Origin of the sequence: Marinobacter caseinilyticus (assembly GCF_011074955.1) — a bacterium.
Taxonomy (GTDB): domain Bacteria; phylum Pseudomonadota; class Gammaproteobacteria; order Pseudomonadales; family Oleiphilaceae; genus Marinobacter; species Marinobacter caseinilyticus.
In genome coordinates this window covers 230,686-288,356 of sequence record NZ_WUQJ01000031.1, presented here as the reverse complement: position 1 = coordinate 288,356, position 57,671 = coordinate 230,686, and the positions used below count along the sequence as shown (strand labels likewise).

Genomic DNA, 57,671 nt, shown 5'->3' with positions numbered 1-57,671 from the left:
CGTTTGGCCAGGAAGCGCTCAAGCAGCGGGTTCTGCCCAAGCTCGCCTCGGGTGAACTGGTGGGCTGCTTCGGTCTGACCGAGCCCAACCACGGTTCCGACCCGGCTGGCATGGAAACCCGCGCCAAGAAAGTGGACGGCGGCTACCTGGTCAGCGGTTCCAAGACCTGGATCACCAACTCCCCGATCGCCGATGTGTTCGTGATCTGGGGCAAGTTTGACGGCAAGGTAACCGGCTTTGTGCTGGAGCGCGGCGCCAAGGGCCTGGACGCCCCCAAGATTGAGGGCAAGTTCTCCCTGCGGGCCTCCGAGACCGGCTCCATCTTTATGGACGAGGTGTTCTGCCCGGACGAGAACAAGCTCGACGTGGAAGGCCTGAAAGGCCCGTTCAGTTGCCTCAACAAGGCCCGCTTCGGCATCAGCTGGGGCTCACTGGGTGCCGCTGAATTCTGCTGGCACGCAGCCCGCAATTACACTCTGGAGCGCAAGCAGTTCGGCAGGCCTCTGGCCGCCAACCAGCTGATCCAGAAGAAGCTGGTGGACATGCAGACCGAAATCACCCTGGGTCTGCAAGGCGCGTTGCAGCTGGGCCGCATGTTGGATGCCGGCACGGCGTCGCCGGATGCGATCTCGCTGATGAAGCGCAACAACTGCGGCAAATCCCTGGACATCGCACGGGTCGCCCGCGACATGCATGGCGGCAATGGCATCTCTGACGAATACCACGTCATCCGCCACGTGATGAACCTGGAAGCCGTCAATACCTACGAAGGCACCCACGACGTTCACGCGTTGATTCTGGGCCGTGGCCAGACCGGTATTGCGGCCTTCAGCTAACGTCCAACCCGTCACTCACTGACGCGAAAAGGCAGGGCTAAGGCCCTGCCTTTTTTGTATCTAATAACGCAGAGTTTTCTGCAACCCACTGTCCACACAATAGCGTTAATAATGAATCAGGTAACCTGAACCTTTAACGCTTTCACCGCAAAACAACCCCGCCATTCCGTACAAACGGTGACAGTAGGTGACTTGAATTCGTTAACACTGCGTATAGGCTTATTCAAACTGCTGATTTTTTCGCCAACACAAATCTCTGGCTGACTATACGACACCAGAGATTTGATCGGGATGTTGGTTCGATGACAAGGGGGTTCTGAAGTGACGACAGCAAACGTTTGCGAAGCGGATGATCAAGCAAAGAGGTTGGCGCTCGACTATCTGCAAGACCGTTTTCGACATGGGGTGTGCGTAACGATCTTGGTGACCCTGTTGGGACTTGGAACTACGGTTGTCTACCTGACAGGGGGCACCGCCTACGCCTATCCCTACCTGATGCTAACTCCCGTGTTACTGGCAGCGGCCTGGTATCAAATTCCGGGGGCCGTTTCGATCGCATTGGCCGCAGGCCTGCTGATGGCTGCCATGCCCCTGAACGTGGATACCGCGACGACTCAGTCCACGGGCAACTGGCTTATTCGGTTGGGACTCTATCTTGGCTTGGGTATTTTTACCGGCTATCTCTTCCAATCCTTGAAACAATCAACCAAAAGCCGTGAAGCCGTCATGCGCATTGACCCCGGCTCCAATTTACCGAATTTGTTGGCGCTGAGAAAAGCCCTCAAAAACCTTCCTCGAAAACCATTCCGACACAACGGTGATACGGCTTTGATACTGGTTCGCATTACAGACATCACTGACGTTCTGGTGGCTCTGGGAATCGACGCTTCGGATGAACTGCTGGCGGCCGTCGCTGCCCGCATCACCAAAACGGTGCCCGCCTCCGCACGCGTGTATCGCATCGGCGACTCAGAACTGATGCTTCTATTGACCTCTATTGGCGTGCTAGAGCTGGAGCAGATTGTTAAAAAGCTGATCACCATTGGCGAAGACAATCTGGTTATTCAAGAGATTCCCATGAGGGCCCAAGTGGTGCTGGGCAGCACCATCGCGACCGACGCAAACTCTATCACCGACACCCTGATTGCCGAAACCCGCATGGCACTGTTCGCGGCAATAGAACGACAACGCAGCCATTTTCTCTATTCGCCCAACATCCAACGCCGCACGCTGGAGAATATTCAACTGATAGCCCGGGTTCGCGAAGGCCTGAATCTTGGTGAGTTCGAGCTTCACTACCAACCTAAAATCCGTTTATCCGACGGCCGGGTCTCAGGCTGTGAGGGCTTGATCCGATGGCGCGGCGCATCAGGTGAACTGATACCCCCTGGCCAGTTTATGCCCAAAGTTGAAAGTACAACCCTGATCGCACCGGTTACCGAGTTTGTGTCCAGAACCGCGTGTGCGTTTGCGGCTTCCGCCGCCGATTCCGGAGTGGTCAGTATCAATTTCTCAGTACACAACCTGTTTGATGAAAACCTGGTGACATTGCTCGCAACGCTGCTTAAGGAAACCGAATTACCACCTCACCGCCTGGAAATCGAGATTACAGAAAGTGTTCTGGCACAAGGGCTAGAGGCCGCCACCCAGGCCGTAAAGCGGATACGCAGCTTTGGTATCGGGGTCAGCATTGACGATTTTGGCACTGGGTTTGCTTCGTTCGAGTACCTTCAGCACCTGCCCGTCACCGGTCTGAAAATCGACCGGGCCTTTATTATCAACCTGGAACACGACAATCGGGCCAAGCGCCTGGTCGCCTGCATGATTGACATGGGGCACGCGCTCGACATGGCCGTTACAGCCGAGGGTGTCGAGACGGAAGGCCAGCGCAACATCCTGCGGGCGCTGAAATGCGATCAGGCGCAGGGCTTCTTTTACTCACCGGCCCTGCCCGCCCAGAATTATCAAGCCTGGTGTCACCACTACGCCCAACGCCAACAGCTAAAGGTCTAGCAAATACCTCACAGCCAGGCTGCTGGCTGTGGTTAAGTTAGTCGCTGATGACCCTGTTGTATTGCTGCAGTTATCGCTAGCCCACCGCCAGGCGGGACGCGCGCCGGTTAGACCACCAGGCCAGCACCAGGGCGGGCACGATCAGCACCGCACTGACAATGGACAGTTCCGTGTTGCTCAGGGGCACCGGCCCACCGCCGGGAATGGCCAGGGTCATACCGCCAAGCACCAGCACCAGCCGCAGGGGCCATTGCAGCAACTTGTGCAGCGCCAGGTTTCCGATACCCAGCAGGTAGCCCTGCATGGCGCCGGCAATCAGGGCAATGCCCACAACGGCCTGGGACAGCACTACCACGATTTCATCCCAGGACCCCTGCAGAATCAGCGCCGGGTTCAGCACGAACAGGAACGGGATAAAGTAGATCACGCTGCCCAGCCGCATGGCCTGGAAACCCGTCTCCATCGGCCGGGCACCGGCCACAGACGCAGCGGCAAAGGCGCCCAGCGCAACCGGCGGCGTAATGAAGCTCAGCATGCCCCAGTACAGAATGAACAGGTGCACCGCCAGCGGGTCCATGCCACCGCCGTTGATCAGGGCCGGCGCCAACGCCACCGCCAGGAAGATATAGGCGGCCGTGACCGTCATACCGATACCAAGGATGAAACTGGTGGCCGCGCCCATAAAGAGCAGCACCAGCGTGTTACCGCCCGCCAGGAAAATCAGATCGTTCGCGATGGTCCCGGACATCCCGGTGACCGACAGCGCACCGACCAGCAGGCCCACACCGCCCAGTATCGCAATCAGTTCGGCGAACAGCTTGCCGGAACTGGAAAAGAAATCTTTCACCTGCTGCCAGCCCCAGCGCTGGTAAGGCAGAATCTGGTTGATCACCAGGAGCAGCGCCGTGGCGTAGAAAGGCGCAATGGCCTCGCGCCGCAAAAAGAACAGCAGCCAGATCAGCAGCACGAACACGAAGATGAAATACCAGCCTTCTTTTAAGGTCTGGCGCAGCGATGGCAGCTCCGCGGTCGGCAAGCCCTTGAGTTCGTGCCGGGCGGCGTAGGCATCGATCTGGATAAACAGGCCCATGAAATACAGGAACGAGGGCACCGCGGCCGCCAACGCAATGGTGCCGTAAGAGATGTTCAGGAAACTGGCCATGATAAAGGCCGTCGCGCCCATTACCGGCGGCATCAATACGCCCCCGGTCGAGGCACAGGCCTCGACCCCGGCGGCGTAGGAGCGCCCGAAGCCGACGCGTCGCATGGCGGGAATCGACAGTACACCGGTGGTCAGCACATTGGTGATAACGCTGCCGCTCATGGAGCCCATCAGGCCGCTGGAAAACACCGCCACCTTGGCCGGCCCGCCGCGGACATGACCGAGCAGGGCAAAGGCCAGATTGATGAAGAATTTGCCGCCACCGGTTTGCTGCAGCGCCACCCCGAACAGCAGGAAGCCGATGACCAGATTGGCGAACGCCTGCAGCGGAATGCCCATGACACTCTCACGGCTCATGGCGTGATAGATGGCGGTTTGCGAGGGCGACGACGGGAAACCCTGAATCGGTCCCGGCATCACATCGGCGAAAATCGGATAAATGCTGGCGAACCCGACAATGACGGCGATTGGCCAGCCACCGGCGCGTCGCACGGCCTCCATGATCACCCCCCATAACAGGAAGCTCATGACAATGGCATGGTCCGGTGCGGCGTACTCCCAGCCCCGGTCCAGAATACGCTCGGCGTTGAAGACAAAGTAACCGCACACCGCGGTGGCGAAGACAAACATCAGAATGTCATACCACGGCACCGATGAGCGGGAGGCAACACGGCTAAAGGGCGGCCACAGAATGAACACCAGTGGCAGCATCAATGCCAGCACGGTATAGAAAAATTGGCTTTCCACCGTGGTCACAAAGGTGAAAAGGCCCAAATTGAACAGGTAATCGATGGAGGTCAGGGTGAGAGCAAGCGTCGCCACCCTGGGCACCCAGAGCCAAAATCCTTGCAGACGGCGTATGCCGGATATTTCACCTTGACTGGCTGGCGGTTGCTGGGGCGAGCTCATAGCGATTGGACACTCCGATTGAATCGTCGGAAAAATAGATCATACCGCCGGACCCCGGTTGCCGATAAACGGCAGGCCGAGCGCCCGGCGATATCCGTCAGGCGTTAATGGAAGACCGGCTTCATACCCGCCGCTTCCAGTGCCTTGGCACGCGCTTCCATCCACCCAGCGCGGAAGGCATCGGCATCTTCCGGCGGATTCGAACCCATGAACGAATCCCAGGTGGTTTTCAGGATTTCCTGACGCTTAAGCAACTGGTCCTGATGCTGCTGCATGGCGTCGGTCCAGTGTCCGATTTCCTTGTAGTAGTCCACCACGGCCTGGTGATACGGGATAACCCACTGCAGGTTCTGGTTTTCCAGGGCATAGCCCGCGTTGCCAGGCGCCGCATCCTTGTACTTGTCGATGTCTTCAATCAGCACCCGGATCAGGCTGCTGGCGGTTTTGTCGTCCAGAGTTTCATTGCCCACCAGAATCGGGTACGGGTAGCTGGCACCAATCCAGGGGTTGTCTTTGCCGTAGTTTTCACCCGCGGCGGAGGTCGCTTTGTGAGGCTGGAAATACGGTGCAACCGTCTGCAACCGCGCCCAACCCTCTTTATCGGCCGGATCAAGTTCGGGCCATACAATGCCTCTGGGGCTGGCCGCCAGTTGCTGGGCAGGTGGCGCCACACTCATGGTGAAGGCGGCATCGACCTGATTGGCCACAATGCCTTCAAAGGAACGCCCGTAGCCCGGGAACTCTACCCGTTCGACGTCGTCCCAGGTCAGGCCACCAAAGGCCAGAAACGCTTCCGTCCCGATGTTCAGGGCATCGTCGCCCCGAATGTAGGCCACACGCTTACCTTTAAGATCGGCCGGGGTTTTGACGCCGACATCACCGGCGACTGCAACACCGAGACCGAACGTCGCGGTTGAGGTACTGATCAGGCGCAGCGGTTGCGGGCCCCACTGGGGATCGGCGAACAGCAATACCCCTTCGGAGCCGTAATAGCTGGCAATACCACAGGCACAGAGCGGCACTCGGCCCATGCGCAGCGGCGTCATCCGGGATACGTCGTTTTCCCCTGGCAGTATGCGCACCGAAGTACCGTATTCGTTCTGCAGCAAATTACCAATGGACACCATCTGGGTGTAACCCGCTGATCCAGTGCCATAGGCCGTCATGGCCAGCGTGCTCGGCAGTTCTACTTTGTCGGCACTATGGGCAAAAAAGGGTGCAGCACTCAGTACACCGATGAGTAAACTTTTGTTGATTTTATGCATCGTAGTTTGTCCTTTGTGGGAGTATGACAACCGCGGAATTCAATTCCGGGGCGGCCTTGTTCAGCCTAAAAACGTCAGACGCCTATTGAGTATAGTCAGGCATGCAGTCCCTGCTTCAGGTGAAAAAAGCCCCGGGGAAACCCCGGGGACAAAGAGGGTGTAACACCTGAGAAAACAAGAAAACTCTTACTGCCTGCAATCAACGTCTTATCAGAAGCCCAGCTTGGCAGACGCCATCACCTGTTCATACTGGTTGCTGCTGGACGAGCCGATCACACCAAAGTCCCAGTACGCGTATTCCAGACCCAGGGTCAGCTTGCGGTGCGGGGACCACAGCAGGTTGGCGTGCACCGAGGTAGAGTTGTCGAAGTAGCTTAACGTGCTGGCCGCGGACGCAATGTCATCGGCGATTTCGGTGTAGGACACACTCAGGGTACTGCGCCACTGTGGCGACCAGAAGTGACGGTAAGCGGCCGTGGCACCGAAGGTTTTCAGTGGCTCGACCTTACCGGCGGCCAGTTCCGTACGGTCAAAGTCAGGATAGCTCAGCAACCCCATGTAGCGACCCAGGGCACCGTAGCTGTATTGCAGACGCAGGTCGTCCTTGCCGATGGTCGGGATGCGGGCACTCAGGGAAACCGCGCCGGTGACGGTGGTCTCGTCGGCGGTGTCGTCTTCCAGGCTGCGCACAATACCGGCCAGCGAGTAGATACCAAACTCGTTACGCAGCTGGTAGCGGGCCGCCAGGTCCGGATAGGACTGGTCGTCATAGGACACCGGACCAAATCCGTCTTCGGGGTTTTCCAGTGACACCATGAACTTGCCACCGGGCGCCGCCATGTTGTAACGAATCAGTGGCTGGCGGGTATAGATGAACGCCGCCTGCTTGCCCTGGTCCAGTATTTCCGGCAGTGCCGCCAGATCGGTGAAGGTGGTGTAGGTCTGGCCGAAATCCCAGCCATTCCAGGACCCGTACGCCTGACGCAACCTTGGGTTGTAGCTGTTGGAGACCACTTCGTTGCCGGATTCATCAATGCCGGTGTTGAAATCCATCTCGATGTACGTGGTCAGGTCGTGGCCGGCCACATCGACGGTTTTGGTTCCGATGCCCAGACGGGTCTCACGAGCCGAGAAGCCGGTCTTCCAGTCGCTGGTGTCGTTGGCCGCAAAGGTGGCCAGGTTGCGAGGAATGCCAATGGCGTAAGCATTTTTCGAACCGTTGCCATGGGAGCCCACTTTGGCATCGGCCTTAATAAAGCCACTGATGGAAATGGTGGTGTCGCCAATCTTGACCCCGTTGCCGTCCTTCAGCAGATAAGAGTTGTCCTCTTGCAGGGCGGGTGCCCGTGCTTCCATCTCGTTCAACTTGGCTTCCAGTTGTTGTACTTGCTGGCGCAACTCCTGCAAATCCACGTCTTGAGCGGACACCGCAGTGGCACCCAAAGAGAGCAGGGGCAAACTGGCCAGTGCAACGGCGCGCGTCAGTGGACGTGGTACGAAAGACAATGCTGTTCTTGTCATTGCAAACCTCTTGTCATCATTGTTGGTTTTCGTCAATCAAGTTTCGCTGTGCGGTATTAGGATTATTTGTGATTCCGCAATGCAATACTGATTTCCGTATTTTCGAATATAGAGAATGTTTTTGCCGACAACAACCCTACAAAACCAAGTTTTACCAAAAAGCGTATACAGAGGGTCTAATATTAAAGTTGTCAGAATTGACAGAGGGGAGGAGATCATTCATCCTAACTCTATTCTGCTATGCGGTACTTGTTTTCGCAATTGAGAACCGAGAGGTCAACCGATGAATATTAACTACACGCCTGAAGAGCTCGCGTTTCGGGATGAAGTTCGGAGCTTTCTTGAACAGCAGCTCCCCGCTGACATCGCAGCCAAGGTCAAAGGCTTTCGCCATTTGTCCAAAGAAGACCACCAACGCTGGCAGCGCATTCTGAGCAAGCAGGGCTGGTACGCGACCCATTGGCCTTCAGAGTATGGCGGCGTCGACTGGAGCCCGGTGCAGAAGCATATCTGGGACGAAGAGTCCTGCCGTTACGGTGTGCCGCGGTCGATCCCGTTCGGGGTCAACATGGTTGCCCCGGTGATCATCAAGTTCGGCTCCGAAGCGCAGAAGCAACACTACCTGCCCCGCATTCTCAGCGGTGAAGACTGGTGGTGTCAGGGCTATTCCGAACCCGGCGCCGGATCGGATCTGGCGTCCCTGAAGACCCGGGCGGTGAACCATGGCGATCACTACCTTGTGAACGGCCAGAAAACCTGGACCACGCTGGGCCAGCACGCCAACATGATCTTCTGTCTGGTGCGTACCAACACCGAGGTGAAGGCACAAGCCGGCATCTCCTTCCTGCTGATCGATATGGACACCCCGGGCATTACCGTACGCCCGATTCGCACCATCGACGGCGGGTACGAAGTCAATGAAGTGTTCTTTGAAGACGTCAAAGTCCCGGTCGAAAACCTCGTCGGCGAAGAAGACAAAGGCTGGACCTACGCCAAGTACCTGCTGACCTATGAGCGCACGGGGCTGGCCGGTATCGGCCTGTCCAAGGCTGCGCTGTCGCACCTGAAAGCGCTGGCCGGCCGGGTACTGAAGAACGGGCGTCCGTTGATTGAAGACACCACGTTCAGCCAGCGCATTGCCAAAATTGAGATTGACCTGATGGCCGCCGGGATCAGCAATCTGCGGATCATTGCCGCGGTCGAAGGCGGCGGCATGCCCGGCGCTGAAAGCTCTATGCTGAAGGTTCGGGGTACCGAGATTCGCCAGTCGATCAACGACCTGGCCCGCCGGGCAATTGGCCCTTACGCGCTGCCCTTTGTCGAAGAAGAGCTGGAGCTGGATTACGACGGTGAGTATCTGTCCGACAAGGACGCCGCCCCACTGGCGCCCCATTACTTCAACAATCGCAAGCTGTCGATTTTCGGCGGGTCCAACGAGATCCAGAAGAACATCGTCACCAAAATGATTCTCGGACTTTAAGGAGACGACCATGGACTTCGCGTTAACGGAAGAGCAACAAATGTTGCAGGACACCGTGGCCCGTCTTGTGCGCGGTGAATACAGCTTCGAGAAACGCCTGGGCTACAGCGAAACCGAACTCGGTTTCAGCGCCGAATTCTGGCAACACCTGAGCGAGCTGGGCCTGACGGCCGTGCCTTTCGACGAAGAGTTGGGCGGTTTTGGCGGCACCGGTGTTGAGGTCCAGTCGGTCATGACCGAACTCGGTCGCGGCCTGTGCCTGGAGCCCTACCTGCAATCGGTGATTCTCGGTGGCGGTCTGATCGCCCACGCCGGCACTGCCGCGCAGCAGGAACACTGGCTACCCGGCGTCGCCTCGGGCGAGCTGAAAGTCGCGGTGGGCCTGCAGGAGCCGCAAAGTTACTACAACCTGAACGACGTGCAGACCCGGGCTGAGAAAACCGATGCCGGTTACACCCTGAGCGGCCGCAAAGCCGTGGTGATTGGTGGCCACTGCGCGGATCTGCTGATTGTTTCGGCACGCACGTCGGGGGATGAGCGCGACGCAGGCGGGCTGAGCCTGTTTGCCTTGGACCCGGCCACAGCCGGTGTGGAACGCCGCAACTACCCCACCATGGACGGCGCCAAGGGCTGCGATGTCGTACTCAACAATGTACAGGTCGGCGCCGAGGCCTTGCTGGGCGATGAAGGCCAGGCCAGCGCCATCATTGAATACCAGTCCGGTCGCGCCATTGCGGCGCTGTGTGCCGAAGCGGTCGGGGTGATGGAAGAAGCCATTGCCATGACCCTGGACTACCTCAAGGCGCGCAAGCAGTTTGGCGTACCCATCGGCCAGTTCCAGGTGCTGCAACACCGTATGGTGGACATGAGTTCGGAGCTGGAGCAGGCCCGTTCGATGGCAATCCTGTCGGCCAGTGTGGCCAACAATGAACAAAGCACCGAGCGCAAGCGCATCCTGGCAGCGGCCAAGAATGTGATCGGCCGTGCCGGTCAGTTCATTGCCGAGAACGGCATCCAGTCCCACGGTGGCATTGGCATGACCTGGGAGTACAGCTTTGCCCATTACGCCAAGCGTCTGATCATGATCAACCATCAGCTGGGCGATGACGACCACCATCTGGAGCAGTTCGCCGGACTGCTTCACGTCGAAGAATGAGTTTTCGAGTGTGCAGGTGAAGATGTTTGGGTGGCCTTGTGCCACCCTTTTTTGTGGCTGTTCACGGATTAGCGTGAAAGCACAGTCGCTGCAAGCTGTCTTCGAAGGCGGTTGCTTGCAAACGTAGCCGACGCTTCGGGTCTGTGGCTTGCCCGATAGATATTCGGGGTCCTCACGGATCCTCCGAAGCTGAAGTGTCGGCTACACTACTTCCCGGCGGCGGACTGTTGACTCTGCGGCGGGCCTTACCGGTAAGCGTGATGAATGTTTATGACTTCTGAAATCGACGCAGCACCGTCCACGTAACGACCAAACCAAGGACATCGACCCGATGAATGACGCTCTGAGCTCTGACAGCAAAGCACTCCGCAAAGCCGAATGGCAGGTCCGCACCGAACTGGCGGCGGCCTATCGTCTGGTCGCCCTGTTTGGCTGGGACGACCTGGTCTTTACTCACCTCTCGGCCCGGGTGCCAGGACCGGAACACCATTTCCTGATCAATCCCTACGGCCTGTTGTTCCATGAAATCACCGCCTCGTCACTGGTCAAGGTCGACGACCAGGGCGACGTGGTGTCCGCCGGCGGCCTGCAGCGGGTGAATCCGGCCGGGTTTACCATTCACAGTGCCGTGCATATGGGCCGGGAAGACGCTGGCGCGGTGATGCACCTGCACGCCGCCGATGGCGTCGCGGTATCGGCCCACCGGGACGGCCTGCTGCCCCTGAGCCAGACCGCCATGCTGTGCCTCGACCACCTCAGCTATCATGACTACGAAGGCGTGGCTTTGAATCACGATGAGCGCGAACGCCTGATTCGGGACCTGGGCAACAAAACCATGATGATGCTGCGCAACCACGGCGTACTGACCGCCGGGCAAACGGTACCGGAGACCTTCACTTACCTGTATTTTCTGATGAAAGCCTGCGAGATTCAGGTCAAGGCCCAGGCCTGCGGACCGACTTACATGCCTTCGGAGCAGGCCATTGCCACCACCCGCGAACAGTCCCAGTCACTGGGCAAGGCGGCGGCACTGACCTGGCCGGCACTGATGCGTTTGCTCGACAGCAAGAACCCGGGTTACGCCGTTTAGCCTGCTTTGCCGGCCCGCTTTGCTGAATAACTCTGCTGACTGGCCTGTGTGACCAACCTGCCTGGATGGCTCGCATTGCTTCGTCGCTGACCTCAAACCGGGGCGGGCTTAGCCGGGCGGTGTGCCGGCCAGACCGGTGGCCCGGCCGTTGACCCGGCGTCTGACGGCCCTCAGACGGGTTGCGCTGCCTGTTCAAGTGCTTGATCATATTAATGAAACTCAACAACGCCAATCGAAACCAGGATGCCACAATGAAAACCATCGCACTGGAAGATCTCAGCAATCACAAGGGTGAGCTCATCGGCCACAGCCCCTGGACCACCATTAGCCAGGCGATGATTCAGGCGTTTGCCGATGCCACCGGAGATCATCAGTGGATCCACGTGGACGTGGCGCGCGCCACGGCAGAATCGCCCTGGCACAGCCCGGTGGCGCACGGGTTCCTGACCGTGTCGCTGATTCCCCAACTGAACCAGAGCGTTATCGACGTTACCGGCAAGAGTGCCAGCGTCAACTACGGCATGAACAAGCTGCGGTTTCCGGCGGCGGTGAAGTCTGGCTCGGACGTGCGCACCCGGATGGAACTGAAGGACGTGGTCGATGTGGATGCCCAGCGGGTGCTGGCCACCTACCTCACGACGGTGGAGATCAAGGGCGAGGACAAGCCCGCGTGCGTCGCCGAAAGTCTGGTCATGTACGTCCGTTAGCGCTGGGGGCGAACTGATAATGAATTCGGGTAACGGCGGCTGGGCGCACGGTGATGCTCCGCCCAGCCGCCGAGCAGCTATTTAAAGCGCTATTCCTTGATCGCTTTACGCACTATTTTGCCATCCTCTACCACCGCCAGCGTGGTTTCTGTGACAAAGCCGCCTTGCTCAGTAATGCGCTTCACTTCGAAGGGGTTCTTGCTGGCATCCATGTCTGCAATGGCGTCCCCGATGGCCCCACGAATCGCCTTGGGGTCGGTTGAGCCGGATTGCTCCATGGCGGCCACCAGGGCGTGCATCGCCAGGTAATTGTAGGCCGCTTCGGAGCCCGGCGTTTTGTCGTACTTGGCTTTGTAGCGGGTTATGAAGTCGCGGGCGGCGCTGGTCTCATAGATCGACAGAGGCACCACGCCAATGGCGCCTTCCAGCATTTCCAGGCCCCCGATCACCTCAGCCACTTCGTCGATTTTGGCCTGGTCCATCAGCACGAAGCCACCTTGAAAACCCAGCTGTCTGGCCTGCTGCACCACCAAACCGGTCGGCTCAGACGCACCGCCGACAAACATCACGTCGGGGTTGGCCGCGATGATCCGGCTGGCGCCGGTGTAGAAATCCGCCGACTTGTTGTAATCCATTGGGTTTTCGACGACAACTTCACCGCCTTTCTGGGTCCACTCCTGCGCCATCATGGTCGCCCAGATTTTGGCGTACTCGTGAGTGGCCCCGGCCATGCCGATGGTTTTGCCCATATGGGTCTGAGCGTAGGCGGTGAAGGCCCGCACATAGCCGTCAAAGGTGGGAGGAATACGCAAGGTCAGCGCGTTGCCCTTCTCGGTGACCGAGGGCACGCTGGTGTACGCCATCACCAGGAAGTTGTCTTTCTCGTTGAAGTCCTGCAAGGCAAACACACCGCCGGAGTGCGGCACAAACACCGCCGGCACACCGGATTCCTGCTTCAGTCGCTTGGCGTTGGTGGCCGCCTGCGCCGGGGAGTACCGATCGTCCAGGGCGATCAGGTTGAGGGTGTGGGTTTCGTCACCCACGGTGAAGCCGCCGGCGGCGTTGATTTCATCCACCGCCATCCGCAGACCCGACACGGTGTTTTCACCGTACAGGGCCGCACCGCCGCTGAGCGGGCCGGTGAAGCCAATATTCACTTCGTCCGCCAGGCTGGCAAAGGATAGCCCCAAACCCAGCGTTGCCACGGCGATCGCGTGGCCCAATCGTTTGATTTTTGTCATTGTTTTCTCCCTGATCATTGCCTGGTAGTTTTTGGATAGTTTATGGGTAGTATTTTGATCGTTGCCTGCCAATTGCCTTGTCATCGGCAAATGACCGGCAACGAGGGCGTCTCTCGGCCGGCCGTTTACGCGCCGATATACGCCTTGCGAATCCGTTCATTGCCCAACATGGTTTCACGGTCACCTTCCATCACCAGACGGCCGTTTTCCATGACATAGGCCCGGCTGGCAATCTTGAGGGCCGCGAACGCATTCTGCTCGGCCAACAGGACGGTGGTCCCGAGACGGTTGATCTGTTTGATGGTCTCGAACATCTGCCGCACGATGAGTGGCGCCAACCCCAGCGAAGGCTCGTCCAACATCAGCAGCCTTGGCCGACTCATCATGGCCCGACCAATGGCCACCATTTGTTGTTGCCCACCGGACAGCGAGCCCGCTGGCTGGTCTTTTTTCTCCGCCAGGATCGGGAACAGCTGATACATCTCTTGCTGGCGCTGGCGATTACCCACCTTGTCGCGACGGTGCACATAGCCGCCGAGCATCAGATTCTGCGCCACGCTCATCTGCGGGAACAGCTTGCGGCCCTCGGCGCACTGCACGATGCCGGCCGACACGATTGCGCTCGGTTTCCGGCCACTGAGCCGCTGGCCCTCAAATTCCATGTCGCCGGCGGTGGGTTTGATCAAACCGCTGATGGCATTGAACAGTGTGGTTTTACCCGCTCCGTTCGCCCCCAGCAGTACCACCAGTTCGCCTGCGCCAATGGTCATATCAATATTGTTGAGGGCCTTGAAACTGCCGTAACAGACATCGAGTTGATTAAGCCTCAGCATCTTCGTCACTCCCAAGATAGGCTTCGATCACCAACGGATCGTTTTTCACTTCAGCCGGAGTGCCTTCGGCAATTTTTTCACCGTGATCCAACACCATGATCTTGTCGGCCATGCCCATGATCATGTCCATCTTGTGCTCAATCAGGCACACCGTCAGGCCATGTTGGATCATCTTGCGCATCAATGCCGCCAGGCCTTCGGTTTCCTCCGGGTTGACCCCGGCCGCCGGTTCGTCCAGCAGCAGAATTTTCGGTTCGGTCGCCAATGCCAGTGCAAACGCCACCCGTTTGCGCTCTTCCTGGGTGATGTCGGCGATGACCTGGTGTTCGACGTGGGACAGGCCGACAAAATCCAGCACCTCCCGGGCCTTGTCCCGGCACGCTTTCTCCTCGGCTTGCAAGCGGCGGGAGTTGATCAGCACGTCCCACAGCCCGGATTCGGTGCGCAGCCGGTGCCCCACAATCAGGTTGTCCAGCACTGTGGTCTGATCAAACAGGTTGGTGGTCTGAAAGGTTCGCCCCACTCCCAGCCGGGCAATGCGGTCGCAGCGCAGGGTGGTGACGTCCACTCCGTCCAGCCATATGGTGCCGGAAGTGGGCTTTTGAGCCCCGGAAATGAGGTTGAAGAAGGTACTTTTGCCGGCACCGTTAGGCCCGATGATGGCATTGATCTGATTGGCCTCGAATTCCACGGACACGTCGTTGACCGCCGCCAGGCCGCCAAACATCTTGGTGAGGTGACTCACTTTAAGCATTGTTTTCCGCCTCCTTGGCGCTGGTGGCCTTGGCCGCCTTGCGTTTTTGGGCGGGCACCAGGGTCTTGCGGTGAAGCCAGGTCAGGAAGGAGCCGACGATGCCTCGGGGGAAGAAAATCACCAGCAGCACCAGCAAGGGGCCGAAAATGATCATCCGATAGGCTTCCAGGAACTGCAGCGACTGGGTGATCCAGACGATCCCGATCGAGCCCAACAAGGGGCCAAACAGCGTGCCGATGCCACCCACCAGCAGGTAGGTGATCATGTCGAACGTGTGATTGATGTTGGCTTCTTCCGGCCCGATAAACCGTACCATACCCGCGTACAGGGCACCGGCCAGTCCGGCGTAGGTGGTCGACAATACAAACGCCAGTACCTTGTTGCGCATCAGGTTGATGCCCAGGGACTGGGCCAGTTCGTCACCGTTGCGGATGGCGATGAAGGTGCGGCCCAGCAGGGAGCGGGACAACCGGCCCATAAACCCGATGGCCAGCACCAGAAACGCCAGCACCAGATAATAGAACGGCACCGTCTCGGTGAAATCGACCAGGCCGAAACCATAGGGGGCCGCAATGTCACGAACGCCGATCGGGCCGTGAGTCAGCTCTTCCCACTTGTCCAGCAACAGGTAAATGATAAACCCGACGCAGAGGGTAAAGATGGCGAAGTAATGTTCCTTGAGCCGCAATGACACCACGCCCACCAGCAGCCCCAACACCGCGGTCATCACCATCGCGCCCACAAATGCCGGCCAGAAGCTCCAGCCGTAATCGGCGGTCAGCAACCCCAGCGTGTACGCGCCAATGGCAAAGAACCCACCGTGGGCCAGGTTCAGCTGGCCGCAATAACCGGTGATGATGTTGAGCCCGTACACCGCAATCGCCCATACAAAGGCAGTGGCCATCACGTAAACCTGATACTCGTTGGCGGCCAGCCAGGGGAACACCAGCGCCAATGCCAGCAGCGCCATTTTAGCACCGGGCTTCATTAGCAGGGTGGCGATTTTCAGCATCATATCAATGCGCTCCCTTGGCAAACAGGCCCTGGGGGCGCACCGACAGAATCACCACCAACAAGCCGAACGCGATGATGTCCTTGTAGGCGGTGGAGATATAGAAACCGCCAAAGGCTTCCGCAAAACCGATGATCATTCCGCCAGCGATGGCGCCGGGCACACTGCCCATGCCACCAAGAATGATGATGACAAAGGCCTTCATGATGACCAGGTGGCCCATGGCCGGATAGACCAGGTTGATCGGCGCATAGAGCGTCGCGGCGATGGCGGCCAGGGCGCCGGAAATCCCGAACGTCATCATCGCAACCCGGTTGGCGTCAATACCGACCAGGAAGGCACCCTCCCGATTCTGCGCCAGAGCGAGGATGGTGGCGCCGGTCATGGTCTTGCGGAGGAAGACTTGCAACAGCGCCACCAAGGTCAGCGCGCCGACGATGATGAGCAGCCGCTGCTCCGGAATGATCAGGCCATCAAAATTGAGAATGCCGGTAAACGGCGACGACATGCGCCGGAAGTCCGCGCCCCAGAACATCTGCACCAACGCTTCCAGAAACAACAGAATGCCGATGGCGGCAATTTTGTCGTGGATCGGTGGCGAGTGGCGCAGCGGGTGAAACACCAGGCGTTCGCAGATGATCGCCAATGCCGCCACGATTAGGGCTGAGCCGGCCATGGCAATCCAATAGTGGACCCCCACATCGACCATCAGAAAATACGACATGAAGGCGCCCACCATGTAGAGCGCGCCATGGGCAAAGTTGGGAATGTGAAGAATGCCGTAAACCAGCGTTAACCCGAGTGCGACCAGGCCATAGATACTGCCCAGGGTTAAGCCATTGATGATTTGCTGCAAGAACAGATTCAAGTCTGCCTCCCGGGGCGATTTGTTGTTGTCGGGATGTCAGGGCCAGGGACCTTCTGATTGAGTCTGTTGGCGATTCTGGCTCGCCCTGAAAGCCGGCATCGAGGCGAGGCTTTGCGGGACAGCTGGCTGCCTTTCAAGACCGCTCGACGCAGGGTCCGGTTGTCAGGGAGAACCCCTGCGGACACGCGTTGAGAGGCTCACTGGCCGCGCTACGGTTGTGGGCAAGGCCGTCGGCCATTACCGGCGAACCGGGCCTTGCCACTGCGCCTCTCGACACTTGCAGAATCGCCAACAGACTCAATCCGAGGTTCCCTAAGTCATTGGTTTTGTTTTATCTCAAGAGTAGACGCCACACGCCATCCGTCAACAAATAAAATCGTGTTTCGCTGTGCGGACCATGAATTGCAATTTTTGCCCGTTTTGAGTGACCGGCCCCATACAGTCGCCGGTCGCGCCTGCCCACGGATGACGGGCATCCGCGGGCCGGACCGTGCATTAACTCTGCTTTTTCCACTCCTGATCCTGCAATGCTTTCCACATCAGCTTGCCGGTCGGCGACTTCGGCAATTCGGTCACAAACTCGATGATTTCCGGCACCTTGTACGCGGCCATTTCCTCTTTGCACCAGGCCACGATGTCTTCGACCGTGGTGGTGCTGTCGGCTTCGGGGGTCAGTACGATGCAGGCTTTGACAGTCTCGCCCCGCTTCGGATGGGGTGACGAGATTATGCAGCACTCATGGATGGCCGGGTGCCGGTACATCAGGCTTTCGACCTCCGATGGCCAGACCTTGAAACCGGACGCGTTGATCATGCGCTTGACCCGGTCCACCATGAAGAAATAACCGTCTTCGTCGTAGTAGGCCAGATCGCCGGTCCGGAAGAACCGCTCGCCGTCCAGTTCGATAAACGCCGCATCAGTTTCCGCCGGCCGGTTCCAATAGCCCACCGTGACCTGGGGCCCGCGGCTGACGATTTCGCCCACTTCCCCGACGCCTTTTTCTTCCAGGGTCTCCAGGTCCACGATGCGGGAATCCACGTCGAACACCGGAATACCCAGGCACTGGGCCTTCGGATGATTGGGCGGGTTGATGTGGGTGGCCGCCATGGTTTCGGACAGACCATAGCCTTCGATGTAATCCAGCCCAGTCATGGCGTGGAGCTTTTCCGCAATGGTTTTGGGCATCGCCGCACCGCCACCCCCGATGGTGGTGAGACTGCTGAGGTCGTACTGGCCGATGTCCGGATTGGACAGGAAATCCACCGCCATGGTGACGATGTTGGTCCAGCCCGACACCCGGTAACGCTCAATCAGTTGGGCCGCCGTGGTGCGATTCCAACGCGTCATGATGACGCTGGTGGAGCCGCTGTAAATGGGGCTGTTCATCGAGCCCTGCATGCCGGTGACGTGGAAAAACGGCAGCGTGGCCAGTTGCACGGTATTGGCGGTGCTGAGGTTCCAGAATGCACGATGCACCGCCGTCGCCATCACCCCGCGGTGCACGTGCATGCAGCCTTTGGGCGCGCCGGTAGTGCCGGAACTGTAGGGGAACACCGCCAGGTCATCTGGCCCGGCGGTATGCTCGCCGGGGGTATGGCCGGCATTGAGCGCATCTTCCCAGGCCACGCAGCCGGGCACCGTCATCGGCTGGGCCGGCGCCGCCACTTCCGCGGGCAAGTCCAGATCGGTGGGCACTTTGAGGTAGGTGTTGTAGGCGGCGACCACCAGTTGCTGCAGGTCGGTGGTCGCCAGCAACGGCGTAATGAACCCGGCCAGTTCCTGACCGGCCAGGCCGATCCGGGCGCCCGTGTCGGCGATGTAGTGCTCAAGTTCGGCACTGCGGTTCATCGGGTTGACCGGGATTACCACCGCGTCGGCGCGCAGGATGGCGTAATAGCCGATGACGTACTGGGGCGAATTCTGCATGTACAGCAACACCCGGTCGCCCTTTTGCACACCCTGGGCCTGAAGATAGCCGGCCAGCGCCTCGACTTCGGACAGCAGGTCGCTGTAACGGATCTTGCTGTCGTAAAAGACAATGGCGGTGTGATCCGGGTAACGCTGGGCGGATATGGCCAGGTTGGTAAACACACTGGTCTTGGGCAGCGTCAGGGTCTTGGGCAGATCTTTCGGCCAAACCCCATAGTGTCGTGTAAACATCGTTATTGTTCTCCCGTTAACAAACGCAAAAATTCGAGTCGCCGGCGCGGGTCGGGCAGGCATTACAGCTCATTGAGCAGCAACCGGGCGACGCCACCGGGCAGTGTGCCGGGACCGCGCAACGGCGTGACTGCGATGGCGTTGTCCCGCAGCACCGAGACGTCGGCATCGGGCTCGACAATGTGGCGTGAGCTGCGCTCGAAACCGAGCCACCAGTAAGGCAAGTTGCGGCCATCCTGACCCGCCAGTAACTGCGTGCGCTGAATGGACCCGGTGGATTGCCGGGCCCAGCGCAGTTCGGTGATCTGGTCGGCCGCACAGGCCGGAAAATTCACATTCCAGCAGCAGGCCGGTTCAGGGTCTGACGGCCAGAGCGCGCGAATCACCTGCGCGCCCCAATGACGGACCGGTGACCAGTCAACGCCCTCACGATTGAAGAACGCCTGACTGAACGCGATCGCCGGAATGCCCATGTGTTCGGCGGTCAGCACCGCCCCGACGGTTCCGGAATACTGCACCGAATCGCTGATGTTGGCACCGCAGTTCACCCCGGACAGCACCAGATCGGGCGGCGAGTCGGCAAACCATTCCGCCAGCGCGAACAGCACACAGTCCGCCGGCGTGCCCGACAAGGCGTATTGGCGCTCGCCGTGCTGATAGACCCGCAATGGCGAGTGCAACGAAATGCTCTGGCCCGCGCCACTGCGATCGTGCTCCGGTGCCACCACCCAGACCTCGTCGGCCAGGGTGTGGGCCAGGGTGGTTAACACCTCCAGTCCGGGCGCGGCGATGCCGTCGTCATTGGTGATCAGGATGCGTTTGACGAGGGCGGTGCTCATGAGGCCACCCCCTGCTCGCCACGCTGGGCAATGCGCCAGCCGGCATCCGCCAGGATATGGGCGCGCCTGCCGACGTCGAGGGCATCGGCGTTGCTGGCGTTACCCTGCAGCGCCCGGGCGTAGACCCCTTGCAGAATGGCCGCCAACCGGAACAGTGAGAACGCCAGGAACACATGCCAATCCTCAATGCCGGCGCGCCCCGACTGCCGGCAATAGCGCTCAATGGCGGCCTGCTCGTCGGGAATCCCCAGCTCGATCAGGTCCTCGCCCACCACCCCGCGCATGCCAACCAGATCCGACGGCAAATGATACGGCAGGCAGAAATAGGCCAGGTCCGCAATCGGGTGGCCGAGGGTGGACAACTCCCAGTCCAGAATGGCCACCACGTCGGGGCGATCCTGTGCCAGCATCAGGTTGCCGAGACGGTAATCGCCATGGGCAATGGCGCACTCGTCGTGGCGCGGCAGGTGGTCGGGCAACCAGGCCATCAATTTGTCCATGGCCGGCAGGTCATCGGTGCGTGAGGCCTGATACTGTTTGGTCCAGCGTGCCAACTGGCGGGACACGTAGCCACTGGGTCGACCAAAGTCCCCCAGCCCGACGGCGTTGACGTCCACCGCGTGCAGCGTCGCCAGAGTGTCCATGGCGGCCTCATGCACGGGCCGACGCTCGGCCTTGTCCAGTTCCCGCAGCGCCGGATGGCTGATCACCCGACCGGGCATAAAATCCATTACATAGAACGGCGTGCCGATGACGCCACTGTCCTCGCACAGCACCCGGGTCCGGGGCACCGGCACGCGGGTGTGCTCCGACAGTGCCCGCATCACCTTGTACTCGCGCTCCACCATGTGGGCCGAGGGCAAGACCTTGCCCGGTGGTTTCTTGCGCAGCACGTAACGCCCACTGTCGGTATCCAGCAGGTATGTGGGGTTGGACTGGCCACCCTGGAACTGCTTGAGGGTAAGGGTGTCACCGATCCCCGGCATGGCGTCCTGCAGCCATGCCAGAAGCTTGGCCTCGTCCAGACGATGGGCGTCGAGCACATCGACCAATTGGGGTTCCTGATTCATTGCAGCTCCCGTTATTGCAAACTCAGCGCGCGTGAATACCGGCCTCGCGCACGCAATCTCATGGCGTGTGGCCCTAACACGCGGTTTCGCCGCCGTCGGCGACGATCACCTGACCGGTGATGTAGGCGCTGGCCGGGGCGGCCAGAAACACCGCCAAACCGGCAATATCGACGGGTTCGCCGATACGACGCAGGGGTGTTTTATCTTTTGCCCGCTGCACCCGCACCGGGTCTTCCAACAACGCCTTGGCAAAATCGGTCTGGATCAGACCCGGCGCAATGGCATTCACCCGGATGCCCTTGGGCCCCCACTCCACCGCCAGGTTCCGCGCCAGCGCCGCTTCAGCGGCCTTCGACACGCCGTAGGTGCCGATCACCGTGTTGCCCCGCAATCCGGCAATGCTGGACAGCATCACCACCGCGCCGCTGCCGCGTTCAGCCATACCCGGCAGCACCATCTGGGTCAGCCAGAAGGTGCCTTTGACGTTGGTGTCCATGATCTTGTCCCAGGCCTCGTCGGTCATGTCCTGGGTGGCACCGTAGACCGGGTTGGTGGCGGCGTTGCACACCAGCACATCGATCTGGCCCCAGGTTGCCAGGGTTTGATCCACCAGGTTCTGAAGCTCGTCCTTCTTGCCGACGTGGCAGGGGATGGCGGTGGCCTCAAAACCCTGGGCCTTGAGTTCGCCGGCGACCTGCTCGCAGGCCTCGGCTTTGCGGCTGGAAATCACCACTTTGGCGCCGCAGCGGGTCATTTCCTCGGCGATGGAACGGCCGATGCCCTTGGTGGAGCCGGTGATCAAGGCAACTTTGCCGGTCAAATCGAATAATGGGCTGGTCATGGTCAGGCTCCCTTTAATGTCCGGTCGCGGTGGCTTTTGGGTAGTCCCGCAGTTCAATCTTGGCGATGCTGTCCAGGTGCACCTCGTCCGGACCGTCGGCTAGGCGCAAGGTGCGGATGTGGGCCCAGGACGCCGCCAGGAAGCTGTCCTGACACACGCCCAACGCGCCGTGAGCCTGAATGGCCCGGTCCAGCACCGCCAACGCCATATTGGGCGCGGCCACTTTGATCATGGCAATTTCCTGACGGGCCACCTTGTTGCCGACGGTGTCCATCATGTGAGCCGCCTTCAGGGTGAGCAGCCGGGCCTGTTCAATCTCCATCCGCGAACGGGCGATGTCCTTGCGAATGGAATCAAACCGCACCAACTGCTTGCCAAAGGCTTCGCGTTCGTTGACTCGCTGGCACATGGCCTCGAGGGCGCGCTCGGCCACCCCGATGGTGCGCATGCAGTGATGAATTCGCCCCGGACCGAGGCGGCCCTGGGCGATTTCAAAACCCCGGCCTTCGCCGAGCAGGATGTTGGACGCCGGCACACGGACGTTGTCGTAGACGACTTCGGCGTGGCCGTGGGGGGCGTGGTCGTAACCAAATACCGTCAGCGGCCGCACGATGTTGACCCCGGGGGCGTCAAAAGGCACCAGGATCATGGATTGTTGCGCATGCCGGGGTGCGCTGGGATCGGTTTTGCCCATCACAATGGCAATCTTGCAGGTGGTGGTCATGGCACCGGACGACCACCATTTGCGGCCGTTGATCACGTATTCGTCGCCGTCCCGGCGAATTTCACAGGCGATGTTGGTGGCATCGGATGACGCCACCGCCGGCTCGGTCATTGAGAAGCAGGAACGAATCTCGCCGTTCAGCAGTGGCTTGAGCCACTGTTCCTGGTGCTCCGGGGTGCCATACCGCGCCAGCACTTCCATGTTGCCGGTGTCCGGCGCGGAGCAATTGAAAACTTCCGGCGCCAGGTGGGAGCGACCCATGATTTCACACAGGTGGGCGTACTCGAAATTGCTGAGACCGGCACCGTATTCGCTGTCCGGCAGGAACAGATTCCACAGGCCGGCAGCCTTGGCTTTGACTTTCAGCTCTTCCATGATCGCTGTCGGCGCCCAGCGGTTTTCCGCCTGGGCGATCTGTTCATGGTACCGGTGCTCATTGGGGTAAATATGCGCAACCATGAAGTCGGTCAGCTGTTGCTGCAATTGCTTGGCTTGATCTGAGAGTTCGAACATATTGGGTTGCCTCTTTCTGTATCTTTGTTGTTCCGTTGTGCTGTCACGCCTTGATTTGCCACGATCCGTCTGGCGAATCGTGGCTGGCCGGTCGTAGGCGATCAGGTCGTCTATAATCAGATTGGCACGCCTTCGGGCTTTTCGCTGCCGGATCGTATCCGAAAAGTGCCTTCGGCGATGGCCAGCAGATTACCGGCCTCATCGCGGGCCTCACCGGAACTGTTGAAAATTCGCTGCCCCCCGGCCCGTCGTTCGCCGGTGACCCGGATCACGCCACTGGAACACTGTCCGGTAAAGGTGGTGGTCAGGGACAGGGTGATGGCTTTGCGCATGCGCCCCGGGAATGGGCAGTACGTACCGGCCTCCGCCAGCACGATGTCCAGCAGCGACGTCAGCACACCGCCGTGGACCACGCCCCCGAGATTAATGTGCTTGGGCTGTAATTCCAGTTCCAGCACCGCCCGGTTTTCCTCCCAGGATACCTGGCGATAACCCAGCAAGCGGTGAAATCCAGGCAAGTCTTCGCTGCCACGGATCATGGTGTTAGCGAGGGTGTTCTCGTCGTTGTCGGTCATCAGACTTTCATCCCCGGCAAATTCAGTGATGCGGTATTGCCACCATCCACCGGCAGTGCCTGCCCGGTAATGTAGCTGGCGTCGTCGCTGGCCAGAAACAGGATGGCGGCGGCGATTTCTTCCGGCGCGCCGTAACGGCGCAACTCGCAGCGGGAGCCCAGCTTATGGGCTTTCTCGTTGGCGCGGGCGTAATCAAACACCGGCTGGGTCATGCCGGTTTCCACCAGGCCGGGACAAACTGCATTGACCCGCACATTGTCACCCCCCAAATCGCACGCCGCCGTCATGGTCAGGTTGATCACACCGGCCTTGGACGCACTGTAGGCGTTGCCGCCGGCGCCGGAGCGAATGCCCGCCACCGACGCGGTATTGACAATCGCGCCCTGTCGGCGGGCCTGCATGTGCGGCGCCACGTGCTTGATCAGCAACATCGTGCCGATCAGATTGACGCCGAGCACCCGCTCCCACTCGTCGCGGTCCTGGGCCGTGATTGGCGGATGCCCGCCACTGATGCCGGCGTTGTTGCACAACACATCAATCTGGCCAAAGCGGCGGATGACATCCGCCACCAGGGCGGTGACCTGGCTTTCATCCGCTACGTCCATTACCCGGCGCAGCACTTGGGTGCCCTCCCGCAGCAGGGCTTCGGTGTCCAGCAGGCCCGATTCGGACTGATCCACCAACACTACACTGGCGCCCTCACGGGCCAACCGCAGGGCGGTGGCCCGGCCGATACCGCTACCGGCGCCGGTAACCAGTGCTACCCGCTCGCTAAATCGCTTCATGACCAGGCTCCTTTTATCATTGTATGAGGTCATTGCCGTTAATACGGCTGGCGGCGACGCCAACTGCGCGTCTCGTCTGGTTAATTCGTTAACCGGCAGAGACCCTGGAGGCTGTGGGTGTCTGGCACGGTGGCGACGATTTGGCGGGCTCCAAATCGAGCCAGCGTGACGCAGCTATCTAAGCCCTCAGACACTCCCAACGGCCGGCGCCCAGATCCCTGGTCAGAGATTTTGGCGTCATACAGTGGATTAAAGAATTGACCAGACGAGACACTCAGCATTTAATTTGTCATGCCTTCCGGTTTTGAGTCAATATATTCGGAAATTAATTTCACTAGTCAAAACACAGCAATCATCAAAGGCTAAGAAATGAAAGATTCCGTGCAGAAAATGCCAGTCTATGCACCGCTGAACTCGCAGGAGTCTCTGGAACCGATTGGCAACCGGATCCAGCGCTACGCCACCAGCCAGCCTGACAAGCTCGCGCTGATCGACGGGGACCACACCCTGAACTGGCGCGCCCTGATTGATCGCGTCAACGCCATTGCCAACCAACTGCGGGCGTATGGCCTGCAAACCGGCGATACGGTGGCGGGCTTGTCGGAGAACAGCGCCGATTACGTTGCCCTGTACCTGGGCACCCTGGTGGCCGGCGGCTGCATGGTGCCCTTGTCGGGCATGGCCAGTGGCGAGTCCCTGGCGCTTATGATCAATGACTGTGAGGCGCATTTTCTGTTTCTCTCCCGACGCAACGAGGGCCTGTACGAAGAAATTCAGGAAGACCTGCTCAACATAGCCTCGGACCAGCGCATCGGGCTGGATTTCCGGCCCTCGGACAGCGGCGTTACACTGCCGGACTGGCTTGCCAACGCGTCCATTGAGGCGTTACCCGCCGACGTCACCCTGGACGACGCCTTCAATATTATTTACAGCTCTGGCACCACCGGCACGCCCAAGGGCATTCTGCACGATTACCGTTTCCGGTCCCGGCAGATCAAACGCATGACCAGCAATGGTCTGGACGGCAAGGCGATCAATCTGGTGTCGACGCCACTGTACTCAAACACCACGCTGGTGTCGGCGCTGCCCACACTGTTTAACGGGGGCACACTGGTGCTGATGGCAAAATTTGATGCCCAGCGGTTTCTCGAACTGGCCCAAAATCACCGGGTGACCCACGCCATGCTGGTGCCCGTTCAAATCCAGCGGCTTTTGGCGGAACCCAACTTCGATCGCTTTGATCTTTCCAGCTTCAAACTCAAGCTCTCCACCAGCGCGCCCTTGCGGGCAGAGGTGATCCGCGATGCCATGGCCCGCTGGCCTGGCAATCTGCTGGAGGTTTACGGGCTCACCGAAGGTGGCATTTCCACCAGTCTCGACTGCGGCCAGTACCCGGACAAGTGGGGCACGGTCGGGCAACCGACCGAAGGCTCTGAAGTCCGCATTCTCGATGAACAGGGGAACGCGCTGGCGGTCGGCGAAATTGGTGAGATTGCCGGTCGTGCCGGCGCCATGATGCGGGGCTACTACCACCGCGAGGCGCAAACCCGGGACATGATCTGGACCAGCCCGGAAGGCGATGTGTTCTATAAGAGTGGTGATATGGGGCGACTGGACGAGGACGGCTTCCTGACCATTCTCGACCGCCGAAAGGACATGATTATTTCAGGCGGCTTCAACATTTATGCAGTGGATCTGGAAAAGGTGCTGCTCAGCCATCCGGCGGTTGCCGATGTGGCCGTTATCGGCATTCCCAGCGACCGATGGGGCGAGACACCCCTGGGGTTGGTGGTCCGAAAACCCCAAATGAACGACCGGGAAGCCGACATCCTGGCCTGGGCCAACGACCGCCTGGGCAAAGCCCAACGCCTGGCGGCCATTGAGTTCCGGGAAACCTTGCCACGCAGCACCATCGGCAAGGTACTGAAGCGGGAGCTGCGGGCTACCTACTGGAACGAGTAACCCGGTGGCCACCGCCCATGGCCACGGGGTGGCACGACGAGGAGGTTGCCCGTATTGATTCGAGGTGCGTCAGCGCCTTGTCTGGTTACTTCGCTGGCCTGAAAAGCCACCGCCTGATCAGCCACTGCAGGGCGCCACACTAGTGACCCCGTGACAGCCTGACTGACAGCATGTCCTTCCAGTCGCGGGACAATTCCGGAATGAGCACCGCCCGCGCCATGATGGCTTGGCTCTCACGACACGTTCTGTCGTAAACCGCCCGGTACAGCGCCTTCACACTGAGCCCGGAGGCGCCTTGCCGGACGACTGTCACGGAGTCTCCGGCGGCAATATATCCCTCGGACAACACCCGGAGATACACGCCGGTCTCGGCATGGGCACTGAACATCCGGGGCATGGTTTTTTGGCCGACTGCCAGACCCAGTTTAAAGCAGGGTACCCGGGGTTGAGACACTTCCAGCAGGCAACTCCCGATGCGCAGCTGATCACCAATGTGCAGCGCCGACTCGTCAAGGCCGGCGATGGTCAGGTTTTCACCAAACGTACCCGGCGACAGGTCCGGCGGTCCCAGGACCTCTCGCCAGTAGGGGTAGTGGTCGGATGAGAAGGCGTACACGGCTTTGTCCTCGCCGCCGTGATTCTTCAGGTCGGCCTGCCGGTCGCCCGCCAGGTTGGTTTTTGACAGATAGACGGGGCCCCGGACCGGCTGCTTAAAAATCCCGGTGGACAACGTATTGCCCTCATAGTCGACGTTCCTGGGTACGGATACGTTCACCGATACGACCTCCATCGCCCCCTCCCTCAACGAATGTCGCCACCCACTCGGCGGCTCAATCGAGCTTTCCCACAGTGTAGCGGTATTTCACTGTGTGGTGACCCCTGCCGGGTTCATCGCATGGCGGCAAGGTACTTTGAGAGTCTATCCACCGGGAGACTGCCGCTGAGAGACTACCCGTTGCGGTACGGGGCGCCCGCGTTAGCGCTTGCGTGAACCAATGGCGGCCAGGGCCTGCTGGCAATCGTCCGAGCGCAGGCGCGCGCCAAAGGCTTCCCGCTCCCGGTTCAGAGCCGCCAGCATGCTCTCTTGCCACGGCGCCTTGAGCAATTGCTTGCTGGTTCGTAAGGCCTCCCGGGGCTTGCCGGTCAGTTTCCGTGCCTGCGTCAGGGCCGCTGCAGTGGCTTCGCCGTCGGTTACAAGTTGGCTGGCCAGGCCACAGGCAAGGGCCTCGCTGCCGGAAAGAGTGTCCCCCATCAGCAACAGACCGCTGGCCTGACGAAAACCCAGGTGCAGGGGCATGGTGACGGTGGAGGCGGCTTCCGGGCACAGCCCGAGGTCCACAAACGGGGTCCTGAAGACAGCGGATTCGGCCGCCACCACCGCATCGCAATGCATCAGCAGGGTGGTACCGATGCCGATGGCGAGCCCCTCCACCCCGGCAATCACCGGCGTATGGCACATCATCAGTCGCTCGATCAGGGCCAGACCCGCCGACGGCTCTGGATTTTCCTCGGCAGCCCGGGTACGAAAATCGTCCAGGTCGTTACCGGCGGTAAACACATTACCGGCACCGGTAATCACGATGGCGTGCACAGAGTCGTCCCCGGCGGCCTGATCCACCGCCTCTGTCAGAGTCTCGTACATGCTGCGCGTGAGGGCGTTCTTTTTTTCGGGACGATCAATAATCAGGTGGACCAGTCCGCGCTCTTGCTCGATTCGAATCATCCGGCGTCTCCCAATTGCGTTGATTTGTACATTGCATCGAATTTGCGAAATACTGTTTCACAAATTGTACGGTTAATCCATGTTCGTGCACCGTTCGATGCCCTGACCCAGTTCTATTGGAGCTCCGATGACGTTTCATACCCTCAGTTGTTTTGATCTCGCCGACGGCATCCGGCATCGCCGCTATACCGCCGAGACGGTACTGGATCATTTTCTGGAGCGGATTGAACGCCTCAACCCCGAGCTCAATGCGGTGGTGGTGATTCAGTCCGAAACCGCCAGACGTCAGGCTCAAGCCGCCGATGCCGCGGCCGAGCGGGGCGAAAGCTGGGGCCCGTTGCACGGTGTGCCCATGACCATCAAAGAAACCTTTGAGCTTGAAGGCTGGCTTACCACCAGCGGCCACGGCAAGCTGCGGCAGCACGTCTCCACCCGCACCGCGCCAGCCGTGCAACGGCTGATCGACGCGGGCGCCATTATCATGGGCAAGACCAACGTGCCGGAACTGGCCGGAGACCTGCAAAGCTACAACAGCCTGTACGGCACCACCCGCAACCCCTGGGACGTCAAGCTTACGCCCGGCGGCTCCTCTGGCGGCGCTGCAGCGGCCTTGGCGGCGGGCCTGACGCCGCTGGAACTGGGCAGCGACATCGGCGGCTCGATTCGCACCCCGGCGGCTTTCTGTGGCGTGTACGGCCTCAAACCGACCTATGGCCTGGTACCCACACGCGGCCACATTCCCGGCCCACCGGGCAATCTGGCACATCGGGACATCACCGTGGCCGGCCCCATGGCTCGCCATCTGGACGACCTGGAACAGGCGCTGATGTTGCTGGCAGGGCCCGACGACGACTTGGCGCCGGGGTGGCAGATCGCCTTGCCGGCGGCGCGCGAAATCCCACTGACCCAGTATCGCGTTGCCACCTGGGTTGACGATGACTACGCCCCGGTGGATGCAGCGGTCCGGACGGGTTTGCAGCAAGTGATCGCGTCGCTGCAAGCGCTTGGCGCCTCAATCACGCCTGATGCCCGACCGGTGGGGTGGTCGCTGAAGAGAATCGACGCGTTGTATTACGACCTGTTGGCCGGTGTCATCGGTGGCGGACTGGCGCCGGCCATGCACGACAAACTCACCGAGTTCGCCACCACGTCGCGCCAGAATGATTACCGCACGCGCTTTGCCCGGGGCGCCACCCAGTCCCACGCACACTGGCTTGCGCAGGATGAACAGCGAGCCCAGCTGCAGGCCCGTTGGGCTGAGTTTTTCCAGCACTACGATGTGCTGTTGTGTCCGGTCATCAACACGCTGCCGTTCCCCCACTCGCAGGACCGTCCGGCCACTGACCGTACCCTGACCATCAACGGTCAACCCAGACCCTATCTGGAGGCAACCGTCTGGGCCGGGCTGGCCGCCGTCGCCGGCTTGCCCGCCCTCAGTGTTCCGATCGGGCTCTCACCGGAAGGCCTGCCGCTGGCGGTACAGATCGTCGGGCCGAAATTCAGCGACCGCACGCTGATCGAGTATGCCCGACAGCTGCAAAACGCCGGCGTCACCCGCCGTGTCCTGTCCACCTGAGGCCTCAACCTGCCGAGTCGCCAATGTGACAGGGTACGGCGGCAAGCAAGGCGTGGCGCAGGGTTCGCTGGCCCCGAACCGAGCCGCCACGGCCTGTGCCAGCCATCGCATCGGTGAACCGACACGATGTGCCGCGATGTTCTATCCTAAGTGAAGAGAACTTAAACCACCGTGCTATTGCAAATAACCATCCATGTGATAAATTCGGAGAACGGTGATTCGTTCTGCAACCACTAGTACCGCAGTGCGAAACGCGACACAGAAAACGCAGTCTCTGCTTTTTTGACAACAACAAGAGGTCGACCCATGCACACGCTGACTCACTACCGAAGAAAACTGACCGTTTATGCCTCTGCCCTGACGCTGGGAATATCCGCCGTCCTGACTAGCGGCGCGGTCCTGGCCCAGGAAACCTTCACCTGGAAGGTACAATCCCACTGGCCGGGCGCCAGCAGCTCCTACACCGACAGTCTGGTTCGGTTGAAGAATGTTCTGGAAGAACGCACCGATGGCCGACTGAAGCTCACCCTGTACGAATCCGGCGCGCTGTTCAAGGCTCAGGAAACGTTCAACGCTGTCAGCCGTGGCATCCTTGAAATGGGCACCATTTCACCCGCGTACGCGCAAGATAAGATGACCCTGGCAGGCATCGCCTCCGGCCTGCCGTTTGCTTTCCGCAATGTCTGGGAAGCCGCCTACTTCCATCAGGGCCTTGGCTTTGAACAAATGCTCCGGGATGAAGCCGCTCAATATGGCGTTTACTGGGCCACGGACAAGGTCTACCCCACCGAGATGGTGGTGAAAAACCCAATCAAGACCTGGGACGACTTCACCCGCCTCAAGATTCGGTCTTCCGGTGCTCTGCAGAAGTTCCTGACCGAAGCCGGTGCGGCGGCCTCTTACATTCCGGGCGGCGAGTTGTATTCCGCACTGGACTCCGGCGTGGTTGACGGTGCCCATTGGGGCGCAGCACAAGGGGCCTACAGCATGGGCCTGTACGAGGTGGCGAAATACCACGTGCAGCCAGGCCTGAACATCGCCGGCACGGACGCCATCATCGTCAGTCAGAAAGCGCTGGATAAGCTGCCCGAAGACATGCAGCTGATCGTCAAGCAGGCTTTGGCCGAGCAGTTCTGGGTTCGCACCAATGAGTACCTGTTCAAAGAGCGTGTCACCCTGGCCAAAGCCATCAAAGAAATGGGCGTTGAGGTCAACACTCTGCCGGACGACGTTCAGAACCGGCTGGTCAAAACTGCCCAGTCCATGTGGGATGAAGAAGGCAAGCGCAGCGATAAGGCTCAGGAAGCACTCGATATGCTGAAAGCCTACCTGACCGAACTCGGTTACCTGTAAGCCAACACCCCAGTGCCGGGTACTCCTGTGCGAGTGCCCGGTTTTTCCTCGTTTTTTTTGCCGTCCCGGAGGTTGCCATGCGTGCGCTCACTGCATTCATGAACGGCGTCACCCGTCTGAACGATTTTATCGGTCGATGGGTTGCCTGGTTAGTCGCTGCCATGTTTGTTCTGCTGCTGCTGGAAGTAGGCTTCCGCTACCTGCTCAATGCACCCACCGTGTGGACCAATGAGTTGACGCAGATGCTGTTTGGCGTTTACGCCATTCTGTCCGGTGGTTACATCATGGCCCACAGAGGCCATGTCAACGTGGACCTGCTGTATTCGCATTTCGGCCGCCGCACCCGGGCCGGTCTGGATATCTTCACCTCCATCGTGTTTTTCATTTTTACCCTGGCCCTGCTGTACTTCGGCGCCGACATGGCGCAGGAATCGATTCGCAACCTTGAGACCACTTATTCTGCCTGGAATCCGCCGATCTGGCCGATCAAGGCCGCCATTCCACTGGGCGCTGGCTTGCTGGTGCTCCAGGGCGTCGTCAAATTACTGCAGGACATCGCCATTGCCTTCAATCTCAGCTACTACACGCCTGAGCCGGAAGAAGAAGCAGGAGAGCACGTGTGAGTATTGAAATTCTGACCCTGCTGTTTTTTGGCTCCCTGCTGTTTTTCCTGATTCTCGGGTTGCCGCTGGCTTTCGTGCTGGGCGGTGTCTCGGTTGTATTTCTATATTTCACCTGGGGGTTTGACTCCTTCTACATGGTGTCGTCCCAGATCTGGGGCACCATGGGCAGTTTCACCCTGGTGGCCATACCGCTGTTTGTGTTTATGGCGATGATTCTGGAGCGCACCGGCGTCGCCAACGACCTTTACCGCATGATGTACCTCTGGTGGGGCGGTGTGCGCGGCGGCCTCGCCATCGGCACCCTGTTTATCTGTGCGATTTTTGCCGCCATGTGCGGCATCAGCGGCGCGGCCGTGGTGGCCATGGGCACCATTGCCCTGCCGTCGATGCTGGAGCGGGGCTACGACAAAAACATGGCCCTGGGCTGCATCAACACCGGCGGTGGCTGGGGCATACTGATCCCCCCCAGCATCCTGATGATTCTGTACGCCCTGATTACCGGCGTCTCCGTCGGCAAGATGTTTGCCGCCGGGGTCCTGCCGGGCATTCTGCTGATGGTGCTGACCATCGGCTATATTGTGATTCGCTGCTACTTCCAGCCCCATCTGGCACCCGCCCTGCCACCGGAGGAACGTGCTTCCTGGCCTGAGAAATTCCGTGCCCTGCGCAGTGTGATTCTGCCCATCCTGATTGTGGTCATGGTGCTGGGCTCGATCATTGGTGGTATCACCACGCCCACCGAGGCCGCCGCTGTCGGGGTGCTGGGGGCGCTGATTTCCGCGCTGGTGTATCGCAAGTTTACCTGGGGCCTGATTCAGGAAGCCTCGATCCGCACCTTCAAGCTGACCGGTATGATCATGTGGATTCTGTTTGCCGCCCACGCCTTCAGCGCGGCTTACCAGAGCATGGGCGCCCAGGAATTGATTGAGGGCTTCGTGCAGATGATCCCCGGTGGCCCGTGGGGCATTATCCTGTCGATGATGCTGATCACGTTCCTGCTGGCGATGGTGCTCGACCCGGTCGGCATCATGCTGATCACACTGCCGGTGTTCATGCCCATTGTTGAATCCCTGGGCTTTGATCCGATCTGGTTCGGCATCCTGTTCGTGATCAACATGGAAATCGGCTACATGACGCCACCGTTCGGCTTCAATCTGTTTTACCTGAAAGGGGTGGTGCCTCCGAGCATCACCATGAAGGACATTTACGGCTCGATCATTCCGTTTGTGCTGGTGGAGATTGTCGGGCTCGGGTTGATCATGATCTTCCCCAGTATCGCCACCTACTTGCCCAACCTGTTCTTCTAGTTGCCGCAATGACCTGTCCCGCAGGGCGCTTGCCTTGCGGGACACCTTTCCTCCCCGCCACCCTGAAGGCCCGGCAACCAGCCGTGGGTCAGCGGTCACGGGCGCCGCAATTGACATTTACTTTACAGCGACGGATTTCCTATCTTTAATGGTAACGGCTTCTTGGCAGCAATTCGGTCAGAGCAGTAGCTCCCTCCTTGTGCTAACCAACACTGTGCTAACAAAAACATCAAAGGACGTCTTTCATGGGTTTGACCCGGCTGTACTCCAACCTGTCCATAGGGCGAAAACTCGTCATTGGTTTCACACTGTTGATCGTGCTGGCGGTACTGATTGGCCTTACCGGCCTGCAAACCATCACTCGTTATGGGGAACGGTCCGCCATTGTCTCGGCAACCAGCAGCATCAAATCGGCCCTGTTGAGTGCACGAATCGAGGAGAAAAACATTCTGCTTCGCAAAAGCGAGCAAGATGTTGAAAAAGCACAACTACTGAGCCAGGAGGTCATTGATCAGGCCGATCGGCTGCAACAACAGCTGGTCGTACCGAGCGACCTGGAGTTGCTGGCAACCATTGAAGATGGCACCCAGCGCTACCAGGCGCTGCTGGAAGAGATGGCCGCCGTCGTGGTCGCCCGCGCGCAGGCCATTAACACTCTCGAAGACGACGCCTGGAAACTGGAAGGCCGTCTCAGTATCGAGGAAGACCTGTTTGCTGCCAACTCGGTCCTGAAACAGCTGCGCAGGGACGAGCGTGGCTACCTGATGAACAACCAGACCGACGTGCTGATGAATTTTGACGTGACCGCCGACCGCGCCATCCGCACCATCAAATCGTCCTCTCTCGATGACGATTTCAAAGGCCAGATCGTGGACCTGTTCAACCTCTACCTGGATGATTTCAAGGCCACCATCAGCATCAATCAGACCTCACAGGAGCTGGAGGCAGCCATGGTCGCGGTTGCGCGCGCCAGCGTCGAGGCGGCCGAGACTCTGCAGGCCATCCAGTTGGCCAAAATGGACGACGCCCGCACTCAGGCCGTTACCATGATCATTGCCGCCACCGCGGCCGTGATCGCGCTGGGCATCCTGCTGGCGGTGGCACTGACGCGCAGTATTGTGCGGCCTATCCGCGAAGCGGTTAACGTGGCGCAAGAAGTTGCCAACGGTGATCTGCGCACCCAGGTCAGCAGCCGACGCGGCGACGAGCTGGGCCAGTTGCTGAATGCCCTGGGGGCCATGGTGACCAACCTGCGGGAACTGGTGCAGGGCATTAACGCCGGCGCCACCAACATTGCGTCATCGGCCGAGGAACTGTCCACCGTAACCCGGCAGGCCAGCGCCGGTGTCACCCAGCAACGGGATCAAACCGACCAGGTAGCCACCGCCATGAACGAAATGGTGGCCACGGTCAATGAAGTTGCCCGCAGTGCAGAGGAAGCCTTCAGTGCCGCCGGCCACGCCAGCGAAAAATCCACCGTCGGAGAACACGCGGTCGGCGAAACCCTGTCCTACGTGACCAAGCTCAACACCGAAGTTGAGAACGCCACGACCCGCATCCGGGGCCTGCAAACGGATACCCACAACATTGGCTCGGTGCTGGATGTGATCAAATCGGTGGCGGACCAGACCAACCTGTTGGCGCTGAATGCCGCCATCGAAGCCGCCAGGGCCGGCGAACAGGGTCGCGGCTTTGCAGTTGTGGCGGATGAAGTGCGCTCGCTCGCCAAACGCACGCAGTCCTCGGCGTCCGAGATCGAGAAGCTGATCGGCAATCTGGTGTCCAGTGCCGAATCGTCGGTCAAAACCATGGAATCCGGTACTGCCCTGGCCAACCAGACGCTGACCAGCGCGCGCTCCACCGGGGATACGATCAAGGACATCGGTCTGGCGGTCGAGGAGATCCGGCAATACAACAACCAGATTGCCACCGCAGCGGAGGAGCAGTCGTCGGTGGCCGAAAACATCAATGAGAATGTCACTCTGATCCGGGACGTCAGCGATCAGTCGGCCACCTCGACCGAGCAAGTGGCGAGCGCCAGCAATGAGCTGGCGCAATTGGGGGAAAGTCTGCGTGAGCAGGTTGCCCGGTTCCGAATCTGAACCGGGGCCGGCGCTCCCTTAGCTGATCGGTGACGTGGCCCGATCAAGGTATTCGCCGTAACCGGCCTCGGCCATTTCGGACTTCGGAATGAACCGCAGGGCGGCGGAGTTCATGCAGTACCGCAGACCGGTTGGCGGCGGGCCATCGTTAAACACATGGCCCAGGTGGGAATCCGCCAGCGCGCTGCGAATCTCGATGCGCACGCCAAACAGGGACCGGTCTTCTTTCTCGACCACCACATCCGGGCTGATGGGGCGCACAAAGCTCGGCCAACCGGTGCCTGACTTATACTTGTCGGCGGAGGAGAACAGCGGCTCGCCGGAAACCACATCCACATAGATACCGGGGCGTTTTTCGTCCCAATACTCGTTGTTAAAGGGCTTTTCGGTGCCGTCTTCCTGCGTCACACGGTATTGCAGCGGTGTCAGTGTTGCCTTCAGTTCCTCTTTGCTGGGCTTGCGGTACGACTGCGGTTCCGCCGCCTGTTTGCTCATATCCGAGCCCATGGCACCGGGACGGAATTGGCTGTAATCGATGTTACGGTCTTCGCCCCAGATCTTGTCGACAAACTGATAGCGGCCTGAGTTGAAGGTGTAGACCTTGTAGCGCACCGGATTCGTCAAGTAGTAGTCCTGATGGTAGGCCTCGGCATTGTAGAACGACTCGAACGGTACGATCTCGATCACCACCGGCTTGTCGTAACGACCACTGGCGGCCAGCGCAGCTTTCGATGCTTCGGCGATGCGTTTCTCTTCCGCATTGTGGTAGAAGATGGCCGGACGGTACTGCTGGCCACGGTCCACAAACTGGCCATTGGCGTCGGTCGGGTCCATGGTGCGCCAGAGCCGTTGCAGCAAGCCTTCATAGGTAATCACCTTGGGGTCGTAATAGACCTGGACGGCTTCGGTATGGCCGGTTCTGCCAGACGATACCTGCTTATACGTCGGGTCTACTTCGTCACCGCCGCTATAGCCGGACACGGCTTCCACGACGCCGGGCAGCTCTTCAAAACTGGCTTCCACACACCAGAAACAACCACCGGCAAACGTCGCGACGCTGAGCGACGGATCGTCCGGGGCGTACTTGCTATCCTTCATCTCATCCTTTGCGCTGACCTGAAAGCCAACGAGCCCGGCGACCAATGCCAATGCGGCAAATACAATTGGACGTCTCATAATTTCACCTCTTTTGCTGGATGCACACTCTGCCGTGACTAACGGCCTACGTTTTGTTCATGAGGCCAGTGTGCCGATAAACCTTCACGCATTGATCTATAAGTTATTACGATTGTATAACGCTCGCGGGATCAGTCCGGAGGCAAATCAGGCAGCCTGATGCAACGGCAGACGGATAATAAAGACCGCGCCCCTGGCCTCGCGGTTATGCGCCTCAATGTGCCCGCCCTGCAGGTCCATGATGCGTTTTGCAATGGCCAGACCCAGTCCGGCATGGCCACTGGCATTGCGGGCGCTGCCTCGGTAAAAGGCATCAAAAATATGCGGCAGGTCCTGCTCGGAAACCCCTGGCCCAGAATCCGCCACGCTGACCGTCAGCCAGTGCGGATCAGCGCTCATGGCCAGATCCACTGAGCCGCCTTCCGGGCTGTAGGTAATGGCGTTGCTGATCAGGTTGTCCAGGACCCGCTCGGTCATGCCCAGATCGCCATACGCCAGAGGCAACGACGTGGGCCCGGAGAGCGCCAGGTTGACCTGCTTCTTCTCCGCTTCCGGCGCGTGTTTATGAGCTACGTCGTGAATCAGCTCGGCCGGTGCAAACGGTTCCGGTGCCGGTTTCTTTTCTCGGGCTTCCAGCGCCGCCAGCTCAAACAGTTCGTCCACCAGATGACTCAAGCGTCGACCCTCATCGAGAGCGATATCCAGAAACCGTTCCTGCTCTGCCACCGACAGCTTGTCGCGCTTCAGTCGCAGGCTTTCCACATAGCCCTGCATCGAGGCCAGCGGCGTCCGAAGGTCGTGGGACACTTGCGCCACCAGCCGCCGGCGCAGGGCGTCTTTCTCCTGCAGTTCATCAATCTGGCAGGCAATACGCTGGGCCATGTGATCAAACGTCACGCCCAGGTAGTCGATCTCGTCCCGGGTAACCGGGCGTTGCTGCTGCCAGGTCTGGTGCGGCTGATGGCTCATACCGGTGTTTTCAAACTGTTCCACCAGTCCCGTCAGCTGACGCAACCGTCGGGTCAGTAACCGAAACACCGCCAGCCCCGCCAGCATGCCGAAGACCAGACTGATGGTGACTGCCCAGGCGCTCATTTCAATGAAGTGATCACTGCGGGCCAGCCATTCGGCGGCATCGTATTCCTCACCCCGGAGGACCACGTATAAATAACCCTCCGGCGCATCGGCGGACGGCACCTCGGTCACGGAAAACACTTTTTGCCGATCATGGCTGCGCGGGTCATCGCCCAGCACCGGGTAGGCGGTCATGTCCGCCAGCAGTGTCCTGATCGGCGCCATGGACACCCGGTTACGCTTGATCTTGTCCGGGTCCGCCGAGTAGGACAGGATCTTGCCGTCCAGGTCGAGCAGGTATATTTCAATGCTGGGGTTGATGGTCATGTAGAGCGAGAACAGCTCTTTCAGGGCTTTTTCGTCGAGACGGCCTTCGTAGACCAGATTGCGGTCCTGAACCAGCTTTTTGGCCAGATCGCGGTTCAGTTCCTGATTCAGCGAGGCGTTGTACTCACGCAGCGAATACAGACTGATGGACGAATACACCAGCCCCACCGCAATCAGCAGCACAAACAGGCCCAGGGCGAGCCGGGTATAGAGTGTTTTAAGCATGATGTTTATTCTCGAAACCGGTAACCGACGCCCCAGACGGTCTGGATAAAGTAAGGATTGGCCGGGTCTCGCTCAATCTTGCCGCGCAAGCGATTAATATGGGTGTTGACGGTATGCTCATACCCTTCGTGGTTATACCCCCAGACCGTATCCAGCAATTGCATGCGGCTGAACACCCGGCCCGGGTGACTGGCGAAATGCCAGAGCAGGTCAAACTCGCGAGCGGTCAGGTCAACCTCGGCGCCGCCCACCTGCACCTTGCGACGGGCCGGATCAATCCGGAGGCCCTCGCACTCAATGACTTTATTTTCGGTGGCAGTCTCAGGCGTGGCTGCCATGGCGTCCACCCGACGGAACAGGGCCTTCACCCGGGCCGCCAGCTCGGCCACGCTGAACGGTTTGGTGAGATAGTCATCAGCGCCCATTTCAAGCCCGAGCACCCGGTCCAGTTCGGTGCTTTTCGCGGTTAACATCAGTACCGGCGTATACCCGGGGTCTGACCGGATCTCCCGGCACACCGCCAAACCGTCAAGACCCGGCAGCATGATGTCCAGTACCACCAGGTCAATGCCACCCTGACGATAGCGTGCCAGGCCGGTATCACCCCGGTCGGCGACCTCCACCAAACACCCCAGATCCTCCACATGCATACGAACGAGCTGGGCGATGCCGGGGTTGTCTTCAATTATGAGTACGGTGCGTGTCATAGACTCTCGATGTGTCGTGATCGGTGCCCGCCAGGCCGCCCGCCGGATTCAAGGGCGGGCGCCTGACAGGACAGCCGGTATCGGCTTATTCCTGGGTGTCTTTCTTCATTGCGTCAGCGGCCATGCCCTCTTCCATCATAGTCTGTTTTTCCATCGCATCTTGCTTCATGGCCTTATGCTCCATGGCGTCATCCTTCATGCCATGGTCTTTCATACCGTCTTTTTTCATGTCCTTGTGCATCATGGCGTCGTCTTTCATGCCGTCTTGCTTCATGGAAGCCTGCGACATGCTGTCAGACGATTTCATCTCATCCGCGTGGACCGGACCAATCCCCATGGTGGCGACGGTCAGGGCTGCGGTAAATACCATTCGAGTAACCATTAGCATACGTTTCTCCGTGCATTCGTGTTGGACCTGCATTGGATGTTGCAGGCTTCAGGTGCAACAGTGGACGCCTGGGCTCACGGAGGTATAACGCAACCTTAAACAGTGTGTACCACAAGTATCACAAAACCATCACAACCTCGTTGGGGGCATGCGGAGGCGAGTTCCGACCTACGACCGTGGCTACGCCACCGCCTGGACAATCAGGGCATGCCCTGATCCAATCGCGCCGAGGCTCCGTTAGACTGGCCGACTTTTCCTTTGCGAACACAGGCACTGACCTTGGACGAGACACACCAACCCATACCCGAACCCCGCCAGCCTCTGTGGCAACGCACGCTGTCGGAGTGGAAAACCCTGGGGTTGCTCGGCGGGCCCATTTTGATTGCGCAAGTGGCACAGATGGCCAACGGTGTCATCGACACCGTGATGGCAGGCCACGCCAGCGCCGAGGACCTGGCCGCCGTTGGCATCGGCAGCAGTCTGTGGATGCCGCTGTTTCTGCTGTTCATGGGCATTCTCAGCGCCTTACAGCCGATTATCTCCGGCTATCGTGGCGGCCGCGAATTCAGTCGTATCATGCCAGCCACCTGGCAGGGGATATACATTGGCGCCGGTGCCACCGTGCTGATGGTCCTGCTGTTATTGAACGTGCGGCCCGTGCTGGACACCCTGAACCTGGAGATCAATACCGCGCGCATTACCCAGGGCTACCTGGATGCCTTTGCCTGGGGCGTGCCGGCGATGCTGCTCATGGCTGCACTTCGGGGCCTGACCGACGGTCTGGGCCACACCAAGGTCATCATGGTGTTCTCGGTACTGGGCACGCTCATCAATTTACCACTCAACTACATTTTTATTTACGGCAAACTGGGGCTGCCCGCCATGGGGGGCATTGGCTGTGGCTGGGCCACCTCAATCTCGAACGCGGTGGCCGTCGCCGCGTTGCTGGTTTACCTGAACCGCAGCGCGGCCTATCAGCGCTTTCACCTGATCGCCGAACGCGCAAGGCCTGAAATCCAGAGCATTGGCACCATTCTGCGACTCGGCGTACCCATCGGCTTTACCATCTTTGTCGAGGCCAGCATGTTTTCAGTGATTGCCCTGTTTCTGGCGCCGTTGGGGCCAGTGGTGGTGGCCGGTCATCAAATAGCCCTCAACGTGGTTTCGCTGCTGTTCATGCTGCCGCTGAGCATCGGTATGGCACTGACCCTGCGGGTCAGCTTCCTGGTCGGCGCGCGGGCACCGGACACTGCGCGCCTGTTATCCCGCAGCTCTCTGATCCTGGCCGCTGCGGTGGCGTTGGTGTTCGCCACTGCGCTGTTTGCGTATGCCGACCCCATTGCCCGCCTCTACACCAGCGATCCTGCGGTACAGAGGGTCACGGTTTCACTTTTGGTGTTCGCGGCGTTTTTCCAGATTGCGGATGTGATTCAGGTCACGTGCATCAGTGCCTTGCGGGGTTATAAGGACACTCGCCTGCCCATGCTGATCATGCTGTTTTCGTTTTGGGTGCTGGGGATGCCGCTGGGGTATGTACTGACCTTCGAGAACTGGCTGGTGCCGGCCATGGGGGCCGCCGGATTCTGGATCGGGCTGACCAGTGGCCTGGCATCGGCCAGTGTGTTGCTGGGCCTGCGGCTGTTTTACTTTGCGCCCGCGTCCCGGAGCTGATTCAGGCGTTGGCCGGGGCCACCTTGATCTGGTCGCGGCCACTGTCTTTCGCAAGGTACAGCGCTTCATCCGCTCGCTCGAGCCAGCGATCGGCGTTTTCCCCCGGGCGCAATAACGCCAGCCCGTAAGACGCGGTGACCGGGCCGGCCGGGCTTTTAAGGCTCCGCCGCAGGGTGGCGTGCAAATTGTCCATGACTGAGCGCATACCCTCGTCATCAACCCCCGGCAACAGCAGCACAAACTCCTCGCCGCCAAAACGAAACAACTGATCTGCCTGCCGGGTATTGTGGGCAATCAGATTGACGCAGTCGATCAGCACCTCGTCACCCACGGCGTGGCCGAATTCATCGTTGATGCGCTTGAAATGGTCCAGATCCAGAATCGCCAATGCATAGGACAGTCCGTTGCGGTTGTATGTCGCCGCTGCCGCTTTTAACTCTTCCTCCATCGCGCGACGGTTTTTGACCCCCGTTAAAGGGTCCAGCGTGGCCAGTTGCTCCAACCGCCGCCGCTGAGTCTCATTGCGCAGTGCAAAAATGTAGGCGCAGGCACTGACCACCACCGCGGTAGTGGCAAACGACAGCATGTATTCCGCCGACTCAAAGCCGATGCCAAAGTACATCAGCACCAACAGCGTCCCGAAATTAATGAAGACGGCGACTCGGGGCGAGGTCAAAAAGAAACTGGTCACAAAGCAGGGATAGAGCCAGAACAGGCCAATGGTATCGAGCACGAACGCCACCGCGGCGCCACCACTGCACGCAATCAGTGCCATGCAAAACCCGCTGCGCCGGGTGTCACCGGTGACCCAGGCGTACACCATGAAGGCCGAGATACTCAGCATGATGATCGAATCAACCACCCCCGCCAGCGTATTGCCCTCGGCAAAGCGGTACACCGCAAACGGGGTAATACCGAGGATGGCGGATACGCCCAACATCGTGATAATGGACAGGCGGAAATTATTGCGCAGGCGATAAAACATTCAGCTGTTCTCTACCTTGGCCGCAGATTCGGGGAGTGGATCGCGTAAGTTAGCATGCTGCAGGCAAATAATACCGTCAGCGGTCACAAACCGGAGATTATGGACACCCGGCGGAATAAACAATGGCGCCTTATTTCGCACGCGATAAGGAGGCGCGCGAGACACTGGCACCCTCTCGGCGAATATGGTCAGATGGCGACACTCGGCCAGTGACTTCCATACAGGGAATTACCATGAATCAAGCCCCTTTCGAATTCCGTTTTCGCGTCCGCTATGGGGAATGCGATGCGCAGGGTGTGGTGTTTAACGCCCGCTATGGCGACTATGTGGATATTGCGGTCAACGAGTACATCCGTACATTGTTCGGCAGTTATCAAAACCTGCTGGATACGGACTCCGATATCCAGGTGGTCAGCCTGACCACCAACTGGAAAGCCCCGGGCCGGTTCGACGATGTGCTGTGCGCCACCATTGCACCGGGGCAACTGGGCAACAGCTCGTTCTCGCTGCACTTGGTGTTCCGGCGCTTCAGCGATGGCGAAGAACTGGCCAGTGCCGATATCACCTACGTCATGATTTCGCCCGCCCAGGCGAGTAAAAAAATTATTCCCGACAACCTTCGTCACATTCTGGACCAGGGTGCGAGTGGCATCGTTATCAGCCATGCCGGCGAGGACGCTTAACACTCCGGGCTGGCCAGCCAGACAATAAGTAAGCTACATTTATTGCTGACGGGAATCGGGGTGCCTGTATCTGGCACTCACCAAATCAAACCATTACAGGTACCTAAAGCCTCGTGTCGAATCTTGTTCGTGTTGCCATCGGTGCGGTGATCGTTGGTAAGCCACTGCCCTGGACCGTTTACGATACCGCCGGTAACGTGCTGTTGCGGCAAGGTTATGTGGTCAATAGTGAGGCCCAGCTTGAGCAGTTGTTTGAGCGAGGCCTGTTTTACCCCCACACCCCGGTGCGCCCCGATGTCCCGGAACCGGATGCCGTCGAAGACAGCCGGATATACAACCCGTTTGCGGATTACCAGGGCCTGCTGGAAGCGCTGGAAACGACTCTGGGCGCGATTGCCAACCGTGATGAGACCGCCCGTCAGCAACTGCTCGACCTGGCACTGTTCATCGACCGAATGTGCCTGCAGGCACAGGACGCATGCCTCGCCCTGGTGCACCTGTACTCGGTGGAACCCACCGCCAGTGAACAAACCCTGTTTTATGCCATTCTCTGCCAGTCCACGGCCCGCGAACTGGGGCTGGATGACGCACAGGTGCTGACACTGATCAGCGCTGCGCTGACCGCCAACCTGGCATTGCTGCCGTTCCTAGACAAACTCAATAACATCAATAAAGCGCTGACGGATCAACAACGACTGGTCATTCATAAACACCCAATCCTCAGTGCCAATGCGCTGAAGGAGGCCGGCATCGATGACACGCACCTGCTGACGATCATCCAGCAACACCATGAAGGGCCCGCTGACACCGGCTATCCTGCCGGCCTGGCGGACGAGGACATTGTGCCCGGGGCCCGGATGCTCGCACTGGCCGAACACTACACCGCCATGATCACCAGGCGCGCCTATCGCGATCGGTTGCCAGTACCTGACGCACTCAAGACCATCAAAATTGACCATCGTGACCGGCCTGAGCCGTCGATTTTCCGGGCCCTGCTCACGATACTGACACCGTTTCCACCCGGTACCCTGGTGCGGCTGGCCAATAATGAGGTGGCGGTTGTTACGCACCGCCCGGTCCGTAATGGTGGCACGCGGGCGCACGCGCTCATTGGCCCCAAGGGCGACCTCTACAGCGGAGGAGGATTCAAGCGCGACTGCAGCCTGCTGGAGTTCAGTATCCGTGCGTTCGAGAATACCGAAACCCTGCCGTCGATGGATTTTGGCCTGCTGTGGGGGTTTGGTTAACCGCCGTGGCTTCCCGGCATTGCCCTTCCTGTGGCGTTCATCGCAGACTGTGCGTCTGTGATGCCTGCCAGGCCATGGTGCGAGCACCTGAAATCTGGGTGCTGCAGCACCCGCAAGAGCGCCACCACAGCAAGGGGACACTGCGCATTGCGCAGGGTTGCCTGCCGCAGATGAGGGTGCTGGTGGGGGAACACCTCGACGACTTCGCACCTTTGTCCCAACTTGCCAGGCCCGATGACACTGCGCTGGTTTTCCCGACCCCCCACAGTGTCGCGCTTGAGCCCGCGCCACCGGGTGCCATCCGGCGCTGGGTCATTATTGACGGCACCTGGCGCAAGGCCCGCAAAATTCTGCATTGCAACCCCTGGCTTCAGGCCTTGCCCTGCGTTCACTTCGCACAACCGCCCGAATCCCGGTATCACATCCGCAAACGACCCGGTCCGCAGGCGCTTTCCACGGTCGAGTCCATTGCCTGGTTAATCCGCCATGCCGCGCCGTGTTGCGATGTCACTCCCCTTTACCGAGGCCTTGAGGTGTTGATCGACCGCCGTCGGGCAGCCATACCGGAAAACCGAAAGAACGCTTGAAAATTTCCTGCTCAGCACAATCAACAGGGCAAGGGTCGCTAATTGACCCAACGTCAGGCACCGGCCCGGAAACACCTCAGGGACCATCAGCGCCGTGGAACCATACGCGCCCCGAGGTCGTATCCTTTTTCGGGGTCAACAGTTTCAAGGTCAGGCGTTTTCGGACCGACTGTTTAGGGCCAGCAACGACACATCAAGGAGCACACTATGAAGATTCTCATGATTCTGACTTCCCACGATGAAATGGGCGATACCGGCCATAAAACAGGCTTCTGGCTCGATGAATTTACCGCGCCCTACTACGTCTTCAAGGACGCTGGCGCCGACATTACCCTGGCATCCCCCAAAGGCGGCCAGCCGCCAGTGGACCCCAACAGTGAAGCGGAAGACGCCCTGACCGATACCACCCGACGGTTCCGGGACGATGACGCCGCACAATCCGCGCTGGCAAGCACCGTCAAGCTCTCTGATGTCCGTACGGATGACTTCGATGCGTTCTTCTACCCCGGCGGACACGGCCCGCTATGGGACCTCACCAACGACTCGCTGTCGGTGGCGTTGATTGAAAACGCCGTTCGCCAGGACAAGGTTGTCGGTGCAGTTTGCCATGGCCCGGCAGTGTTCCGGGACGCCCGCAACAGCGACGGTCAACCGCTGGTCAGTGGCCGGAAGGTCACCGGCTTCACCAATACCGAGGAAGACGCCGTGCAACTGACCAATGTGGTGCCTTTCCTGGTGGAGGACATGCTCAAAAGCAAGGGTGGTCAATACAGCCGGGGCGACGATTGGGCCTCCTACGTGGTGACTGATGGCAAACTGATTACCGGTCAGAACCCGTCTTCTTCCGAGGCGTCGGCTGAAGCCGTGCTCAAGGCACTCGGTCACTGATCAAAGGAAGGTGCCCATGAATGCAATCAATGTCACCGGTAACGGCCTGATCTGGCAGCCACATCCGGACCTGCCCGCGCCGACGGAGCACGAAGTGGTCATCGACGTGGCCTGGGCCGGGATGAACCGGGCCGACTTGATGCAGCGTGCCGGGGCCTATCCGCCGCCACCGGGTGCTTCCACGATTCTTGGCCTGGAAGTCAGTGGTCACGTTGCCGCGGTTGGTGCCAGCGTGACCCACCTGAAGGCCGGCGACGAGGTTTGCGCTCTGTTGACCGGTGGCGGCTACGCCACTCAGGTGGTCGTGCCCGCGGCCCAGGTCTTGCCCATCCCCCAAGGTTTAAGCCTGCAGCAGGCGGCGGCATTGCCTGAAGTGTTTGCCACCGCGTGGCTGAACCTTTACGTGGAAGCCGCGCTTGAACCGGGCGAACGCGTCCTGCTGCACGCGGCTGCCAGCGGGGTCGGCACGGCGGTTATCCAATTGGCCCACATCATGGGTAATCCGGTGTTCGCCACCGCCGGCAGCGATGACAAACTCGCCCTTTGCACGCAGTTAGGGGCCGATGCCGTCTGGAATCGTCACAACGGCTCGTTTGTGCAGGCCGTTAAGGATTGGGGGGGTGCCGACATGGTGCTGGACCCGGTAGGTGGCGATTACATCAGTCAGGACCAACAGGTGCTGAATCAGAATGGTCGCATCATCCTGATTGGCCTGATGGGCGGCCGTGAGGCCAAAACCGACCTGGGCTTGTTGCTGATGAAGCGACAACGCCTGATCGGCTCGACATTGAGGTCGCAACCGGTTCGCGTTAAGGGTGAGATCATGGATGCCCTGTACGAAATCGTCTGGCCCAGGCTGGAATCCGGTGAAATCAAACCCGTGATCGACCGCAGCTGGCCCATCGTTGACGCCGATGAGGCCATGGCCTATCTGCAAAGCAATGCAAGCACCGGCAAAGTTCTGCTGTCCGTGCCCTAGTCCTTTAGCCCCGGGCCGGCCCAGCCGGTTTGGGGCACCTGTCTCTGATGGCCACTTTCCAATGGCCACTTTCCAATGGTCACTCTCTAATGGTCACTCTCAGATGGTCTCTCTCTGATAACCGCTCTCTGACAGTCGCTTTCTGATAGCCTCCATCGCAAAGGCCATCCATCAACCACGGCTTTACGTATGTACCACACGGTCTCATCAGGAGGTGTTGCGTGGATACGTTGTTTTATGATGGTCAATGCCCGCTGTGCCAGCGAGAGATCGCGACTCTGAGCCGTCTGCAACAAGGTGGCCTGGCTTTCGCCGACGTGCATCAACAGCCAGAACCGGCAGCCGGACATCCGGATCGCGAAGCCCTGCTGCGGCGGCTCCACTTACGCAGCGGCGATGGCAACTGGCTGACAGGTTTGCATGCGAACGTGCGGGCCTGGTCTCATACCCGCATCGGCTGGCTGTTTCGCCCGCTGCTTTGGCCCGTCCTGTTCCCGGTTGCGCGCATAATATACGAACGTTGGGCCGATCGCCGCTATGACAAACGCTACGCGTGCGGTGTCTGCGCGATCGACGACGTGCAACGGTAGGGCTGGTTCGGTCTGAACATAACGCGGGGCATAATGCTGATCTAATGCGGATCTAATACTTATCTAATACTTATCTGACAACAGGAGCGTGACATGCGTCGATTCCATTACTGCAGTGTGGTGGTGTTGGCCCTGGTCTTTTTGATGGCCGGCTGCAGCTCCACTCGAATGGCTTACCGCTACGCCGACTGGGGCATTGTCTGGTGGGTTGAAGATTACATTACGCTGACCGATACCCAGCGCAATCGGCTAAACAGCAACATCACCGAGTTCAAGCAGCAGCACTGCCAGGCTGAATTGCCGAAGTATGCAAACTGGCTGACCCGACTCGAACAGGCCATTGAGCAGGACACGCTGTCGCAAGCGACCGTCCGTCAACACCAGGCCGACGTGTTTGATGCGCTGGACCGGCTGACCGTTGAAATCACCCCCCTCGCGACCGAATTACTGGGAAGCCTGAGCGATGCGCAAGTGCAGGAACTGGCTCAGGCCATGGCCGCCAACCAGGCCGACAAAGAAGCCGAGTACCTCGACCCGGACCCAATTGCCGAACGCCGCGCCAGAGAACAACGCACCCTGGAAAGGGCCGAACGCTGGCTGGGCTCACTGACCGATCAGCAACTCGAAACCATCCACCGCTGGAACCAGGCCCGGGGCGATCAAACCCGCATCTGGCTTGATGGCAGGGCACGCTGGCAACAGGCGCTGCTCGCCAGTCTGAAAGCGCGGGACGTCGAGGGCTTCGCCGATCAGGTCGCCCGTCTGATCCAGGACAGTGCGGCGGCACGGGGCGGCGCCTATCAGGCCATGCTGGCGGAAAGTCGACCGGCGCTGGCACGCCTGATAGCCGATTTGCTGCAACAGGCCAATCCTGACCAGCGCCAGCACCTGCGAGGTGAGCTTGCAGAGCTGAAGCAGGATTTTTATGCCCTCAATGAAAGCTGCTAATTGGGCACGCCCAAGGCAGAGGCATGGTGATCCAGGTGTTCGTCAATGAATGAGGCAATGAAGAAATAACTGTGATCATAACCACGGTGCATGCGCAGACGAATAGGGTGATGCAGCTTTTCGCACACATCCGCCAGGGCGTCTGGGTTGAGCTGCTCCGCCAGAAAATCGTCCGCCGTGCCCTGATCTATCAGCAACTTCAAGCGTTCACGCGCCTCTGGAATCAACAACGTTGCATCCCATTCGGCCCAGGCTTCCCGGTCCTCTCCCAAATACCCGGAAAACGCCTTCACACCCCAAGGGCATTCGGTAGGATTACAAATCGGCGCAAACGCGGACACCGACTTGTAGCGCCCGGGATTTTTCAGTGCGCAGATCAACGCACCATGCCCGCCCATCGAGTGTCCGCTGATGGCCCGGTGGTCATTGACGGGCAGCGCTTCTTCGATCAGATTCGGCAATTCCTCAACCACGTAATCGTACATCCGATAATGCTGAGCCCAGGGGTCACGGGTGGCGTTGATGTAAAAGCCGGCGCCGCTTCCGAAGTCATAGCTATCGTCCTCACCCGGCAGGTTCACGCCTCGCGGGCTGGTGTCGGGGCAGACAATGGCGATACCCAGTTCCGCGGCGCGACGATGGGCACCCGCTTTCTGCATGAAATTCTGGTCGTTACAGGTCAGCCCTGACAGCCAATACAGCACCGGCACCCGGTGGGCTTTATTGGCCACCGCCTTCGGTGGTAAAAACACCGCAAATTCCATGTCACAGTCGAGTACCGCGGAGGTGTGACGATAACGCCGGTGCTCACCTCCAAAACTCACATTGGTGGAAAGCAATTCCATACAACCTCCTCAGGTGTCGCTTGAAAAATAATGAACGTCAGGTCGGCCTGCCTCAAGCCAATGGCATACGGTCTGTGCTATTCCGCATCCGCGTACTTGGGTAGCTCCAGCCCACACCCTGATTTGGCCAGTTCAGACAAGATCGCGGTGCGTGTCACCACGCCGATCAGGCGCCCGTGATCGGTCACCGGATAGACCTTTGGCTTACCGTGGCCCAGATTCTGCGCAAGGTCCACCACCGACATTTCAGCACTGATCGTTAAGGGCTCCTTGAACATCACGTCGTCGACGATTGGTTCGCCTTCACAGTGGTAATTACTGACCAGCAGGGCGTGGATACAGTCCTGTTCCGACACGAAACCCAACACCTTGCGGTGGTCATCCACCACCGGCAAACCAGTGACATGGTTGGCCAACAGCGCTTTCACCACGGTCGTGAGTGGGGTACCACATTTGATGGGCTCAATGTGGTTCCACATAACATCCGCAACTTTCAATGATCGCATGATTAACGTCCTCCTATGAACCGCGTCATCAGCCGTCTCGTCGCCTTGAAGGCTCTCTGCTCTAATTGTCAGCATTAACTCTATAAACATAGGCAATGGGAGCAAAAACAGGAAATGCAATCCGTGAATCGTTACGATAGTTTTGTCATCCTCGAGACGGCTGAAAAGAAGGGCCTTGCACGGTACCGGAACACACGACCGTATCCTGCCGAGACGCCAACCTCCTCAGCCGTAAGGGCCTTCATGGCTGAATCGGCGGTCTACATGGGTAAGCAGCCGTCTTCGGCGTCAGTTGCCACCTCTGGGCGTTTCCGCCGATCCGCGACCGGCCCAAAAATTCTGATCCCGGGGCATACAAGCGGGCGTAACTTGCACTAAACTGACGATACGGTTATATACGTCTGGTCATATTTCCTACCGCCGATATCGTCCAAAAAGCCCATCGGCCTGTCAGGAAACCTAAAAGGACCCATAGATGAAACCGGCAGACCTGCCTCAGGACGAAGTTCTACGTCTCAAGTCGCTCACCAACATGCGCATTCTGGACACACCAGTCGAGGAGCGATTTGAGCGCATTACCCGCTTGGCCAAGAAGTTTTTCAATGTTGCCATATCGGCTATTTCCCTAATTGACGAGGACCGGCAGTGGTTTAAATCCAATCCCGGGCTGGACGTGCGGGAAACACACCGGGACTATTCGTTTTGCGGCCACGCCATCTTGAGCGATGGCGTGTTTGTAGTCGAAAACACGCTTGCCGATGAGCGCTTCTACGACAATCCATTGGTCGTGGACGCGCCTTACATCCGGTTTTATGCGGGCATCCCCATCCACGCCAGTGATCGCTCCCGGATCGGAACCTTGTGCCTTCTGGATCATCAGCCCCACAGCCGCGACGAGTTTGATTTTTCGGTCCTGGCCGACCTCGCCGCCCTGGTTGAACGTGAGTTCCTGTTTGAAAGCCCGATGAACACCTCATCCGGGGGCCGCAAACCCGGAACCGACACGCCGACGTTGCTCGACGAAGTGACCGGGCTGTGGAACTGGAACGGCATCACCCGCATATTGGAAGAACACGGTCATCGGGTCCGGCTGCTGCAGGATGAGCACAGTCTGGCGTGGCTTCACATCGATTACACCCTGGCCGCCAACCCCAGCAGCGAAGAGGTCAACTATGTGCAGCGGGAACTCGCCGGTCGAATACTGTCGGCACTCGATTTCCAGGACACCATGGGGCTGGTCACCGGCAGTCAGTTCCTCATTATCCTCGGCGAATCCGGTCGCGAGGAGTTGATCACCCGATTGAGCATCATCATGGAACGCATTCTTACGCTGTTCCGCCACCTGGACCACCGCGCTACCCTCCACCACGTTCGGTTTTCCTGTCTTTGCGGCATGCCCGCCACCGTCGGCATCCCGGAATTGCTCGACCAACTGGAATTTGCGCTACCGGCGTTCAGTTGCCCGCTCGGCACGCTCAACCTCAACTACAAGAGCAGACCTGAGACTATTCAGTTACTGTAATGGTTTGTGCTTAACCTGGAGTCCACAATGCAATACCTGCACACCATGGTCCGTGTCAGCGATCTTGACGCCTCCCTGAACTTCTACTGCAATCTGCTGGGGCTGGAAGAAATCAGCCGCAAGGACAGCGACAAAGGTCGTTTTACGCTGGTGTTCCTGGCAGCCCCGGATGATCGTGACCGCGCATTGGAACTTCGGGCGCCGATGATTGAGCTGACCTATAACTGGGCTCCTGAAACCTATACGGGCGGGCGTAATTTTGGCCATTTGGCGTATCGGGTCGATAACCTCTACGCGCTGTGCGAGAAACTCCAGGCCGGCGGCGTCACTATCAATCGGCCACCCCGGGATGGCCACATGGCGTTTGTTCGATCACCCGATAATGTCTCGATTGAATTGCTGCAAAAAGGCGACGCCCTGGAACCCCGTGAGCCCTGGGCCAGCATGGAAAATACCGGCAGCTGGTAGCGGGGCCGTCAGCGTCCTATCATCTCCAGGCTCATAGCCGCGAAAGTTTTCAGCATGGGTTCCGGAAGATCATGCCCCATGCCATCGATCAGCTCGAGCCGGGCATGGGGTACCAGGTATTTGAGCTGCTCGGCCGCAACGGGGCGGACCAGCGGGTCCGATTTACCGTGGACGATCAGTGTCGGCACCCGAATCCGACGCGTGGTGGACGCCAGACTGCCGGTCGCCAGGATTGCCCGGGTCTGGCGCAGAATACCGGCCGGGTGGTAACTGCGCCGGTAGTCCCGAATGATTCGGGCGCGAACCTCTTCTTCCCGTGGCGGGAATCCGGGGCTCTGAATGGCCTTCCAGAACGCCAGCGAGCGCTCAACCACGGCGCCTTCGTCGTGCCCCCTGGCTCCAACGCCGGCCAGCTTCCAGATCAACCTGGGTTGCGGCATCGGCAACTTGGGGCTGTTGGTGGATGTCATGATCAGGGTCAGGCTCGCCACCCGCTCAGGCCGGCTGGAGGCCACCAATTGGCTGATCATACCCCCCATGGAAACGCCCACCAGATGCGCACTCGGTAAAGCCATCGCATCCATTAATGCCACCACGTCCTGCGCCATATCCCGCAGCGTATAGGGTGCGTCGACCTCAAGGCCCAGCCGGTGACGCATCATGACCCCCACCGGATGGCCTTTTAACCGGTGGTTCAGGTGCGTCGACAACCCGATATCGCGATTATCAAAGCGAATCACCCGATAGCCGGCCTCGACGTAGGCATCCAATAACGGCTCCGGCCAGAGGGTCATCTGTGCGGCCAGGCCCATCACAAAAATAACCGGCTGACCGGCCGGATCACCGCGCGTTTCCACGCAGAACGACAGGCCGTTGGCCTCAATACGGTGTTGTTCAGTTGCCTGAGTTACGGTTGTCATTGCTCGCCACATCTGTTTGATAGACCATCAGCTTAACGGATTTGCCAACGTTTCCCATCCCCTGCCGTCCAGGAATCCACCTTTGAGCGCCACCATCCGATAATTCCCGATTGTCAGGCTGACTTAAACGACTAGACTCACTCCATGACTTGGCCCACCACCGGGGTGCCACAGATCTCGGGCAGGGAGAATAAATGGCCACAGACCTTGGTTTTCCGTTCCCGAGTCACTATCCATTATAAAGGTAGCGATGACACCGTTGTGTTAACAGTTACCGGCCACAATGGCCGGCTTACCATCCAGGAGGAGAAACTATGAGCTTACGTTTAGGTGATACCGCACCGGATTTCGAACAGGATTCCAGTGAAGGCCGTATCCATTTCCATGAGTGGCTGGGCAATAGCTGGGGCATCCTGTTTTCGCATCCGGCAGATTTTACCCCCGTGTGCACCACTGAGCTTGGTCTGACCGCGAAGCTGAAGGATGAATTCGCCAAGCGCAATGTCAAAGTCATTGCCCTGAGCGTGGATGGCGTGGCGTCGCATAAAGAATGGATCAATGATATCAACGAAACTCAGGGCTGCACGGTGAATTTCCCGATCATCGCCGATCATGACCGTACCGTGTCTGAACTCTACGATATGATTCATCCCAATGCCGATGACAGCCTGACGGTGCGCTCGCTGTTCGTTATTGACCCGAACAAAAAAGTGCGCCTGATGATTACCTACCCGGCCAGCACCGGTCGCAACTTCAATGAGATTCTGCGGGTGGTGGATTCTTTGCAGCTGACGGAAGATCACAAAGTGGCCACGCCGGGCAATTGGGAGCGGGGTGATGACGTGGTGATCGTGCCTTCGTTGCAGGATGAGGACGAAATCAAACAGCGCTTTCCGAAGGGCTACAAGGCTGTCAAACCTTACCTGCGCATGACCCCAGACCCGAAAGTCAATTGGGGCGGCGAATAAAAAAGGCGACCCACGAACACGTGCGTGGGCGCCATAAACAAGGGATTCGATGACATTGATCGGACGGCCTGTACCAAGCCCTACACAGCATTAACGTTCGAATCGTGTTAACGGTTCACTTTTTCTTTTGCCAAAAAAAAACCGGCCCTAGGTGGCCGGTTTTTTCACGTATCCCTGACACTCTCGCCCGGATTAAAAGGCCGGTACGACCGCGCCCTTGTACTGCGTCTGGATGAACGTCTTGACGTCCTCGGAGGTCAGCGCCTCGGCCAGCTTCTTCATCGCCGCTGAGTCTTTGTTGTCCTCTCGGGCCACCAGAATGTTCACGTAAGGTGAATCCGGCCCTTCGATGATCAGCGCATCCTTGGTAGGGTTCAGACCCGCTTCCAGCGCGTAATTGGTGTTGATCAGCGCCACCGCAACCTGATCCAGCACTCGCGGCAGGGTGGCCGCTTCCAGTTCAAAGAATTCAATACTCTTGGGGTTTTCAGCAATATCGCGCGGCGTGGCGGTGATCTTGCTGCTGTCTTTCAGTGTGATCAAGCCGGCTTTTTGCAGCAGCAACAGGGCACGACCGCCGTTGGTCGGATCGTTGGGGATCGCCACTTTGGCGCCGTCTTCGAGCTCATCCAGCGACTGAATCTTGCTGGAGTATGCGCCAAAGGGTTCGACGTGCACGCCCACGACGCTCACCAGGCTGGTGCCACGGCCAGCATTGAACTCGGTCAGGTAGGGCTGGTGCTGAAAGAAGTTAGCATCCATCTGGGACTGGCTGACCTGGACATTGGGCTGGACGTAGTCGGTAAAGACCTTAATCTTCAAATCGACGCCGTTCTCGGCCAGCGCCGGTTTGATAAATTTCAGAATTTCCGCGTGCGGAACAGCGGTGGCCGCAATGCTGAGTTTGTCCGCCGCCTGCGCTGAAAACGCGGTGAAGGCTGCCAACGCAACCAGTATTTTCGTTATCTTCATAAACACCTCAAGTCTGTGATCGAATTGGCCAAGACGTTCAACGCCGGCTGAAATAAAGCACCAGGCGGTCACCCGCCATCTGCAATAACTGAACAAAAATAACCAAGAGTGCCACTGTAATGACCATGACGTCGGTCTGGAATCGTTGATAACCGAACCGTATGGCCAGGTCACCGAGGCCGCCACCGCCCACCACCCCGGACATGGCCGCATAAGACACCAGGGTGATTGCAGTGACTGTAATGCCGGCAATGATGCCCGGCAGCGCTTCTGGTAGCAGCGCACCCGTGATGATCTGGCGGACACTGGCACCCATTGCCTGGGTGGCTTCAATGATGCCCCGGTCTACTTCTCGCAGGGCGGTTTCCACCAGACGGGCAAAGAATGGCGCACCGCCCGCAACCAGCGGCGGAATCGCGCCTGCCACCCCCAGCGAGGTGCCGATGATCATCACGGTGACGGGGATCATCACGATCAGCAAGATGATGAACGGTACCGAACGCAGGATATTGACGACGAACGACAGCACCGCGTAGGCCATCGGCTGCTCAAGCAACTGGCGTTTGCCGGTCAAAAACAACAGTACGCCTATCGGCAGACCGATCAGCACGCTGAATAACAGCGACAGGCCGACCATGACAAGGGTGTCCCAGCTGGCCCAGCCAATTTCAGTCCAGTCGACGTTGGTCAGTAGGTCTTCCATCAGCGCACCACCTCCACGTGAACATCCGCCGTTTCCAGTGCCGTCATCGCCAGGTCCAGGTCACCGCCAATCAGCGACAGCGTGAGCTGGCCGTAAGGGGTTTCCTTGATATGGTCGATACGACCCGACAGGATACTGAAGTCGACGCCGGATTCACGAGCAACCCTGCCCAACAAGGGTTTGTAAGTGGATTCGCCACGGAAAGTCAGGCGCAGGATACGACCCTGAGCACGTCCCAGATCCTGTTGCATTTCTTTCTGATCGATGTGCTCGCTTTCAAACACAAAATCCCGGGTAGTGGGGTGTTTGGGGTGCAGGAACACGTCCGTCACCGAGCCCATTTCGACCACTTCACCGGCATCCATCACTGCCACGCGGTCACAGACCCGCCGCACCACGTCCATTTCATGGGTGATCAAGACAATGGTCAGACCCAGTTCACGGTTGATATCGCCCAGCAAGCGCAGCACGGATTGGGTGGTTTGCGGATCAAGCGCACTGGTGGCTTCGTCACAGAGCAAAATGGTCGGGCGACACGCCAGCGCGCGGGCAATGCCCACACGTTGTTTTTGGCCGCCGGACAGTTGCGAAGGGTACTTGCGGGCATGGTCGGTCAGACCCACCCGTGCCAACAGCTCTTCGACCCGGGCGTGGATCTCGGCCGCGGAGTAGATGCCCGCCAATTTCATCGGAAACGCAATGTTGTCGGTCACGGTTTTCGACGACAACAGATTGAAATGCTGGAAAATCATGCCGACTTTGCGACGAAAGGCCCGAAGTTCACCGGCGTCATAACCGGTCACATCTTCCCCATCAATCAGGATGCGACCGCCTGAAGGGCGTTCGAGCAGGTTGATCAGTCGCACCAGCGTCGATTTGCCGGCACCGGAGTGACCTACGATGCCAAACACCTCGCCGGTCTCGATGGTCATGCTGGTTGGGTGCAATGCGGGGATCGCCCGCCCGCCAACCTGAAAAGATTTCTGGATCTGGTCAAATTCGATCACGGAGCAGCCTTGTGAGTGCAGCGTCAGAAGCGCGCCAGTATAGCGTAATCGCAGCCTGAACCCGAATGTGTCGGTACAAAATGAAACAGCGAATAATGAATAGACAGGGTGTTGGAAGTCACACAGGCAAACAGATACGCTAAACTGAGAACATTGCCACCAGTCATGACACCCGGACCCCAACAAACAGAGGCTTTCGAACCACTTGGCCACCCCAACTGAAACACCGCCCGCACGAATGACGTCGACCCGCGCCTGGGTCACTTACCTGAGCAAGGTGGAATTGCCGGTTCTGGCCAACACGTTACGCCGTATCAACGAACTGACCGACAGTAACAACAGCACGGTCAACCAACTGGCCGGTGTCATCCTCAACGACGCCCAGCTCACCTCCCAGGTGCTTCGGCTGTCCAATACCGTGTTCTACAACCAGACGCGGGCCCAGGTCGGTACCGTCAGCCGGGCCATCACTTTGATCGGCTTTGATGCCGTCAAATCGATGACCATTTCGTCCCTGATTGTGGACTCCCTGCTGGCCCGCAGTGAAAGCCCGCATCTGCTCAAATGTCTGGCCCGGGCGCTTCACGCCGCCGTTCAGGCCCGCTGCTTGCTCCCCAAACGCAATGAGCAAGCCCTGGAGGAGGTCTTTATCGGTGCCCTGCTGATGAACATCGGCGAGCTTGCCTTCTGGTCCTGCGAGACGGATCAGGCCAGGGAACTGGAAGCGTTGCTGTTAAAAGGCGAAGCCATCATCGATGCCCAGAAGACGGTGCTCGACACGACGTTCACCGAGATTACCCGTGGCCTGGTTGAGGCCTGGTCACTGGGCCCGTTCATCAAAGACGTGGTAGCTGCTGGCCAGCCTAACTCCAAGGCCGCCAGCCTGGTGCGCCACTCGGTCGAAATGGCGCGGCTATCCGAAAAAGGCTGGCGTGGTGCGGAAATGGACCGGGTTCTGGAAGCCCTGGCTGGAGAAATTGGCGAGTCGCCCGCGACCGTCCGGGATCAGGTCCGGATCAATGCTGACGAGGCCTCCAAAATTGCCATCTCGCTGGGCATTCCCCAGGTGACCAAGCTGATGCCAGGCAACCGGACCATTGAAGACATCCCCGTTGCTCCCAAAACCGACCCGGTGTTGCAACTGGAGATCCTGCGACAGTTGACCCACTCCCTGACCGACAAACCCGACATCAATGAGGTCTGCCAGCTCGTGGTCGACGGTATTCAGCGGGCGGTCGGCATGCAGCGTGTGGCCCTGTTGATGGTGGACCGGACAGGTGCCCAACTGGTGCCCAAGAAAGTCACCGGGCCCGGCACCGAGCCCTGGCGTGAGCAATTTGTCCTGCAGCGTGACGGTACGGGCACACTGGGCTGTTTGCTGCCTCACAAAGCCTGTGCGATCTATCGGCCCGACAAACTCAGCGAGACGCCAGAATTTGACCCCTGGATCTGCCAGGTGCCGGCATTGACGGGACCGCTGTGGGCGAAGGGTCGATTGGTGGGGATGTTTTACGCTGACAACGCCGATGTGAACGCCGTGCCCGATCAGGATCAGCTCACGGCCTTCAGCCATTTTGTGCAACACGCCCAGCTCTGCCTGACCTTGCTCAGTCACTGACCAACGGTGCCCGACGGGCAGGCGTGAAGCGGATGGGTTGACTCGAGCCTGCCGCCAGGGTGGCGGCGCGAGCCCACGCCGCCACCCTTTTTACCGCTACCCTTTACCGCCAGACCCGGCTTTCCGGGTGCCTGGCGGCTCCATGGGTCAAGGCCTCAGCCCGACAGGACTTTAGAGCTCATACAGCTTGGTAACGTGCAGGATAGGTCCGGTTGGAGCACCCGTGGTTGACCCGCCTTGCGGCTCCAGACTGATCGCCAGTGTCCGGCTTTTATCGAGCGCCGCGCGAACCTCGTCACTGAGCTCAATCTGGAAGGTGTTGTCACCCACCGGTATCACGCCCAGCGACAAAGGCTGACCCTGTTCCGGCACAATCCACAGCTCGTAGTCTTTGTCCGGTGCCGCTGCGGCCGCGCCAACCGGCCTCAGGCGCAAACGGTTTTCCTGACCGGACTCACTGACCAGCCACAGGGGGTCGGTCGAATCCTGCTGCACAATGGCGCCGGACAGCATCGGGAAGCGCTCAGCCGTGGGCTGCTGCACCAACAACACCGCCATCACCAACGCCGCTGCCGTGGCGACCAGGCCCCAGCTTGGCCACAGCCAACCAGGCCGTGATGTGCGGCTTGGCATTTGCACCACATTCGACTCGGGCCATAACCGCTGT

General features: G+C 59.3%; 53 protein-coding genes (2 of these 53 only partly in view). 24 read left to right on the top strand and 29 right to left on the bottom strand.

The features are described from left to right. Positions 1-836, top strand: the 3' portion of a protein-coding gene (locus tag GRX64_RS16520; protein WP_166268832.1) for an acyl-CoA dehydrogenase. The gene continues 331 nt to the left of window position 1, outside the view; only the last 836 of its 1,167 coding nucleotides appear in the window; the start codon falls outside the window, past its left edge; the stop codon is at positions 834-836. A 321-nt stretch (positions 837-1,157) separates the two neighbouring features. Further along, on the top strand, positions 1,158-2,849 hold the full coding sequence (locus GRX64_RS16515) for a putative bifunctional diguanylate cyclase/phosphodiesterase (protein ID WP_166268831.1): 1,692 nt from the start codon (positions 1,158-1,160) through the stop codon (positions 2,847-2,849). 76 nt (positions 2,850-2,925) lie between these two features. Here GRX64_RS16515 and GRX64_RS16510 read toward each other — a convergent pair whose 3' ends face one another. From GRX64_RS16510 to GRX64_RS16500, 3 genes are all read right to left on the bottom strand, one after another. After that, a complete protein-coding gene (locus tag GRX64_RS16510) occupies positions 2,926-4,920 on the bottom strand; it encodes a TRAP transporter permease (RefSeq protein WP_166268830.1) in 1,995 nt (664 codons plus the stop codon). Between the two features lie 104 nt (positions 4,921-5,024). After that, positions 5,025-6,185, bottom strand: coding sequence for a TAXI family TRAP transporter solute-binding subunit (locus tag GRX64_RS16505; protein ID WP_166268829.1), 1,161 nt, complete (start codon positions 6,183-6,185; stop codon positions 5,025-5,027). A gap of 210 nt (positions 6,186-6,395) precedes the next feature. Beyond that, the gene (locus GRX64_RS16500; protein WP_235937725.1) at positions 6,396-7,706 is read right to left on the bottom strand and encodes a DcaP family trimeric outer membrane transporter; all 1,311 of its coding nucleotides are present in this window, start codon (positions 7,704-7,706) and stop codon (positions 6,396-6,398) included. Between the two features lie 283 nt (positions 7,707-7,989). Here GRX64_RS16500 and GRX64_RS16495 point away from each other — a divergent pair, with 283 nt between their 5' ends. From GRX64_RS16495 to GRX64_RS16480, 4 genes are all read left to right on the top strand, one after another. Then, positions 7,990-9,186 (top strand): acyl-CoA dehydrogenase family protein, encoded by a 1,197-nt coding sequence (locus GRX64_RS16495; RefSeq protein ID WP_166268828.1) that lies wholly within the window; start codon positions 7,990-7,992, stop codon positions 9,184-9,186. A gap of 10 nt (positions 9,187-9,196) precedes the next feature. Then, a complete protein-coding gene (locus GRX64_RS16490; RefSeq protein WP_166268827.1) occupies positions 9,197-10,342 on the top strand; it encodes an acyl-CoA dehydrogenase family protein in 1,146 nt (381 codons plus the stop codon). A 331-nt stretch (positions 10,343-10,673) separates the two neighbouring features. After that, the gene (locus GRX64_RS16485; protein WP_166268826.1) at positions 10,674-11,432 is read left to right on the top strand and encodes a class II aldolase/adducin family protein; all 759 of its coding nucleotides are present in this window, start codon (positions 10,674-10,676) and stop codon (positions 11,430-11,432) included. Between the two features lie 212 nt (positions 11,433-11,644). After that, positions 11,645-12,139 (top strand): MaoC family dehydratase, encoded by a 495-nt coding sequence (locus tag GRX64_RS16480; RefSeq protein ID WP_235937724.1) that lies wholly within the window; start codon positions 11,645-11,647, stop codon positions 12,137-12,139. Positions 12,140-12,228: 89 nt separating this feature from the next. Here GRX64_RS16480 and GRX64_RS16475 read toward each other — a convergent pair whose 3' ends face one another. The 12 genes from GRX64_RS16475 to GRX64_RS16420 all read right to left on the bottom strand — a co-directional run bounded on the left by GRX64_RS16475 (position 12,229) and on the right by GRX64_RS16420 (position 24,354). Further along, positions 12,229-13,380: an ABC transporter substrate-binding protein gene (locus tag GRX64_RS16475; RefSeq protein WP_166268825.1), complete on the bottom strand. Its 1,152-nt coding sequence runs from the start codon at positions 13,378-13,380 to the stop codon at positions 12,229-12,231. Between the two features lie 125 nt (positions 13,381-13,505). Beyond that, positions 13,506-14,213: an ABC transporter ATP-binding protein gene (locus tag GRX64_RS16470; RefSeq protein ID WP_166268824.1), complete on the bottom strand. Its 708-nt coding sequence runs from the start codon at positions 14,211-14,213 to the stop codon at positions 13,506-13,508. After that, positions 14,200-14,967, bottom strand: a complete 768-nt coding sequence (locus GRX64_RS16465; RefSeq protein WP_166268823.1) for an ABC transporter ATP-binding protein — start codon at positions 14,965-14,967, stop codon at positions 14,200-14,202. Before GRX64_RS16465 ends, GRX64_RS16470 begins: the two co-directional genes overlap by 14 nt. Further along, entirely contained in the window at positions 14,960-15,982 is a 1,023-nt protein-coding gene (locus GRX64_RS16460; RefSeq protein ID WP_207308823.1) for a branched-chain amino acid ABC transporter permease, read from the bottom strand. The genes GRX64_RS16465 and GRX64_RS16460 overlap by 8 nt, the downstream gene beginning before the upstream one ends. A 1-nt stretch (position 15,983) precedes the next feature. Next, positions 15,984-16,847, bottom strand: coding sequence for a branched-chain amino acid ABC transporter permease (locus GRX64_RS16455; protein ID WP_166268822.1), 864 nt, complete (start codon positions 16,845-16,847; stop codon positions 15,984-15,986). 495 nt (positions 16,848-17,342) lie between these two features. Beyond that, positions 17,343-19,007, bottom strand: a complete 1,665-nt coding sequence (locus GRX64_RS16450) for a long-chain fatty acid--CoA ligase (RefSeq protein ID WP_166268821.1) — start codon at positions 19,005-19,007, stop codon at positions 17,343-17,345. A gap of 62 nt (positions 19,008-19,069) precedes the next feature. Further along, complete coding sequence (surE, locus tag GRX64_RS16445; protein ID WP_166268820.1) at positions 19,070-19,846, bottom strand: 5'/3'-nucleotidase SurE; 777 nt, start codon at positions 19,844-19,846, stop codon at positions 19,070-19,072. Continuing rightward, positions 19,843-20,916, bottom strand: coding sequence for a phosphotransferase (locus GRX64_RS16440; RefSeq protein WP_166268819.1), 1,074 nt, complete (start codon positions 20,914-20,916; stop codon positions 19,843-19,845). The genes surE and GRX64_RS16440 overlap by 4 nt, the downstream gene beginning before the upstream one ends. A gap of 73 nt (positions 20,917-20,989) precedes the next feature. Continuing rightward, the gene (locus GRX64_RS16435) at positions 20,990-21,757 is read right to left on the bottom strand and encodes an SDR family NAD(P)-dependent oxidoreductase (RefSeq protein ID WP_166268818.1); all 768 of its coding nucleotides are present in this window, start codon (positions 21,755-21,757) and stop codon (positions 20,990-20,992) included. Between the two features lie 13 nt (positions 21,758-21,770). Next, complete coding sequence (locus tag GRX64_RS16430) at positions 21,771-22,994, bottom strand: acyl-CoA dehydrogenase family protein (protein WP_166268817.1); 1,224 nt, start codon at positions 22,992-22,994, stop codon at positions 21,771-21,773. A 116-nt stretch (positions 22,995-23,110) separates the two neighbouring features. Then, complete coding sequence (locus tag GRX64_RS16425) at positions 23,111-23,569, bottom strand: PaaI family thioesterase (RefSeq protein WP_235937723.1); 459 nt, start codon at positions 23,567-23,569, stop codon at positions 23,111-23,113. Further along, positions 23,569-24,354 carry an SDR family NAD(P)-dependent oxidoreductase gene (locus GRX64_RS16420; protein ID WP_166268816.1) on the bottom strand — a complete coding sequence of 262 codons (786 nt, stop codon included), beginning with the start codon at positions 24,352-24,354 and terminating at the stop codon, positions 23,569-23,571. Before GRX64_RS16420 ends, GRX64_RS16425 begins: the two co-directional genes overlap by 1 nt. 369 nt (positions 24,355-24,723) lie before the next feature. Between GRX64_RS16420 and GRX64_RS16415 the strand changes: the two genes are divergently transcribed. Further along, the gene (locus GRX64_RS16415; RefSeq protein ID WP_166268815.1) at positions 24,724-26,316 is read left to right on the top strand and encodes a class I adenylate-forming enzyme family protein; all 1,593 of its coding nucleotides are present in this window, start codon (positions 24,724-24,726) and stop codon (positions 26,314-26,316) included. A 139-nt stretch (positions 26,317-26,455) separates the two neighbouring features. Here the strand turns inward: GRX64_RS16415 and GRX64_RS16410 are convergent, their stop codons facing one another. Together GRX64_RS16410 and GRX64_RS16405 are read right to left on the bottom strand one after the other, a co-directional pair. Then, positions 26,456-27,106: an MOSC domain-containing protein gene (locus tag GRX64_RS16410; RefSeq protein WP_166268814.1), complete on the bottom strand. Its 651-nt coding sequence runs from the start codon at positions 27,104-27,106 to the stop codon at positions 26,456-26,458. 186 nt (positions 27,107-27,292) lie between these two features. Further along, on the bottom strand, positions 27,293-28,039 hold the full coding sequence (locus GRX64_RS16405) for an enoyl-CoA hydratase/isomerase family protein (RefSeq protein WP_166268813.1): 747 nt from the start codon (positions 28,037-28,039) through the stop codon (positions 27,293-27,295). A 127-nt stretch (positions 28,040-28,166) separates the two neighbouring features. Here GRX64_RS16405 and GRX64_RS16400 point away from each other — a divergent pair, with 127 nt between their 5' ends. The 5 genes from GRX64_RS16400 (at position 28,167) to GRX64_RS16380 (ending at position 35,000) form a co-directional block, all read left to right on the top strand. Beyond that, a complete protein-coding gene (locus tag GRX64_RS16400) occupies positions 28,167-29,615 on the top strand; it encodes an amidase (protein ID WP_166268812.1) in 1,449 nt (482 codons plus the stop codon). 306 nt (positions 29,616-29,921) lie between these two features. Further along, positions 29,922-30,968 carry a TRAP transporter substrate-binding protein DctP gene (dctP, locus tag GRX64_RS16395; protein ID WP_166268811.1) on the top strand — a complete coding sequence of 349 codons (1,047 nt, stop codon included), beginning with the start codon at positions 29,922-29,924 and terminating at the stop codon, positions 30,966-30,968. A gap of 77 nt (positions 30,969-31,045) precedes the next feature. Further along, entirely contained in the window at positions 31,046-31,591 is a 546-nt protein-coding gene (locus GRX64_RS16390) for a TRAP transporter small permease subunit (protein ID WP_166268810.1), read from the top strand. After that, positions 31,588-32,898, top strand: coding sequence for a TRAP transporter large permease (locus tag GRX64_RS16385; RefSeq protein WP_166268809.1), 1,311 nt, complete (start codon positions 31,588-31,590; stop codon positions 32,896-32,898). Before GRX64_RS16390 ends, GRX64_RS16385 begins: the two co-directional genes overlap by 4 nt. Before the next feature lie 245 nt (positions 32,899-33,143). Next, positions 33,144-35,000: a HAMP domain-containing methyl-accepting chemotaxis protein gene (locus tag GRX64_RS16380; RefSeq protein WP_166268808.1), complete on the top strand. Its 1,857-nt coding sequence runs from the start codon at positions 33,144-33,146 to the stop codon at positions 34,998-35,000. An 18-nt stretch (positions 35,001-35,018) separates the two neighbouring features. Here GRX64_RS16380 and msrB read toward each other — a convergent pair whose 3' ends face one another. The 4 genes from msrB to GRX64_RS16360 form a co-directional block, all read right to left on the bottom strand. Further along, the gene (gene msrB, locus GRX64_RS16375; protein WP_166268807.1) at positions 35,019-36,176 is read right to left on the bottom strand and encodes a peptide-methionine (R)-S-oxide reductase MsrB; all 1,158 of its coding nucleotides are present in this window, start codon (positions 36,174-36,176) and stop codon (positions 35,019-35,021) included. A gap of 147 nt (positions 36,177-36,323) precedes the next feature. Then, positions 36,324-37,802, bottom strand: a complete 1,479-nt coding sequence (locus GRX64_RS16370) for a sensor histidine kinase (RefSeq protein WP_166268806.1) — start codon at positions 37,800-37,802, stop codon at positions 36,324-36,326. 5 nt (positions 37,803-37,807) lie between these two features. Beyond that, positions 37,808-38,509, bottom strand: a complete 702-nt coding sequence (locus tag GRX64_RS16365; RefSeq protein WP_166268805.1) for a response regulator transcription factor — start codon at positions 38,507-38,509, stop codon at positions 37,808-37,810. Between the two features lie 85 nt (positions 38,510-38,594). Next, positions 38,595-38,897 (bottom strand): hypothetical protein, encoded by a 303-nt coding sequence (locus GRX64_RS16360; protein WP_166268804.1) that lies wholly within the window; start codon positions 38,895-38,897, stop codon positions 38,595-38,597. 279 nt (positions 38,898-39,176) lie between these two features. Here GRX64_RS16360 and GRX64_RS16355 point away from each other — a divergent pair, with 279 nt between their 5' ends. Next, positions 39,177-40,568 (top strand): MATE family efflux transporter, encoded by a 1,392-nt coding sequence (locus GRX64_RS16355; protein WP_166268803.1) that lies wholly within the window; start codon positions 39,177-39,179, stop codon positions 40,566-40,568. Between the two features lies 1 nt (position 40,569). Here GRX64_RS16355 and GRX64_RS16350 read toward each other — a convergent pair whose 3' ends face one another. Next, on the bottom strand, positions 40,570-41,553 hold the full coding sequence (locus GRX64_RS16350) for a GGDEF domain-containing protein (RefSeq protein WP_166268802.1): 984 nt from the start codon (positions 41,551-41,553) through the stop codon (positions 40,570-40,572). Between the two features lie 233 nt (positions 41,554-41,786). Here GRX64_RS16350 and GRX64_RS16345 point away from each other — a divergent pair, with 233 nt between their 5' ends. The 7 genes from GRX64_RS16345 (at position 41,787) to GRX64_RS16315 (ending at position 47,475) form a co-directional block, all read left to right on the top strand. Then, the gene (locus GRX64_RS16345; protein WP_166268801.1) at positions 41,787-42,236 is read left to right on the top strand and encodes an acyl-CoA thioesterase; all 450 of its coding nucleotides are present in this window, start codon (positions 41,787-41,789) and stop codon (positions 42,234-42,236) included. Positions 42,237-42,349: 113 nt separating this feature from the next. After that, on the top strand, positions 42,350-43,483 hold the full coding sequence (locus GRX64_RS16340) for an HD-GYP domain-containing protein (protein ID WP_166268800.1): 1,134 nt from the start codon (positions 42,350-42,352) through the stop codon (positions 43,481-43,483). 5 nt (positions 43,484-43,488) lie between these two features. Then, positions 43,489-44,070 carry a tRNA-uridine aminocarboxypropyltransferase gene (locus GRX64_RS16335; RefSeq protein WP_166268799.1) on the top strand — a complete coding sequence of 194 codons (582 nt, stop codon included), beginning with the start codon at positions 43,489-43,491 and terminating at the stop codon, positions 44,068-44,070. A 207-nt stretch (positions 44,071-44,277) separates the two neighbouring features. Next, complete coding sequence (locus tag GRX64_RS16330; RefSeq protein WP_166268798.1) at positions 44,278-44,958, top strand: type 1 glutamine amidotransferase domain-containing protein; 681 nt, start codon at positions 44,278-44,280, stop codon at positions 44,956-44,958. Between the two features lie 16 nt (positions 44,959-44,974). Beyond that, a complete protein-coding gene (locus tag GRX64_RS16325; RefSeq protein ID WP_166268797.1) occupies positions 44,975-45,937 on the top strand; it encodes an NAD(P)H-quinone oxidoreductase in 963 nt (320 codons plus the stop codon). A gap of 221 nt (positions 45,938-46,158) precedes the next feature. Beyond that, the gene (locus tag GRX64_RS16320) at positions 46,159-46,527 is read left to right on the top strand and encodes a thiol-disulfide oxidoreductase DCC family protein (RefSeq protein ID WP_166268796.1); all 369 of its coding nucleotides are present in this window, start codon (positions 46,159-46,161) and stop codon (positions 46,525-46,527) included. Positions 46,528-46,620: 93 nt separating this feature from the next. Further along, positions 46,621-47,475: a DUF6279 family lipoprotein gene (locus tag GRX64_RS16315; protein ID WP_166268795.1), complete on the top strand. Its 855-nt coding sequence runs from the start codon at positions 46,621-46,623 to the stop codon at positions 47,473-47,475. On the opposite strand, the gene fghA is transcribed toward GRX64_RS16315, so the two are convergent. Beyond that, positions 47,472-48,320 (bottom strand): S-formylglutathione hydrolase, encoded by an 849-nt coding sequence (gene fghA / locus GRX64_RS16310; protein ID WP_166268794.1) that lies wholly within the window; start codon positions 48,318-48,320, stop codon positions 47,472-47,474. The two genes, GRX64_RS16315 and fghA, sit on opposite strands and share 4 nt — an antisense overlap. A gap of 77 nt (positions 48,321-48,397) precedes the next feature. Further along, complete coding sequence (locus GRX64_RS16305) at positions 48,398-48,826, bottom strand: CBS domain-containing protein (protein WP_166268793.1); 429 nt, start codon at positions 48,824-48,826, stop codon at positions 48,398-48,400. 475 nt (positions 48,827-49,301) lie between these two features. Here GRX64_RS16305 and GRX64_RS16300 point away from each other — a divergent pair, with 475 nt between their 5' ends. Continuing rightward, positions 49,302-50,348, top strand: a complete 1,047-nt coding sequence (locus GRX64_RS16300) for a GAF domain-containing protein (protein ID WP_166268792.1) — start codon at positions 49,302-49,304, stop codon at positions 50,346-50,348. A 27-nt stretch (positions 50,349-50,375) separates the two neighbouring features. Next, positions 50,376-50,816: a VOC family protein gene (locus tag GRX64_RS16295; protein ID WP_166268791.1), complete on the top strand. Its 441-nt coding sequence runs from the start codon at positions 50,376-50,378 to the stop codon at positions 50,814-50,816. A gap of 8 nt (positions 50,817-50,824) precedes the next feature. On the opposite strand, the gene GRX64_RS16290 is transcribed toward GRX64_RS16295, so the two are convergent. Beyond that, positions 50,825-51,736 carry an alpha/beta hydrolase gene (locus GRX64_RS16290; protein WP_166268790.1) on the bottom strand — a complete coding sequence of 304 codons (912 nt, stop codon included), beginning with the start codon at positions 51,734-51,736 and terminating at the stop codon, positions 50,825-50,827. 314 nt (positions 51,737-52,050) lie between these two features. On the opposite strand from GRX64_RS16290, the gene GRX64_RS16285 reads away from it, so the two are divergent. Then, positions 52,051-52,704: a peroxiredoxin gene (locus GRX64_RS16285; protein ID WP_166268789.1), complete on the top strand. Its 654-nt coding sequence runs from the start codon at positions 52,051-52,053 to the stop codon at positions 52,702-52,704. Positions 52,705-52,896: 192 nt separating this feature from the next. Here GRX64_RS16285 and GRX64_RS16280 read toward each other — a convergent pair whose 3' ends face one another. From GRX64_RS16280 to GRX64_RS16270, 3 genes are read right to left on the bottom strand one after another with little or no spacing between them, the layout of a single operon-like run. Further along, the gene (locus tag GRX64_RS16280) at positions 52,897-53,676 is read right to left on the bottom strand and encodes a MetQ/NlpA family ABC transporter substrate-binding protein (protein ID WP_166268788.1); all 780 of its coding nucleotides are present in this window, start codon (positions 53,674-53,676) and stop codon (positions 52,897-52,899) included. A 37-nt stretch (positions 53,677-53,713) separates the two neighbouring features. Next, complete coding sequence (locus GRX64_RS16275; RefSeq protein ID WP_166268787.1) at positions 53,714-54,379, bottom strand: methionine ABC transporter permease; 666 nt, start codon at positions 54,377-54,379, stop codon at positions 53,714-53,716. Further along, complete coding sequence (locus GRX64_RS16270; protein WP_166268786.1) at positions 54,379-55,386, bottom strand: methionine ABC transporter ATP-binding protein; 1,008 nt, start codon at positions 55,384-55,386, stop codon at positions 54,379-54,381. Before GRX64_RS16270 ends, GRX64_RS16275 begins: the two co-directional genes overlap by 1 nt. A 205-nt stretch (positions 55,387-55,591) precedes the next feature. Here GRX64_RS16270 and GRX64_RS16265 point away from each other — a divergent pair, with 205 nt between their 5' ends. Further along, positions 55,592-57,004, top strand: a complete 1,413-nt coding sequence (locus GRX64_RS16265) for an HDOD domain-containing protein (protein WP_235937722.1) — start codon at positions 55,592-55,594, stop codon at positions 57,002-57,004. Positions 57,005-57,175: 171 nt separating this feature from the next. On the opposite strand, the gene GRX64_RS16260 is transcribed toward GRX64_RS16265, so the two are convergent. After that, on the bottom strand, positions 57,176-57,671 hold the 3' portion of the coding sequence (locus GRX64_RS16260) for an anti-sigma factor (protein ID WP_166268785.1). Its footprint extends 209 nt past the window's final position; the window shows 496 of its 705 coding nt (coding positions 210-705); its start codon lies off the right edge, out of view; its stop codon occupies positions 57,176-57,178.

Bases quoted from the DNA above. Each gene is read 5' to 3' on its own strand.
- GRX64_RS16460 (WP_207308823.1), bottom strand. From the start codon at position 15,982: ATGATGCTGAAAATCGCCACCCTGCTAATGAAGCCCGGTGCTAAAATG.
- GRX64_RS16430 (WP_166268817.1), bottom strand. From the start codon at position 22,994: ATGTTCGAACTCTCAGATCAAGCCAAGCAATTGCAGCAACAGCTGACC.
- GRX64_RS16370 (WP_166268806.1), bottom strand. From the start codon at position 37,802: ATGCTTAAAACACTCTATACCCGGCTCGCCCTGGGCCTGTTTGTGCTG.
- GRX64_RS16300 (WP_166268792.1), top strand. From the start codon at position 49,302: ATGAAACCGGCAGACCTGCCTCAGGACGAAGTTCTACGTCTCAAGTCG.
- GRX64_RS16295 (WP_166268791.1), top strand. From the start codon at position 50,376: ATGCAATACCTGCACACCATGGTCCGTGTCAGCGATCTTGACGCCTCC.
- GRX64_RS16345 (WP_166268801.1), top strand. From the start codon at position 41,787: ATGAATCAAGCCCCTTTCGAATTCCGTTTTCGCGTCCGCTATGGGGAA.
- GRX64_RS16485 (WP_166268826.1), top strand. From the start codon at position 10,674: ATGAATGACGCTCTGAGCTCTGACAGCAAAGCACTCCGCAAAGCCGAA.
- GRX64_RS16465 (WP_166268823.1), bottom strand. From the start codon at position 14,967: ATGCTTAAAGTGAGTCACCTCACCAAGATGTTTGGCGGCCTGGCGGCG.
- GRX64_RS16490 (WP_166268827.1), top strand. From the start codon at position 9,197: ATGGACTTCGCGTTAACGGAAGAGCAACAAATGTTGCAGGACACCGTG.
- GRX64_RS16305 (WP_166268793.1), bottom strand. From the start codon at position 48,826: ATGCGATCATTGAAAGTTGCGGATGTTATGTGGAACCACATTGAGCCC.
- GRX64_RS16510 (WP_166268830.1), bottom strand. From the start codon at position 4,920: ATGAGCTCGCCCCAGCAACCGCCAGCCAGTCAAGGTGAAATATCCGGC.
- GRX64_RS16440 (WP_166268819.1), bottom strand. From the start codon at position 20,916: ATGAATCAGGAACCCCAATTGGTCGATGTGCTCGACGCCCATCGTCTG.
- fghA (WP_166268794.1), bottom strand. From the start codon at position 48,320: ATGGAATTGCTTTCCACCAATGTGAGTTTTGGAGGTGAGCACCGGCGT.
- GRX64_RS16350 (WP_166268802.1), bottom strand. From the start codon at position 41,553: ATGTTTTATCGCCTGCGCAATAATTTCCGCCTGTCCATTATCACGATG.
- GRX64_RS16330 (WP_166268798.1), top strand. From the start codon at position 44,278: ATGAAGATTCTCATGATTCTGACTTCCCACGATGAAATGGGCGATACC.
- GRX64_RS16360 (WP_166268804.1), bottom strand. From the start codon at position 38,897: ATGCTAATGGTTACTCGAATGGTATTTACCGCAGCCCTGACCGTCGCC.
- GRX64_RS16480 (WP_235937724.1), top strand. From the start codon at position 11,645: ATGAAACTCAACAACGCCAATCGAAACCAGGATGCCACAATGAAAACC.
- GRX64_RS16325 (WP_166268797.1), top strand. From the start codon at position 44,975: ATGAATGCAATCAATGTCACCGGTAACGGCCTGATCTGGCAGCCACAT.
- surE (WP_166268820.1), bottom strand. From the start codon at position 19,846: ATGAGCACCGCCCTCGTCAAACGCATCCTGATCACCAATGACGACGGC.
- msrB (WP_166268807.1), bottom strand. From the start codon at position 36,176: ATGAGACGTCCAATTGTATTTGCCGCATTGGCATTGGTCGCCGGGCTC.
- GRX64_RS16470 (WP_166268824.1), bottom strand. From the start codon at position 14,213: ATGCTGAGGCTTAATCAACTCGATGTCTGTTACGGCAGTTTCAAGGCC.
- GRX64_RS16500 (WP_235937725.1), bottom strand. From the start codon at position 7,706: ATGACAAGAACAGCATTGTCTTTCGTACCACGTCCACTGACGCGCGCC.
- GRX64_RS16405 (WP_166268813.1), bottom strand. From the start codon at position 28,039: ATGATTCGAATCGAGCAAGAGCGCGGACTGGTCCACCTGATTATTGAT.
- GRX64_RS16400 (WP_166268812.1), top strand. From the start codon at position 28,167: ATGACGTTTCATACCCTCAGTTGTTTTGATCTCGCCGACGGCATCCGG.
- GRX64_RS16410 (WP_166268814.1), bottom strand. From the start codon at position 27,106: ATGGAGGTCGTATCGGTGAACGTATCCGTACCCAGGAACGTCGACTAT.
- GRX64_RS16390 (WP_166268810.1), top strand. From the start codon at position 31,046: ATGCGTGCGCTCACTGCATTCATGAACGGCGTCACCCGTCTGAACGAT.
- GRX64_RS16290 (WP_166268790.1), bottom strand. From the start codon at position 51,736: ATGACAACCGTAACTCAGGCAACTGAACAACACCGTATTGAGGCCAAC.
- GRX64_RS16275 (WP_166268787.1), bottom strand. From the start codon at position 54,379: ATGGAAGACCTACTGACCAACGTCGACTGGACTGAAATTGGCTGGGCC.
- GRX64_RS16425 (WP_235937723.1), bottom strand. From the start codon at position 23,569: ATGACCGACAACGACGAGAACACCCTCGCTAACACCATGATCCGTGGC.
- GRX64_RS16495 (WP_166268828.1), top strand. From the start codon at position 7,990: ATGAATATTAACTACACGCCTGAAGAGCTCGCGTTTCGGGATGAAGTT.
- GRX64_RS16505 (WP_166268829.1), bottom strand. From the start codon at position 6,185: ATGCATAAAATCAACAAAAGTTTACTCATCGGTGTACTGAGTGCTGCA.
- GRX64_RS16315 (WP_166268795.1), top strand. From the start codon at position 46,621: ATGCGTCGATTCCATTACTGCAGTGTGGTGGTGTTGGCCCTGGTCTTT.
- GRX64_RS16450 (WP_166268821.1), bottom strand. From the start codon at position 19,007: ATGTTTACACGACACTATGGGGTTTGGCCGAAAGATCTGCCCAAGACC.
- GRX64_RS16380 (WP_166268808.1), top strand. From the start codon at position 33,144: ATGGGTTTGACCCGGCTGTACTCCAACCTGTCCATAGGGCGAAAACTC.
- GRX64_RS16415 (WP_166268815.1), top strand. From the start codon at position 24,724: ATGAAAGATTCCGTGCAGAAAATGCCAGTCTATGCACCGCTGAACTCG.
- GRX64_RS16365 (WP_166268805.1), bottom strand. From the start codon at position 38,509: ATGACACGCACCGTACTCATAATTGAAGACAACCCCGGCATCGCCCAG.
- GRX64_RS16475 (WP_166268825.1), bottom strand. From the start codon at position 13,380: ATGACAAAAATCAAACGATTGGGCCACGCGATCGCCGTGGCAACGCTG.
- GRX64_RS16280 (WP_166268788.1), bottom strand. From the start codon at position 53,676: ATGAAGATAACGAAAATACTGGTTGCGTTGGCAGCCTTCACCGCGTTT.
- GRX64_RS16285 (WP_166268789.1), top strand. From the start codon at position 52,051: ATGAGCTTACGTTTAGGTGATACCGCACCGGATTTCGAACAGGATTCC.
- dctP (WP_166268811.1), top strand. From the start codon at position 29,922: ATGCACACGCTGACTCACTACCGAAGAAAACTGACCGTTTATGCCTCT.
- GRX64_RS16435 (WP_166268818.1), bottom strand. From the start codon at position 21,757: ATGACCAGCCCATTATTCGATTTGACCGGCAAAGTTGCCTTGATCACC.
- GRX64_RS16420 (WP_166268816.1), bottom strand. From the start codon at position 24,354: ATGAAGCGATTTAGCGAGCGGGTAGCACTGGTTACCGGCGCCGGTAGC.